Annotated in this window: 56 protein-coding genes, 2 tRNA genes and 1 other annotated feature (2 of these 59 cut by a window edge); of the genes, 41 read left to right on the forward strand and 17 right to left on the reverse strand. The window is 35.5% G+C overall.

Features of this window, described 5'->3' with window-relative positions:
• Nucleotides 1–520, forward strand: the 3' portion of a protein-coding gene (locus GVV10_RS07490) for an energy-coupling factor transporter transmembrane component T (protein WP_201290020.1). Its footprint begins 173 nt before the window's first position; 520 of the gene's 693 nt are visible here — the last part of the coding sequence; its start codon lies beyond the left edge, outside the window; it ends in the stop codon at nucleotides 518–520.
• A 16-nt stretch (nucleotides 521–536) separates the two neighbouring features.
• On the opposite strand, the gene GVV10_RS07495 is transcribed toward GVV10_RS07490, so the two are convergent.
• A complete protein-coding gene (locus GVV10_RS07495; RefSeq protein WP_159521256.1) occupies nucleotides 537–1,121 on the reverse strand; it encodes a pentapeptide repeat-containing protein in 585 nt (194 codons plus the stop codon).
• A gap of 62 nt (nucleotides 1,122–1,183) precedes the next feature.
• A complete protein-coding gene (gene gpmI, locus GVV10_RS07500) occupies nucleotides 1,184–2,737 on the reverse strand; it encodes a 2,3-bisphosphoglycerate-independent phosphoglycerate mutase (RefSeq protein WP_159521258.1) in 1,554 nt (517 codons plus the stop codon).
• A gap of 413 nt (nucleotides 2,738–3,150) precedes the next feature.
• Between gpmI and GVV10_RS07505 the strand changes: the two genes are divergently transcribed.
• The 16 genes from GVV10_RS07505 (at nucleotide 3,151) to GVV10_RS07580 (ending at nucleotide 22,177) form a co-directional block, all read left to right on the forward strand.
• Entirely contained in the window at nucleotides 3,151–3,837 is a 687-nt protein-coding gene (locus GVV10_RS07505; protein WP_159521260.1) for a phosphoribosylaminoimidazolesuccinocarboxamide synthase, read from the forward strand.
• Nucleotides 3,838–3,908: 71 nt separating this feature from the next.
• Complete coding sequence (locus GVV10_RS07510) at nucleotides 3,909–7,214, forward strand: AIR synthase-related protein (RefSeq protein ID WP_159521262.1); 3,306 nt, start codon at nucleotides 3,909–3,911, stop codon at nucleotides 7,212–7,214.
• Complete coding sequence (purE, locus tag GVV10_RS07515) at nucleotides 7,214–7,675, forward strand: 5-(carboxyamino)imidazole ribonucleotide mutase (protein ID WP_236261883.1); 462 nt, start codon at nucleotides 7,214–7,216, stop codon at nucleotides 7,673–7,675. Before GVV10_RS07510 ends, purE begins: the two co-directional genes overlap by 1 nt.
• Nucleotides 7,672–8,769: an amidophosphoribosyltransferase gene (locus GVV10_RS07520; RefSeq protein WP_159521264.1), complete on the forward strand. Its 1,098-nt coding sequence runs from the start codon at nucleotides 7,672–7,674 to the stop codon at nucleotides 8,767–8,769. The genes purE and GVV10_RS07520 overlap by 4 nt, the downstream gene beginning before the upstream one ends.
• Nucleotides 8,759–9,760 carry a phosphoribosylformylglycinamidine cyclo-ligase gene (gene purM, locus GVV10_RS07525; protein ID WP_159521266.1) on the forward strand — a complete coding sequence of 334 codons (1,002 nt, stop codon included), beginning with the start codon at nucleotides 8,759–8,761 and terminating at the stop codon, nucleotides 9,758–9,760. Before GVV10_RS07520 ends, purM begins: the two co-directional genes overlap by 11 nt.
• Nucleotides 9,753–10,379, forward strand: coding sequence for a phosphoribosylglycinamide formyltransferase (purN, locus tag GVV10_RS07530; protein WP_159521268.1), 627 nt, complete (start codon nucleotides 9,753–9,755; stop codon nucleotides 10,377–10,379). Before purM ends, purN begins: the two co-directional genes overlap by 8 nt.
• Nucleotides 10,348–11,814 carry a bifunctional phosphoribosylaminoimidazolecarboxamide formyltransferase/IMP cyclohydrolase gene (gene purH, locus GVV10_RS07535; RefSeq protein WP_159521270.1) on the forward strand — a complete coding sequence of 489 codons (1,467 nt, stop codon included), beginning with the start codon at nucleotides 10,348–10,350 and terminating at the stop codon, nucleotides 11,812–11,814. The genes purN and purH overlap by 32 nt, the downstream gene beginning before the upstream one ends.
• Before the next feature lies 1 nt (nucleotide 11,815).
• A complete protein-coding gene (gene purD / locus GVV10_RS07540; RefSeq protein ID WP_159521272.1) occupies nucleotides 11,816–13,036 on the forward strand; it encodes a phosphoribosylamine--glycine ligase in 1,221 nt (406 codons plus the stop codon).
• Between the two features lie 253 nt (nucleotides 13,037–13,289).
• On the forward strand, nucleotides 13,290–14,174 hold the full coding sequence (locus tag GVV10_RS07545) for an aspartate carbamoyltransferase catalytic subunit (RefSeq protein ID WP_159521274.1): 885 nt from the start codon (nucleotides 13,290–13,292) through the stop codon (nucleotides 14,172–14,174).
• Nucleotides 14,175–15,425, forward strand: coding sequence for a dihydroorotase (locus GVV10_RS07550; protein WP_159521276.1), 1,251 nt, complete (start codon nucleotides 14,175–14,177; stop codon nucleotides 15,423–15,425). It begins immediately after the preceding gene.
• A complete protein-coding gene (gene carB, locus GVV10_RS07555; protein ID WP_159521284.1) occupies nucleotides 15,413–18,397 on the forward strand; it encodes a carbamoyl-phosphate synthase large subunit in 2,985 nt (994 codons plus the stop codon). Before GVV10_RS07550 ends, carB begins: the two co-directional genes overlap by 13 nt.
• Nucleotides 18,398–19,147: a dihydroorotate dehydrogenase electron transfer subunit gene (locus tag GVV10_RS07560; RefSeq protein ID WP_159521285.1), complete on the forward strand. Its 750-nt coding sequence runs from the start codon at nucleotides 18,398–18,400 to the stop codon at nucleotides 19,145–19,147.
• Nucleotides 19,144–20,058 (forward strand): dihydroorotate dehydrogenase, encoded by a 915-nt coding sequence (locus GVV10_RS07565; protein WP_159521286.1) that lies wholly within the window; start codon nucleotides 19,144–19,146, stop codon nucleotides 20,056–20,058. Before GVV10_RS07560 ends, GVV10_RS07565 begins: the two co-directional genes overlap by 4 nt.
• Nucleotides 20,051–20,740 carry an orotidine-5'-phosphate decarboxylase gene (gene pyrF / locus GVV10_RS07570; RefSeq protein WP_159521287.1) on the forward strand — a complete coding sequence of 230 codons (690 nt, stop codon included), beginning with the start codon at nucleotides 20,051–20,053 and terminating at the stop codon, nucleotides 20,738–20,740. Before GVV10_RS07565 ends, pyrF begins: the two co-directional genes overlap by 8 nt.
• A complete protein-coding gene (gene pyrE, locus GVV10_RS07575; protein WP_159521288.1) occupies nucleotides 20,733–21,347 on the forward strand; it encodes an orotate phosphoribosyltransferase in 615 nt (204 codons plus the stop codon). The genes pyrF and pyrE overlap by 8 nt, the downstream gene beginning before the upstream one ends.
• Before the next feature lie 42 nt (nucleotides 21,348–21,389).
• Nucleotides 21,390–21,613, forward strand: a binding site (T-box leader).
• A gap of 90 nt (nucleotides 21,614–21,703) precedes the next feature.
• Complete coding sequence (locus GVV10_RS07580; RefSeq protein ID WP_159521289.1) at nucleotides 21,704–22,177, forward strand: tryptophan transporter; 474 nt, start codon at nucleotides 21,704–21,706, stop codon at nucleotides 22,175–22,177.
• Here the strand turns inward: GVV10_RS07580 and GVV10_RS07585 are convergent.
• Together GVV10_RS07585 and GVV10_RS09545 are read right to left on the reverse strand one after the other, a co-directional pair.
• A complete protein-coding gene (locus GVV10_RS07585) occupies nucleotides 22,164–23,426 on the reverse strand; it encodes a GHKL domain-containing protein (protein ID WP_159521290.1) in 1,263 nt (420 codons plus the stop codon). The two genes, GVV10_RS07580 and GVV10_RS07585, sit on opposite strands and share 14 nt — an antisense overlap.
• Nucleotides 23,419–23,547, reverse strand: coding sequence for a hypothetical protein (locus GVV10_RS09545; RefSeq protein WP_268892254.1), 129 nt, complete (start codon nucleotides 23,545–23,547; stop codon nucleotides 23,419–23,421). The genes GVV10_RS07585 and GVV10_RS09545 overlap by 8 nt, the downstream gene beginning before the upstream one ends.
• Before the next feature lie 187 nt (nucleotides 23,548–23,734).
• On the opposite strand from GVV10_RS09545, the gene GVV10_RS07590 reads away from it, so the two are divergent.
• Entirely contained in the window at nucleotides 23,735–24,553 is an 819-nt protein-coding gene (locus tag GVV10_RS07590) for an undecaprenyl-diphosphate phosphatase (protein ID WP_159521291.1), read from the forward strand.
• A 40-nt stretch (nucleotides 24,554–24,593) separates the two neighbouring features.
• Here the strand turns inward: GVV10_RS07590 and GVV10_RS07595 are convergent, their stop codons facing one another.
• Together GVV10_RS07595 and GVV10_RS07600 are read right to left on the reverse strand one after the other, a co-directional pair.
• Nucleotides 24,594–25,538, reverse strand: a complete 945-nt coding sequence (locus tag GVV10_RS07595) for a TIGR01212 family radical SAM protein (protein WP_159521293.1) — start codon at nucleotides 25,536–25,538, stop codon at nucleotides 24,594–24,596.
• Complete coding sequence (locus tag GVV10_RS07600; RefSeq protein ID WP_159521295.1) at nucleotides 25,535–26,380, reverse strand: hypothetical protein; 846 nt, start codon at nucleotides 26,378–26,380, stop codon at nucleotides 25,535–25,537. The genes GVV10_RS07595 and GVV10_RS07600 overlap by 4 nt, the downstream gene beginning before the upstream one ends.
• A gap of 121 nt (nucleotides 26,381–26,501) precedes the next feature.
• Between GVV10_RS07600 and GVV10_RS07605 the strand changes: the two genes are divergently transcribed.
• Together GVV10_RS07605 and GVV10_RS09455 are read left to right on the forward strand one after the other, a co-directional pair.
• Nucleotides 26,502–27,365, forward strand: coding sequence for a CAP domain-containing protein (locus tag GVV10_RS07605; RefSeq protein ID WP_159521297.1), 864 nt, complete (start codon nucleotides 26,502–26,504; stop codon nucleotides 27,363–27,365).
• A 235-nt stretch (nucleotides 27,366–27,600) separates the two neighbouring features.
• On the forward strand, nucleotides 27,601–28,512 hold the full coding sequence (locus tag GVV10_RS09455) for a MucBP domain-containing protein (RefSeq protein ID WP_201290021.1): 912 nt from the start codon (nucleotides 27,601–27,603) through the stop codon (nucleotides 28,510–28,512).
• Nucleotides 28,513–28,602: 90 nt separating this feature from the next.
• On the opposite strand, the gene GVV10_RS07615 is transcribed toward GVV10_RS09455, so the two are convergent.
• From GVV10_RS07615 to nfsA, 3 genes are all read right to left on the reverse strand, one after another.
• Entirely contained in the window at nucleotides 28,603–29,217 is a 615-nt protein-coding gene (locus tag GVV10_RS07615; protein ID WP_159521299.1) for an ATP-binding cassette domain-containing protein, read from the reverse strand.
• Between the two features lie 2 nt (nucleotides 29,218–29,219).
• Entirely contained in the window at nucleotides 29,220–31,349 is a 2,130-nt protein-coding gene (locus tag GVV10_RS07620) for a DUF1430 domain-containing protein (RefSeq protein ID WP_159521301.1), read from the reverse strand.
• Nucleotides 31,350–31,528: 179 nt separating this feature from the next.
• Nucleotides 31,529–32,275 carry an oxygen-insensitive NADPH nitroreductase gene (nfsA, locus tag GVV10_RS07625; RefSeq protein WP_159521303.1) on the reverse strand — a complete coding sequence of 249 codons (747 nt, stop codon included), beginning with the start codon at nucleotides 32,273–32,275 and terminating at the stop codon, nucleotides 31,529–31,531.
• Nucleotides 32,276–32,502: 227 nt separating this feature from the next.
• Between nfsA and GVV10_RS07630 the strand changes: the two genes are divergently transcribed.
• Complete coding sequence (locus GVV10_RS07630) at nucleotides 32,503–33,810, forward strand: uracil-xanthine permease family protein (protein ID WP_159521305.1); 1,308 nt, start codon at nucleotides 32,503–32,505, stop codon at nucleotides 33,808–33,810.
• A 65-nt stretch (nucleotides 33,811–33,875) separates the two neighbouring features.
• Here the strand turns inward: GVV10_RS07630 and GVV10_RS07635 are convergent, their stop codons facing one another.
• Genes GVV10_RS07635 through GVV10_RS07650 form a run of 4 tightly spaced genes read right to left on the reverse strand, consistent with a single transcriptional unit; the run spans nucleotide 33,876 to nucleotide 36,503 of the window.
• A complete protein-coding gene (locus GVV10_RS07635; protein ID WP_159521307.1) occupies nucleotides 33,876–34,505 on the reverse strand; it encodes a flavin reductase family protein in 630 nt (209 codons plus the stop codon).
• Nucleotides 34,495–35,088, reverse strand: coding sequence for an alpha/beta hydrolase (locus GVV10_RS07640; protein WP_159521309.1), 594 nt, complete (start codon nucleotides 35,086–35,088; stop codon nucleotides 34,495–34,497). Before GVV10_RS07640 ends, GVV10_RS07635 begins: the two co-directional genes overlap by 11 nt.
• Nucleotides 35,069–35,536, reverse strand: coding sequence for a MarR family winged helix-turn-helix transcriptional regulator (locus GVV10_RS07645; protein WP_159521311.1), 468 nt, complete (start codon nucleotides 35,534–35,536; stop codon nucleotides 35,069–35,071). The genes GVV10_RS07640 and GVV10_RS07645 overlap by 20 nt, the downstream gene beginning before the upstream one ends.
• Nucleotides 35,514–36,503 (reverse strand): ring-cleaving dioxygenase, encoded by a 990-nt coding sequence (locus tag GVV10_RS07650; protein ID WP_159521313.1) that lies wholly within the window; start codon nucleotides 36,501–36,503, stop codon nucleotides 35,514–35,516. The genes GVV10_RS07645 and GVV10_RS07650 overlap by 23 nt, the downstream gene beginning before the upstream one ends.
• 165 nt (nucleotides 36,504–36,668) lie before the next feature.
• Between GVV10_RS07650 and sdaAB the strand changes: the two genes are divergently transcribed.
• The 9 genes from sdaAB (at nucleotide 36,669) to GVV10_RS07695 (ending at nucleotide 45,472) form a co-directional block, all read left to right on the forward strand.
• Complete coding sequence (sdaAB, locus tag GVV10_RS07655) at nucleotides 36,669–37,361, forward strand: L-serine ammonia-lyase, iron-sulfur-dependent subunit beta (RefSeq protein WP_159521315.1); 693 nt, start codon at nucleotides 36,669–36,671, stop codon at nucleotides 37,359–37,361.
• Nucleotides 37,354–38,226 (forward strand): L-serine ammonia-lyase, iron-sulfur-dependent, subunit alpha, encoded by an 873-nt coding sequence (gene sdaAA, locus GVV10_RS07660; RefSeq protein WP_159521318.1) that lies wholly within the window; start codon nucleotides 37,354–37,356, stop codon nucleotides 38,224–38,226. The genes sdaAB and sdaAA overlap by 8 nt, the downstream gene beginning before the upstream one ends.
• Nucleotides 38,227–38,321: 95 nt before the next feature.
• Nucleotides 38,322–39,293, forward strand: coding sequence for an NAD-dependent epimerase/dehydratase family protein (locus GVV10_RS07665; protein WP_159521320.1), 972 nt, complete (start codon nucleotides 38,322–38,324; stop codon nucleotides 39,291–39,293).
• 54 nt (nucleotides 39,294–39,347) lie between these two features.
• On the forward strand, nucleotides 39,348–40,832 hold the full coding sequence (glpK, locus tag GVV10_RS07670; protein ID WP_159521322.1) for a glycerol kinase GlpK: 1,485 nt from the start codon (nucleotides 39,348–39,350) through the stop codon (nucleotides 40,830–40,832).
• Between the two features lie 67 nt (nucleotides 40,833–40,899).
• Nucleotides 40,900–41,904, forward strand: coding sequence for an aspartate--ammonia ligase (gene asnA, locus GVV10_RS07675; protein ID WP_159521324.1), 1,005 nt, complete (start codon nucleotides 40,900–40,902; stop codon nucleotides 41,902–41,904).
• 140 nt (nucleotides 41,905–42,044) lie between these two features.
• Nucleotides 42,045–43,322: a PTS sugar transporter subunit IIC gene (locus GVV10_RS07680; protein WP_159521326.1), complete on the forward strand. Its 1,278-nt coding sequence runs from the start codon at nucleotides 42,045–42,047 to the stop codon at nucleotides 43,320–43,322.
• 55 nt (nucleotides 43,323–43,377) lie between these two features.
• A complete protein-coding gene (locus GVV10_RS07685) occupies nucleotides 43,378–43,533 on the forward strand; it encodes a hypothetical protein (RefSeq protein WP_159521328.1) in 156 nt (51 codons plus the stop codon).
• Between the two features lie 173 nt (nucleotides 43,534–43,706).
• Complete coding sequence (locus GVV10_RS07690; RefSeq protein WP_159521330.1) at nucleotides 43,707–44,102, forward strand: SIS domain-containing protein; 396 nt, start codon at nucleotides 43,707–43,709, stop codon at nucleotides 44,100–44,102.
• A 20-nt stretch (nucleotides 44,103–44,122) separates the two neighbouring features.
• The gene (locus tag GVV10_RS07695) at nucleotides 44,123–45,472 is read left to right on the forward strand and encodes a 6-phospho-beta-glucosidase (protein ID WP_159521332.1); all 1,350 of its coding nucleotides are present in this window, start codon (nucleotides 44,123–44,125) and stop codon (nucleotides 45,470–45,472) included.
• A 26-nt stretch (nucleotides 45,473–45,498) separates the two neighbouring features.
• Here the strand turns inward: GVV10_RS07695 and GVV10_RS07700 are convergent, their stop codons facing one another.
• Genes GVV10_RS07700 through GVV10_RS07710 form a run of 3 tightly spaced genes read right to left on the reverse strand, consistent with a single transcriptional unit; the run spans nucleotide 45,499 to nucleotide 47,685 of the window.
• Entirely contained in the window at nucleotides 45,499–46,290 is a 792-nt protein-coding gene (locus GVV10_RS07700) for a MetQ/NlpA family ABC transporter substrate-binding protein (protein WP_159521334.1), read from the reverse strand.
• Between the two features lies 1 nt (nucleotide 46,291).
• Nucleotides 46,292–46,954: a methionine ABC transporter permease gene (locus GVV10_RS07705; RefSeq protein WP_159521336.1), complete on the reverse strand. Its 663-nt coding sequence runs from the start codon at nucleotides 46,952–46,954 to the stop codon at nucleotides 46,292–46,294.
• Nucleotides 46,951–47,685: a methionine ABC transporter ATP-binding protein gene (locus GVV10_RS07710; RefSeq protein WP_159521338.1), complete on the reverse strand. Its 735-nt coding sequence runs from the start codon at nucleotides 47,683–47,685 to the stop codon at nucleotides 46,951–46,953. Before GVV10_RS07710 ends, GVV10_RS07705 begins: the two co-directional genes overlap by 4 nt.
• Before the next feature lie 263 nt (nucleotides 47,686–47,948).
• On the opposite strand from GVV10_RS07710, the gene GVV10_RS07715 reads away from it, so the two are divergent.
• Nucleotides 47,949–48,024: transfer RNA gene (locus tag GVV10_RS07715), tRNA-Ala, on the forward strand.
• Nucleotides 48,025–48,035: 11 nt separating this feature from the next.
• A tRNA-Lys gene (locus tag GVV10_RS07720) sits at nucleotides 48,036–48,111 on the forward strand.
• 63 nt (nucleotides 48,112–48,174) lie between these two features.
• Here GVV10_RS07720 and GVV10_RS07725 read toward each other — a convergent pair.
• Nucleotides 48,175–48,624: a zinc ribbon domain-containing protein gene (locus GVV10_RS07725; RefSeq protein WP_159521340.1), complete on the reverse strand. Its 450-nt coding sequence runs from the start codon at nucleotides 48,622–48,624 to the stop codon at nucleotides 48,175–48,177.
• Nucleotides 48,625–48,810: 186 nt separating this feature from the next.
• Between GVV10_RS07725 and GVV10_RS07730 the strand changes: the two genes are divergently transcribed.
• The 9 genes from GVV10_RS07730 to GVV10_RS07770 form a co-directional block, all read left to right on the forward strand.
• The gene (locus GVV10_RS07730) at nucleotides 48,811–49,668 is read left to right on the forward strand and encodes an aldose 1-epimerase family protein (protein ID WP_159521342.1); all 858 of its coding nucleotides are present in this window, start codon (nucleotides 48,811–48,813) and stop codon (nucleotides 49,666–49,668) included.
• A complete protein-coding gene (locus GVV10_RS07735; RefSeq protein WP_159521344.1) occupies nucleotides 49,658–50,032 on the forward strand; it encodes a hypothetical protein in 375 nt (124 codons plus the stop codon). Before GVV10_RS07730 ends, GVV10_RS07735 begins: the two co-directional genes overlap by 11 nt.
• A 158-nt stretch (nucleotides 50,033–50,190) precedes the next feature.
• Nucleotides 50,191–52,803 carry a bifunctional acetaldehyde-CoA/alcohol dehydrogenase gene (adhE, locus tag GVV10_RS07740; protein ID WP_159521346.1) on the forward strand — a complete coding sequence of 871 codons (2,613 nt, stop codon included), beginning with the start codon at nucleotides 50,191–50,193 and terminating at the stop codon, nucleotides 52,801–52,803.
• Nucleotides 52,804–52,883: 80 nt separating this feature from the next.
• Nucleotides 52,884–53,666 (forward strand): GNAT family N-acetyltransferase, encoded by a 783-nt coding sequence (locus GVV10_RS07745; RefSeq protein WP_159521348.1) that lies wholly within the window; start codon nucleotides 52,884–52,886, stop codon nucleotides 53,664–53,666.
• Nucleotides 53,667–53,740: 74 nt separating this feature from the next.
• The gene (gene deoD / locus GVV10_RS07750; RefSeq protein WP_159521350.1) at nucleotides 53,741–54,454 is read left to right on the forward strand and encodes a purine-nucleoside phosphorylase; all 714 of its coding nucleotides are present in this window, start codon (nucleotides 53,741–53,743) and stop codon (nucleotides 54,452–54,454) included.
• A gap of 86 nt (nucleotides 54,455–54,540) precedes the next feature.
• Nucleotides 54,541–54,798, forward strand: a complete 258-nt coding sequence (locus GVV10_RS07755) for a metal-sensing transcriptional repressor (RefSeq protein ID WP_159521360.1) — start codon at nucleotides 54,541–54,543, stop codon at nucleotides 54,796–54,798.
• A 9-nt stretch (nucleotides 54,799–54,807) separates the two neighbouring features.
• Nucleotides 54,808–57,195: a heavy metal translocating P-type ATPase gene (locus tag GVV10_RS07760; RefSeq protein WP_159521362.1), complete on the forward strand. Its 2,388-nt coding sequence runs from the start codon at nucleotides 54,808–54,810 to the stop codon at nucleotides 57,193–57,195.
• A 15-nt stretch (nucleotides 57,196–57,210) separates the two neighbouring features.
• A complete protein-coding gene (locus GVV10_RS07765) occupies nucleotides 57,211–57,402 on the forward strand; it encodes a heavy-metal-associated domain-containing protein (protein WP_159521364.1) in 192 nt (63 codons plus the stop codon).
• 100 nt (nucleotides 57,403–57,502) lie between these two features.
• On the forward strand, nucleotides 57,503–57,671 hold the start of the coding sequence (locus GVV10_RS07770; protein ID WP_159521366.1) for a phosphoglycerate kinase. It continues 1,031 nt past the right edge of the window; only the first 169 of its 1,200 coding nucleotides appear in the window; its start codon is at nucleotides 57,503–57,505; its stop codon lies off the right edge, out of view.

Genomic DNA, 57,671 nt, shown 5'->3' on the forward strand with positions numbered 1-57,671 from the left:
GATTGCGGCTTTTGGATTGTTCATGACGGCCTATGTCTTTTCAATTCATCAAATTGCTGACACAACGTCCGTTAATACCATTCAAACTTATGATTATGCATGGTTAGTTTCAAGTCGAGTCTATGTTTTTGCTTTATTGGGAATGATGTTTTCTTTTACAACGAACATGGATGATTTTTTGTTCTCATTACGAGACCAACTCGGTTTATCAGACTTTTTTATCTATGGAATATTCGCATCTATTAATGTTTATCCAACAATCAAGCAAGAGGTTAAAAAGAATCGCTTTGCTTTTAAAGCAAGAGGTCAGACAGTGTCACCTTATTCCAGTAAGGTACTCATTCCATTATTTACAAAAATAATTTTGTACTCGGATCGTTTAGCAATCGCAATGGAATCCAAAGGCTTCTATAGAGAAATAAAACGCAGTCAATATAAAGTAATTGAGGAAGACTGGTTAGATTATTGTTTTATGATTGTGTGTGCTGTGTTGTCCTTTTTGTTGATTAAAGTAAAATAAAAGAGCATCTGCTCTTTTATTTTACTTTAATCCCTAATTGAACTGCAAAAGATTCTGTTTGATCGTTTCGTATGATAAGTCCAGGGAGTAATTCTTGTGTGTATAGAATATAGTCAAACTCAGAGTTTCTCAAATCAAGACCTTTAAGGTTTGTGTGACTAAAATCAACACCAGTTAAAAGACAGTCCTGAAATTTATTGTTTTTTAATTCGAGTTCTCTAAGCCAAGCATCGCTTAAATCCGATGTTTTAAAATCAGTGAATCTAAGTTTTGAATCAACTAAAACAAACATTTTCATAAGACATGATTTAAATTTTAAATCGCTGAGATAAGACTTTCTTATATTAGTGTTCAAAAATTTACATTCAAGAAAACTTGAAGTTCCAAAATATGATTCTTCAAAGTTAACATTTGAAAAATCGCAGTATTTAAATTGTGATCGAACAATTGATGCTTTATAAGTATTACTAAATTCAAAAATACATGATTCAAATGACATATCAGCAAGTTCAATGCGATCGGATGTTTGAATGATTGTACAATTTTTATATGCTTCATATTCATTTAATTCATGGGCGTTTATTGTTTTATCTTCAACCATTATGAAATCCTTTCTTGTTAAAATTTGCTCCTTTTCAAACTGAGAAGGAGCAAATTATTTAATTATTTAATGAGTGATTCTTCCCATGATTCATGAGGTTCTATTTCAAGCAAGTCTGCTACTGTTGCAGCAACGTTTGCTAATCCGAAATGACCTTGTTTTAATTCAACATCATTGTTGTAAACAATAAATGGAACTGGGTTGAGTGAGTGTGATGTTTTCACTTTTCCTTTTTTGTCAACCATTTCATCAGCGTTTCCATGGTCAGCAAGTACGATTAATGTTGCGCCTGCTTTCTTAACGGCTGGGAGTAAACGTCCAATTGCTAGGTCGACGGCTTCAACTGAAATAATAGTGGCAAGCATGTCACCTGTATGACCAACCATATCTCCGTTCGGGAAGTTGATACGAATAAAGTCGTATTGATCACTGGCTAGGGCATCAATAACTTGATCTGTGATTTCTGCTGACTTCATCCAAGGACGTTGATCAAAGGTAACATCATCCCCTTTTATTTCAACAAATGTTTCTAGATTTTCATCAAATTTACCTAGTTTGTTTCCATTCCAGAAGTATGTTACGTGTCCATATTTTTGTGTTTCTGAAATTGCAAAGCTTGACATATTATTTTCGATTAATGTTTCTGTCATTGTATTTGTAATATGTGGAGGTTCGACTAAGAAATTAACTGGGATTTTTGAATCGCCATCATATTGTAACATTCCAACATATTTAACATTAGGAACATCACCACGATCAAAGTAATCGAAGTTTTCTTTCATTTCAAATGCTTTTGACATTTCGATGGCACGGTCTCCACGGAAGTTAAAGAAGACAACACTATCACCATCAACGATAGGTGCAACTGGTTTTCCGTCTTTAGCAATAACCCATGCTGGAATATATTGGTCAGAAATGCCTTCTTCTTCCTTACGGAATGTTTCGATCGCTTCGGTTGGGCTTGCGAACATACGTCCTTCACCCTTAACATGTGTTTTCCAACCACGTTCAACCATTGGCCAGTCTGCATCATAACGGTCCATGGTTACAAGCATACGTCCACCGCCACTTGCAAATTCTGCATGGAATGTATCATCGTTAAGTTCATCCATTACAGCTTGAACATCATCGATATAAGTTAAAGCTGATTGTTGTTCAACATCACGGCCATCTTGTAAAGCATGAAGTGCAACATGGCTCACGCCATCAACTTTTGCTTGTTTAATTAATGCTTTCACGTGGTCGACATGTGAGTGAACATTTCCATCAGACAACAGTCCAATTAAGTGTAATGTATTATCTGAATCTTCAGTAATCCATTTCCATGCTTTTGAGTTATAAATCTCACCTGAAGCGATGGATTCATTCACAAGTTTTGCACCTTGTGCATAAATTTGACCTGCTCCAAGAGCATTATGACCAACTTCTGAGTTCCCCATATCATCATCGGTTGGTAATCCCACCATTGTTCCATGTGCTTGAAGTTCAATGTTTGGACATTCTTTCATTAATTTATCTAAGTTTGGAGTGTAAGCTTGGCTTACGGCATTACCTGTGTTAGTATCGCTTAAACCAACACCGTCCATAACAACTAATACTACTGGTTTTTTATTCATTTATATTTCCACCTTTCTTTTATAGTTTAGCACTTTTCATTTTTCTTTTCATTATAAATAGAAATAAAAAGAAGACATTGATTAATAATGTCAATAAAATAGAAGTTATCACTTTGTTTGTGAATGAAAGCCATTACGAGACATGTTTCAGATCGTTTTATGATGCCCAATCAACATACAACAAAAAATATATTTAAGGACATTTGACATTCCCTAAAATGCTTGTTATATTGGAAGTACGAAAATAAGCTCATATTTTTATGGGCGAAAGTGTACCTAGGGATCCACCATTTGGAAGGACCAAGCGGTACAGACGTCAGTCACACCTAAGGGATAAAAGCCCAGAGGGGTAGGTTTCGCTAAGCCTACCCTTCTGGGCTTATTTTTGTTTTTCAAGAAGATTGGAGGAAATGATGAAGAATATCTTGGAAGGAAAAACAAAAAAACTTATCGCACAAGGTGCTGATGAGATTTTGATGGTTTTTAAAGATGATGTTACGGCAGATGAAAATGGTTTTAATCCTGGAGCCAATAAAGTTGGTTTTAAAATGGATGGTATCGGATTAGAAAATCTAAAGCTCAGTACATTTTTCTTTGAAAAATTAAATGCGACTGGTATCAAGACTCACTTTTTAAAGAGTGATTTTGATGAACGAACGATGCATGTTAGAAAAGCGAATCTATTTGGTAATGGTGTTGAGGTAATCTGTCGCTTTGCGGCAGACGGTAGTTTTGTACGCCGTTACGGACAATATGCACGTAAAGGAGATCTACTTCCTGCATTCGTGGAAATGAGCTTAAAGGATGATCTTAGAAATGATCCAATGATTTCAAAGGATGCATTAATTGCCTTTGATATTATGAGCGACTCAGACTACGATACATTGGTAATGTTAACACGACAAATATGTCTTGTTATTAAAAATGAATGTGCCAAGCACAATCTACAACTTATTGATATCAAATTAGAGTTTGGACGTGATCCACACACTAATGAGATAATGTTAATTGATGAAATATCAACAGGGAGCATGCGTGTCTATCGCGAAGGTGAATCTGTTGAACCATTTGAATTAACCCAAACTTTGTTGTCTGATTGAGTTTGGCTTTTTTATTGTGCAGGCTGTAGGGTAGCCAGCTGAAGACGTTTTTATAAAAATTAGGAGGAACAATGAACACACGCTTGTTTATTAGACGTTATTCAGAATTTAACAGTGAAGAAAAAACATTACGAAAAAATATAATTACTGATTTAGGTTTACCAACGAATTTTGAGTTAAAGGTTTATCATTGCTTTGACATTTACGATGCACCAAAGGATGAAGTTGAACGATTAAAGTACTATTTGAATCAAAATAAAGCATTAATGGTGTCAATGGAAAATCCCAATAATTTACTTCATCTTCAAGCTCAAACAGGCCAAACAGATTTTGTGTTGGATTATTTTCAACGGATTGGACTTGGGTTGGGATTGACATTAAATGTTGACCACAGCATTGCTTATCAATTTGTTCATGATGAAAATTACGAAAGCATTAAAGGCTATCTACTGAATCCAAATGAAATGATGGAAAGCATGCCAACACTTCAAAATCAAAAGATTAATGTTGATTTAAAAAGTTTTGATTTGCGTATCATGAATAAGGTTGAACTTGATGCTTTATCTCATGATAGTGGCTTAGAAATTGATGATTTATTGATGGTTAAAACGTATTGTCAACAAAGCAATCGATCCGTAAACGAATTAGAATTAAAATTTTTAAGCACATACTGGTCCGATCATTGTCGCCACACGACCTTTAATACCACATTAACAGACATTTCGTTTAGTGGAAAATATCAAACATTACTCGAACAAAGCTTTCATGAATACCTTGAGATTAAACGTAAAGTAAGGCCTGATCACCCGATAACGTTAATGGACCTTGCACAAATTAATGCTCGAAATTTAGATCGTCAAGGGGCATTGGATGATGTTGAAAAATCTCAAGAAGTCAATGCTGCCAGTATCTTTGTTGAGATTGATAATGAGGAATATTTATTAATGTTGAAAAACGAAACACATAATCATCCAACCGAGCTAGAGCCGTACGGCGGTGCTTCAACCTGTATTGGTGGTTGTGTTCGTGATCCAATGTCGAATCGTGGCACGGTGTATCAAGGCATGCGGATTACAGGATCCAAATCTCCTTTAACCTCATATAATGATCGTCGTTTAGAAAAACTTAGTTCTAAAGTCATCTGTCAAAAATCTGCCCAAGGATTTTCAGATTATGCCAATCAAATGGGCTTGAGAACAGATTATGTCAAAGAATATTATCATGATGGGTTTGAAGCAAAACGCTTAGAGTTGGGTGCTGTTTTAGCAAGTGCTCCAAGCAGTGATGTTATTAAAAAAGAGCCCAGAGTTGGAGATCTCATTCTAGTATTAGGTGGAAGAACAGGGCGTGATGGTATAGGTGCTGCTGTTGGTTCATCAAGTGCTAATCGAGAAGATGATCATCACTTGAAAGGGCCTGAAGTGCAAAAAGGAAATCCAATCATTGAACGAAACTTGATGCGACTCTTTAAGGATAGCGAGTTTACTCGCTGTGTCAAACGAAGTAATGACTTTGGAGCAGGTGGATTAAGTGTTGCTTTGGGTGAGTTAAGTGATGGTCTAGATATTCATCTGGATAAAATGAAGCTAAAGTATCCTCTAAGTCCATTAGAAATTGCGCTTTCTGAATCACAAGAACGTATGGCCATCGTGATCGATCCTGATGATAAAGCTAAGGTTTATGATTTGTCACATAAACTAAAGGTCGAAATTGCGGAAGTTGGGATTGTGACAAACACTCAACAATTCAGAATGTTTTATGAATCAGACTGTGTTTTACAATTTGATCGACAATTTCTCAATGAAAATGGAGCAAAAAGAGAACAAAAAGTTCATGTCGAAACGACTGAAATTCAAGTTCAACGTGACCCAGTTAATAAAGAAAATCAAGCCGGTTTAAGATCGATGTTTGCGAATGGAAATGTAAGGAATGATTATTTACAGGAAAGTATGACGATGGCAATTCCTAATAAAAATGGATCTGATGCCGTTCATTCTATTCTAAGTTGTGGCTTTAATCCTTGGTTAGGGAGTACAAGTCCATTTCATGCAGGGTATGAAAGTGTCATTGAAGCAATCAGTAAAGTGGTAGCAAGTGGTGGTAGTGATGAGAATGTTCGCTTAAGTTTTCAAGAGTTTTTCCCGTCTCCAAGACAGGATGAGAAGCGTTGGGGACTTGTGTTTTCTGCCATGTTGGGTGCGTTTAAAGCCATGAATGATTTAAATATACCAGCAATTGGTGGTAAGGATAGTATGAGTGGAAGTTATGAAGACTTAGATGTCCCACCTAGCATCATCTGCTTTGCATTACAAACAAAACAAAAAAATATGATGATAGGTCATCAACTGTTAAAGCCTGACCATTATCTTATCCTTGTGAAGACACCTTATACCTATGAAAACTTACTCGATGTCAAGCAGTATCAAGCCAGCAACAAAGTCATCCTTGAATTGATCGAAGACCAGACCATACAATCCATTGCCACAGTTAACCATAGCCTGAGTGAAACGATCAAAACCATGGGAATCCATCATAATCTCACGGTTGCTTTCCATGATGAGGATGAAGAGTGCATACCAGTAGGATCGTATTTGATTGAATTAAAGAATCTCGATCGAGTGGATGAATTAAAAGGACAGGTTTTAGGGAAAACCGTGGTCAATGAAAAAGCGCGACTCAAATCAGCCTTATCGACAATCTATCCCTATCAAGAACAAGAAATCCTTACACCGATTACAAAACCATTCACAAACACTCACATTCAAACTGCATTAATTGTTGTTTTTGATGGCTTTGTTGAAGACATGAATTTAACGATGGCCTTAAAACAAAGAAACATCAAGGCTGACACATTTTATTTCAAAGATAATCCATTAAATCTTGCGAGAAAAATGATGGATTATGATCTTGTATTCATAGGAGATGGGTTCAATGAACTCAATCCAATCTTTGATGGTGGTGAGATTCTTGAACTCTTATTTAGAAATGAACACATTCAACAAGCAATCCATCAACTGAGTGATCACAACGCATATCTTATTACAAGCGGATCTTCAACACGTGCACTTATTAAGGCGAACATGTTTAATAAAGGTTATACCATTCACTCTTTTGATACTTTTAAGTATGAAAGTCGCTTAATTGTGGTCGATAGTCCAAATGGAAAAAAACACGTTCGTTTAAATGGTCATTACAATTTCATTGAAAATATACAAGAGAAATATAACTATGCTAAAAGTCACCATGCCATTGATCAAGGGTATCGGGTGATAGATTTTAAACACGATCGATTGAATCTGTATGCAAGTTTAGGGATGATGCAAGACGAAAATTTAGATGATATCTTAGAAACGATAACAAAGGAGAAAAAATCATAATGATAAGAATAATTATGGGAAGTCAAAGCGATCAAAGGATTGCTGATAAGGCGATTAAAATCTTAAATACATATTCAGTTGAGTATGAATTACGAGTCATTTCAGCGCATCGTTCATTAAGTATTTTACAAGACTATATGAAAAAAAATGATGAGATGACCTCTGTTTATATCGCAATAGCAGGAAAAGCAGCCCATTTGGCAGGCGTGATTGCTGGGCAAACGATTAAACCAGTTATTGGTGTACCTGTCGATGGTAGCCTTCAAGGCTTAGATGCATTGTTATCCACAGTTCAAATGCCAAGTGGAATCCCAGTAGCAACTGTCGCAATAGGAGCGGCAGATAATGCAGCACTTTTAGCAATGCAAATCATTGCCCTTAACAATCCGAATCTTCAAAATGCATTGATGAATCATCGCGAAGAAATGTTAGAAAAAATTCGTCAACTGGGTGAATTATGAAATCAATCTTCGCTTGTTATAGTTTAAATCAAGACGATGTTAGTGATCTTATGATTTTGGGACTTCATGCCCTACAGCACCGTGGGGAAGATGGGTTTAAACTTGACATGAAAAATAACGATGAACAGTTGAGTGTTCATGGACAAGGATTGGTCTCAACCATTAAGCAACCCACATTTGTTGCCGATATGGCACTTGGTGTCATTGATTATCAACAACACGATGATACCTTTGAAAACCAAGTCTTCATTGAAAAAGACAACCTTGTGGTTAAGCGACATGGAAGTGGCTTAAGGCCCCTTTGTTTAGGGAAGTTGAATCATACATGGATCATTAGTACTGAATCATGTGCCATTCAAAGTGTGGGAGGTCGCTTCATAAAAGATGTCCTACCTGGAGAAACCTTATTAATCAATTCAAATGGAATCCAACAACTTTCTTACCAGTCTCAACAACAAACGTTGAGTTTGTTTGAATATATTTACTTAGCAAGACCTGATTCTAAATTGGATGGAACCCTTGTTTATGACAGTCGAGTCGCCATGGGGAAAGCACTTTATCAAGAATGTAAGATTGAGGCCGATGTGGTGATTGGCGTTCCTGATTCAGGGGTGATTGCCGGATTATCCTATGCACAAAGTGCCCAAATACCTTATGAAAAAGCACTGATAAAAAACAAATATATCCATCGAACATTTATTACCCAAAAAGAAAAGACAAGAAAACTCAAAGTTGACATGAAACTTCGATTGATTGATAGTTTGGTTGTGAATAAACGCATCATTCTAGTCGATGATTCAATTGTCCGAGGAATTACAATGAAACATCTTGTGAAGATGTTTCGGGAAGCAGGAGCAAAAGAGGTTCATGTTTTAGTCACTGCTCCCATAATTTATACAAGTACAGAGCAAGGGATTGATGTTGGGGATAGTAAAAATTTGTATTCTTATCAGAAAGATATCGAAGCCATGAAAAAGGATTTAGATTGTGAGACCCTTCACTTTCTAAGTCTTGAAAACTTAAAAAAATCGTGTGGAAATTTAAATTATTACGAGGATAACTTTTATAAAGAAAGGACAAGAAATGACGTATAAAGATGCAGGTGTTGATAAAGAAAAAGGGTATCAACATGTTAAAAATATTCAATCAATGATTAATGAAACAAAGAATGAGAATGTATTAAACGAATTGGGAGCTTTTTCAGCTCTATATCGCTTGGATCAAGACCTTAAAGAACCAGTTTTAGTTAGTGGGACGGATGGTGTGGGAACCAAGCTAATCCTTAGTGAACGCTATAAATCTTACTATAATTTAGGGATTGATTGTGTGGCAATGAGTGTCAATGATATTTTATGTCAAGGTGCTCAACCCTTATTCTTTTTAGATTACATTGCCAGTGGTACATTAAACCTTGAAAGAGCCAAGGAACTTGTGGCCGGAATGGTCGATGGTTGTAAACAAAGTAAGATGGCTCTTATTGGTGGCGAAAGTGCAGAAATGCCCGGAGTTTATGACAATAACACCTTTGATTTGGCTGGTTTTGCAGTTGGGGTTGTTGACTATGAAAAACGAATTGTTGGACAAGATGTCAAAGTTGGAGATGTTATTGTTGGTCTTCCTTCCAATGGCATTCATAGCAATGGATTCTCTTTAATTCGTCACATTTATGATGACACGATGCTTGAAACGGTCGAGTTTGATAATGCCAAAAAACTTTATGAACTTCTGTTAGAACCTACACGTATTTATGTCCAAGATTATCATAAAATTAAAGATGTTGTAACTATCAAGGCGATGGCACACATAACAGGTGGTGGTGTCATAGAAAATATACCACGAGCATTAAATCATCAATACAAAGCAAAACTTAACACTCAAACTATACCTAAACAAGCCTTGTATCAATTCATAAATGAAACGTCGAATATAGAGGGCGATGAACTCTATGCAACCTTTAATATGGGAGTCGGATTTATTTTTGTACTCGATAAGAACGATGTAGAAAAATGCTTACACTGTTTACCAGACAGCTTCGTCTTTGGAACAGTCGAAGAAGGATCTGGAGTGGAACTGGTTCATGCCTAAAAATATCGCAGTATTTGTCTCTGGAAATGGTAGTAATCTACAATCACTCATTGACCATCAAGGTCAAGACTATGTCATTTCTTTAGTTATTAGCAATAATCCCAACGCCTATGCACTGAAGCGAGCCCACCGAGAAAATATTGCAGTTTTGTGTTTTGATGGCTTGAACTATCAATCAGTTTATAAAGCATTAGCTAACGGTCAAATTGATTTCATTGTCTTGGCAGGTTATTTAAAAATAGTTCCTAAAACATTGATCGATCAGTATGAAAATAGAATGATCAATATCCATCCTTCGTTATTACCAAGTTTTTCTGGGAAAGGATTCTATGGGATTAAAGTTCATCAAGCAGTACTAAAAAAAGGCGTTAAAGTAACAGGAGCAACCACTCACTTTGTCAGTGAAGTCGCGGATGAAGGTCCAATTATTATGCAAGAAGTTGTACAGATATGTCCTCATGAAACAGCAGAAAGTTTACAAGAAAAAGTTTTGGATATTGAGTACAAAATACTTTTAAAATCACTGACACATTTATGCAGAAACGAACTACATATTCATGAAAAGAAAGTTATTATTGGAGGAAAAAATGACAAAAACAGCACTCGTATCGGTTTATGACAAAGAAGGAATTGTTGATTATGTACGCTATTTAATGGATGAAGGTTGGACGATAATTTCTAGTGGAGGCACATATGATCATTTACATGATCATGGTCTTAAGGTAAAAAAAGTTGAATCAGTCACTCAGTTTCCCGAGTTGCTCGGTGGACGAGTTAAAACATTACACCCTGCAATTCATAGTGGAATTTTAGCAAGACGAGGCATTCAAGAGGATTTAAATGATCTAAAGAAACATTCACTTTTTACGATTGATATGGTCATCTGCAATCTCTATCCCTTTGAAGAAGCAGTTAAGAACAAGTTAGAAGAAACAAAGGTTTTAGAGATGATTGACATCGGTGGACCAAGCATGATTCGTGCTGCTGCTAAAAACTATCGAGATGTCTATGTCTTGACCGATCCTTTGGACTATCAAAACCTTAGATTGCTTGATCGTAAAAAACTTGCAGGTAAAGCATTTTCCTTATCAGCACACTACGATCGTATGATCGCTCAATACTTTAATCCTGAAATTAAACACATCGAATTACAAAAGAAAACGCCGTTACGATATGGTGAAAACCCTCATCAAGAAGCTGTGTATTATGAAGAAGAATTTCCAAGCAATCACCTAAAACAACTTCATGGTAAGGAATTATCTTACAACAATATTAATGATTTAACGCAAGCTTTAAAAATGGTTCATGAATTTGAAAGACCAAGTGTTGTAGCTGTTAAACATGCTAATCCGTGTGGAATAGCAAGTGGAGATACAATTGATGAGGCGTTTAAGAAAGCAAAATCAGTGGATCCAGTATCGATCTTTGGTGGGATTATAGCTGCAAATAAGCCCATTGATTTTAAGACTGCTAACGAGATGAATTCACTATTCTTAGAAGTCATCGTTGCTCCATCATTCACCAAGGAGGCACTAGAGCTCTTAGAGAAAAAGAAAAATCTACGCTTGATTGAATTCAGTAACATGGATGAATTGAGTCTAGGTAAGTGGCAGATAAAAGATGTGATTAATGGTTATTTAGTTCAAGAACAAAATTCAAAACTCCTCAATGAAAAACTAAAAACGGTCAGTAAGCGTCAAGCGAGCAAAGAAGAAATTGATGAGTTAATGTTTGCTTGGAAGGCGTGTAAACACATGGACTCCAATGGAATAGTGCTGGCAAAAAATCATCAAACATTGGGCTTAGGCCATGGAGAAGTACGACGATCTTGGTCACTTGAAAAAGCAATTGCTCACTCTGAATTTCCAGTTGCAGGGAGTGTCATGGCTTCCGATGGATTTTTCTTTGAGGATACCGTTGAAATTTGCCACCAAAATGGTATTGATGTGATGATTCAACCAGGTGGATCCATTCATGATGCTAAAGTGATTGAACTCGCAGATAAATATAATATGGTGCTCATTTTTACAGGAATGCGCCATTTCCAACATTAAGATGAGGATACTCGTCCTTGGATCAGGTGGCCGTGAACATGCTCTAACCTGGAAATTAGAACAGTCACCTTTTGTTGATGTGGTTTATTGTTGCCCTGGAAATGGTGGCATCAAAAATTCAATTCCTGGTGATTTAAGTAATTTTTCAAACATAAGACAAATTGTAACGGATTTAAAGATTGATTTGACGATTGTGGGTCCCGAAGATCCATTAGCACAAGGGATTGTTGATGATTTTCACAATCATGGTTTGCGAATTTTTGGTGTTAATCAACAGGCTGCTCAACTTGAAGCAAGTAAAGCATACTCAAAAGACTTCATGAATCGTTATGGCATTAAAACCGCCAAGCATCTTAGTTTTAATGATGCTTCATCTGCCTATGACTACTGTGAATCAATTCGCTATCCTCATGTAATTAAGGCAGATGGTTTATATAAAGGGAAAGGTGTTATCATTGTTGAATCAAAAGAACATGCCCATGCGACACTTGACGAATTATACATTGAGAACCCAAAGCAAGTCATTCTGTTTGAGGATTACTTAATTGGGCAAGAACAATCTCTAATCTGTTTTGTATCGAATAATAAAATAATTCCATTGGGAACAGCTCGTGACTATAAAAAAAGGCTCGAGAATGATCAAGGATTGAATACCGGGGGTGTAGGAGCCTATTCCCCTGCTCGAAGTCTTCCATCCAATCAAAATGACCAAATTAATAACATTTTAAGAAAGATAGAGAATGGATTTGTACAAGAGAAAATTTTGTATAACGGGATTTTATTCATTGGTTTTATGATTGATGACATGGATGTCTATGTTTTAGAATTTAATGCACGCTTTGGCGATCCGGAAACACAAGTTCTCTTAGCACGCCTCCAATCTGATTTGCTAACAATCATTGAACATTGCCTTGATGGGACACTTACAGATGATGATATCATCATGAATGATACCTTTAGCCTTATTACAGTGTTGATGTCGAAGGGTTATCCTGATTCCTTTGATATTGATAAAAAAATAGTCCTAGAAGATCAAGGGATTGTATTTCATAGTGGAACAAAATGGATTGGTCAAGACTTAGTGACAAGTGGGGGAAGAGTGCTTGGTGTATTAGAAACAGGTCATTGTTTATCAATGATGCATACCAAGAGTCTTCTAAGAATTGAAAAGATTGTGTTTGATGGAAAACAGTATCGAAAAGACATTGGACAATTGCTTTAATTGCTTGACAAAGTAAAATGAAAAGCATAGGATAATACTGACAGACCTTTAATATGTGTCCAGAGAGGCACAGAAGGAAAGAGACAATACAAAAGTTCATTTTAAGTGAGCCTCTTTCTACCTACAGAAAGAGGCCTTTTTTATAAGAAAAATGATTCTTTTTAAATAAATCCAGTGAGGTTTATAAAAGAGCAAATTCTTTATTAGTCTGTCTTGCTCTAGTTGACTACACGAATGTGTAAGGAGGGCTAAGATGAATGCATTACTAAGTGTTAACGATTTGAACGGCAATGATGTTGAAACATTAATCCACCGTGCTCTTTTGTTTAAAACAACAAAAGAATATCCTAAATATAATCAAACGGTGGTTAATCTTTTTTATGAAAACAGTACACGGACAAAATATAGTTTTCTTATGGCCCAGCGTAATCTCGGTCTAGATATTCTAGATTTTGAAATTGAAAAAAGTTCAGTAAGTAAGGGTGAGTCATTGTATGATACATTGCTTACTTTTAAAGCAATTGGTGTTCAACTTGCAGTTGTTCGTCATCCTGAAGATGAGTTTTATAATGCACTCACACCACTCAATATGAAAATGATCAATGCTGGTGCGGGATGTGGTGAACACCCAACTCAATCCTTGCTTGATATCATGACAATTTATGAAGAATATGGTTCATTTAAAGGACTTAATGTTTTAATTATCGGTGATTTACGTCACTCAAGAGTTGCGAAATCTAATGCGAAAATATTAACTAAACTTGGAGCAAACTTACACTTTTCATCACCTGATATGTATCAAGATGACGTGTTCAAACAGTTTGGCGATTATGTTGAAGTGGATCGTGTGATTGAATCAATGGATGTTGTCATGATGTTAAGGATTCAAAATGAGCGTCATGATGAATGTGGCGATTTATTGATGTATCAAAAAGAATACGGTATGACAGTAGAACGCTATAATAAATTAAAAAATGACGCAATTATCATGCACCCAGGACCAATTAATAGAAATGTAGAGATTGTTGATGAGCTTGTTGAAGCTGAGAAATCTCGTTTTGTTGTGCAAATGGAAAATGGTGTGTATATGCGAATGGCAATATTAGAAGCTTTGATCAATGAAAGTGAGATAAACTAAATGATTTTAAAGAATGCAAATATTTTAAGTAAAGAAGGTCATCTTCAACAAACAGATCTAAAAATTGAAGCAGGAATCATTACTGAAATTTCTACAGAACTTTCAGGGGAAGATGAGATTGATCTACAAGGACAATTACTGTTACCAGGTTTAATTGATGTGCATGTTCACTTAAGAGAACCAGGATTTGAACACAAAGAAACAATTAAAACAGGTAGTGAGGCAGCCATGCGTGGGGGCTTCACAAAAATTATGGCTATGCCTAACACATCACCAAGTGTCGATAATAAAGAGACCCTTGATAAAATTAACGACATCATCAAACGTGACGCTAAAATTCATGTCCATCAAATCGCAGCCATCACCAAAGACTTAGTGAGTGATGAACTTGTCGATATCAAAGCAATGGGAGCAATTGCATATAGTAATGATGGCAAAGGCGTTCAAAGGTCATCTACGATGCTAGAAGCAATGCGAGAACTTGCAAAAAATGACAAAATATTGATTGCTCATACAGAAGATGAGGATATTTTGAATGAGGGAGTAATGCATGAAGGCTTGCGCAATCAAGAACTGGGCTTACCTGGAATTTTATCAAGCGTCGAATCAAGTCAAATTGCTCGTGACTTAGTCCTTGCCCATCAAACAGGCGCAAAATATCATGTGTGTCATGTTTCAACAAAAGAAAGTGTTGCTATGATACGGTTTGCTAAACAGATGGGTGTGGATGTGACGTGTGAGGTTACACCTCATCATTTAGTTTTAAATGAATGGGATGTCTTGGAAAATGACAGCAAATACAAAATGAATCCACCCCTTAGAAGTAGGGATGATCAAGCCTCCTTATTAGAAGGTCTACTTGATGGAACTATCGATATGATTGCAACAGATCATGCACCCCATGCACAAAATGAAAAACAAGGAGGATTTATTGATACTCCCTTTGGAATTATAGGCAGTGAAATTGCCTTTCCGCTCCTGTACACCAAAATGGTCAAAACTAATCAATTAAGTTTGCTTGATCTTTATGAAACAATGTATCGCAAACCATCTGAACGCTTTGGATTTGAGACGACAGGAATTACAGTTGGTGCTAAAGCAGACTTAGCAGTCTTCGATCTTGATACAGCCGAAACATTTGGGCCAGATCATATTGCATCAAAATCATCGAATACACCATTTCTTAATGAAGTTCTTCAGGGTTATTGCACTATGACATTTGTGAAAGGAGAACGTGTATGGCAGAAGTAAAGAACAAAAAGATTCTCTTAATAGGGTCAGGTCCATCGATTATAGGCCAAGGCGCAGAATTTGATTACTCAGGAACACAAGCAGCCAAAGAATTAAAAGCTTTGGGTCATGAGGTCGTTGTTTTAAATTCGAATCCAGCTAGCATTCTAACTGATTCCACAACCGCTGATGAAATATACATTGAGGCAATGACACTCGAAAATGTAATTTCAATTGTTCGTAAAGAGAAAATCAATGCAGTTTTAGGTAATTTCGGGGGACAAACAGCACTTAATATGGTGTTAGAGATGGATAAAAAAGATGTGTTTAATCGTTATAATTTGGAGTTGTTAAGTCATCCAATCCATACGATTAAAAAGGCAGAAGATCGTGAAATGTTTAGAGATTTGTTAGATTCGATAGGGGAACCGTATGTTGAATCACAAATTATCACAACAGCCCAACAAGCTAAGCAAGCAAAAACCACCTTAGGCCTTCCTTTAATTGTCAGACCTGCCTTTACCTTAGGTGGAACAGGGGGTGGTCGATGCAAAACAGATGAAGACTATCAGGAAATTGTAAAACAAGGTTTAGCACTATCACCACTGAATCAATGTCTTGTTGAACGAGATATTTCCGGATTGAAAGAAATTGAATTTGAAATGATTCGTGATAAAACAGGTGCTATTCTTCCGGTTTGTACCTTAGAAAACTTCGATCCAGTAGGGATTCATACAGGTGATTCAATAGTCTTTACACCTGCTCAAACAATCACCCATGAACAAGAAATGATGCTTGAAACTTCAGCAATAAAAATTGTGGATGCATTAGGTATCATCGGTTCATGTAATGTCCAATTTGCTTTAAATCCTTTGACAAATCAGTATTATGTCATTGAAGTTAATCCAAGGGTTTCCCGCTCATCAGCACTTGCAAGTAAGGTCAGTGATTATCCTATCGCAAGTGTGGCGGCTCAATTATCAGTTGGAATGACATTAAGTGAAATCAAGCAACCTCATTCTAAAGAAAAAAACTATGTTGCATGCAAAATGCCACGATTTCCTTTTGATAAATTTAAAAAAGGTGATCGCCGTTTAGGAACTCAGATGAAATCGACGGGTGAAATCATGGCCTTTGGTCGTACGCTTGAAGAATGTATGTATAAAGGTCTTGCATCTCTTGAATTAAACGATGTTGATTTCAAAGGGTACAGCGATTATGACCTACTTAGTAATATTGAGCAAGGAAGTGATGACCGAATTTATCAAATGATTGAATTATTAAGACGTGGTGGTAGTGTTGAGGAACTGTCTATTCGTACATCAATCGACTTAAAATTGATTGAAAGTTTACAGAAAATGGTCAAAAAACAAGCCTATTATGAAGCAACTACCCCACAATTTGCAGCAATCAATGAAAAAACTTTTTATTCTTTTGCCAGTGATTCAAAAGCAGGCAAGAAGAAACAATCAAATAAAAAAGTCATTGTTGTCATTGGTTCAGGTCCAATCCGCATTGGTCAAGGTATGGAATTTGATACGTCAAGTGTCCAAGCCGTTCAAAGTATTCAAGAACAAGGGTATGAAGCTGTTATTATTAACAATAATCCGGCAACAGTTTCAACAGATAAAGATATTGCAGACCGACTTTATTTCGAACCACTAACACCCAAACATGTCCTTGATGTACTTAATTATGAACAACCTGAGGGTGTGATTGTTCAATTTGGAGGTCAAACGGCCATCAATCTTGTTGAAACACTCAGCGACCATAATATAAAAATTCTTGGAACTCAGGCAGATCAAATGAATCGAGCAGAAGATCGCGAATCCTTTGAAAAACTCTTAAGAAAATTGAATATCAAACAACCAGAAGCCCACATTGCTCATAATCAAGAGGATTATCTAAGTTTGGCAGATAGATTAAATTACCCTGTCCTTATTCGACCAAGCTTTGTCATAGGTGGTGCTTCGATGAAAATCATAAAAACAAAAGAAGACTACCTTGTAGAACATTCTGAATTATCGTTTAATAAACCAGTTCTCATCGACCGGTATATCTCAGGGATTGAACTTGATTTAGATGTCATCTCAGATGGAAAAAATATTTTGATCCCAGGTTTAATGGAACATATCGAAAAATCTGGGGTTCATTCAGGTGATTCAATGGCTGTTTATCCTAGTGTAAGCCTTGATGAAACACGACAACAAGAAATCGTTGATATCTCAAGAAAAATCGCGAGAGAATTAAAGATTAAGGGATTGATGAATATCCAGATGATCGTTCAAGATCAAGAAATATATGTGATTGAAGTGAATCCAAGGGCCTCAAGGACTATTCCATTTATTAGCAAAGCGAGTGGGATCGATGTTAGCAAACTAGCGACGAGAATCGCAATGGGTGAATGCCTTGATAAAGATTATGGTCTGATTAAAGCACAAGCAGGCATCCATATCAAAGCTCCCATATTCTCCTTTTCTAAATTGCGGAGTGTTGACACATACCTTGGCCCAGAGATGAAATCAACGGGTGAAATTATGAGTTCTGCACCAACTTTGGAAAAGGCGTTATTCAAAGCATTCTTAAGCAGTGGGTACACCTTTAAAGAAACAGGTTCTGTTCTTTTGACCATCGCCGATAAGGATAAAGACGAGATGCTTCACTTAGCAAAGACCATCGAGTCATTAGATTATGATTTATTAGCCAGTAAAAACACCCACAATTACTTAAAAGAACATGGCATTAAAAGTCAGCTTATCTCGAAATGGGATGAATCAAATCATGATATGAAGTGGGCGATTGAAAGTTTAGATTTAAATTTTATTGTGAATACAGTCAGTGATGAGACTAAGTCATTCTCAGATGGTTTTTTAATTCGAAGAACTGCAGTAGAAAAAGGAGTTCCTTTATTCACATCGATTGACACTGCGCGTGCATTAGTAAAGGTTTTAGAATCAAGAAGTTCAAAACCTTGGAAACTTGGAGGTCAGTGAATGAAAGTTGAAATGATGAGGATTCTTGCGAATCATAAAATTGCGGAAGATACCTACGAACTTATATTAGAAGGTGATATTGCTCGTTTAATTAAAGAGCCTGGTCAATTTGTTCATCTTAAGTTAAATGATGATGCCTTGCCACTTAGAAGACCTATCAGCATCAGTTCGTATCATCAAAATACGATGACACTATTGTACAAAGTTGTGGGGAAAGGTACCCTTGCTTTATCAAAGTTAACGATTGGTGATGATGTTGATGTTCTTGGACCCCTTGGAAATGGGTTTAAACTTGGTCCATGGTTAAAGAATAAAAAAGTCTTAATTGTTGGAGCAGGGATAGGGATTGCACCTCTTTATCAACTTGCAAAAGAGTTACAAGCCTATGATGTCGATCTTGATATTAGTTTATCCTTTCAACACAAAAACGCTGCTTACTATGTAAAAGAGTTTCAGGAACTTGGAACAGTTTATATCAGTAGTGATGATGGCAGTGTTGGGTTTAAAGGCTACGCAAGTGATCTTTTAAAGACATTAGGAAAGAACTACGATCTTGTCTACAGTTGTGGTCCGAAAGTAGTCCTTAGTTTTGTGCAATCATACTATGAAAAAACATCAGAAATCTATCTTTCTTTGGAAGAGCGAATGGGCTGTGGAATTGGCGCCTGTTATGCATGCGACACCAAAGACAAAACGAAACGAATTTGCAAAGATGGACCAGTATTTAACGGGAAGGAAGTATTAATATGAATCGATTAGCAGTAAAATTACCAGGATTAAATTTAAAAAATCCAATTATGCCAGCCAGTGGTTGCTTTGGATTTGGTGAAGAATTCACAGAACTTTACGATTTATCACTGCTTGGAGGAATTATTGCGAAAGCAGCCACACTTGATGAAAGAGAAGGAAATCCCTTGCCAAGAGTTTGTGAAACAACTGCTGGGATGTTGAATGCAATCGGTTTAAAAAATCCAGGGTTGTCTGTGATTATGGAAGAAAAATATCCGGTCCTTCGTCAGTATGATACAGCCATTATTGCGAATGTTGCAGGCTCAACTGAAGAAGAATACATCGAGGTTACACGCCGTATTTCTGAGAGTGATTTAGTGGATGCGATTGAACTCAATATATCATGTCCCAATGTTGATGAGGGGGGCGTTGCTTTTGGAACAGACCCCAAGATTGCATATAACTTAACAAAAAAAGTTAAAGCTGTCTCAAAAAAACCAGTCTATGTTAAATTAAGTCCGAATGTAACGGATATTGTTGAGATTGCGAAAGCAGTTGAAGCAGCAGGAGCTGATGGTATAACGATGATTAATACACTCACGTCAATGCGAATTGATTTAAAAACCAAACAACCGATTCTTGGCAATAAAACAGGTGGGTTGTCAGGAGCTGCTATCTTTCCACTCGCGATTCGTATGATATATGAAGTCTCACGAGCCGTTAAGATTCCGATTATTGGTATGGGAGGTGTAAGCTCTGCTGATGATGTCTTAGAGATGATTATGGCAGGAGCCAGTGCAGTTGCAATTGGAACAGCAAATTTTTCAGACCCATTTATTTGTCCAAAGATCATTGAAGCATTACCAAAACGAATGGATGAACTAGGAATCAAGAGTATTGAGAGTTTAATTGAGGAGGTAAGAAATGACTGAGTTAATTATAGCCATGGATTTTTCTAGTAAAGAGGAAGTGTATTCATTTTTAGAAAAATTTAAGCATGAACAACTGTTTTTAAAAATTGGGATGGAATTATATTACAAAGAAGGACCCAAAATCGTTGAAGTCATTAAAGCCCAAGGGCATAAAATTTTTCTAGATTTAAAGCTTCATGATATTCCCAATACCGTTGAACGTACAATGAAGAACTTAAAAAGCCTTGGTGTTGATATGGTTAATGTGCATGCTGCAGGTGGATTGGAAATGATGAAAGCAGCTCGTCAAGGTTTTGGTGAGGGCATCATGATTGCTGTAACCCAGTTAACATCTACCTCTGAAAAATCAATGCAAGCTGAACAACTCATCAACGAATCGTTGCAAACATCAGTATTAAACTACGCCAAACTAACTCAAGAAGCAGGATTAGATGGTGTTGTGTGTTCTGCTTTAGAAGCATCCCTCATTCACAACCATGTTGATAAGCAATTTCTGTGTGTCACACCAGGCATTCGCCCTAAAACATCATCGGTGGGCGACCAAAAAAGAGTTGTCAGTCCCATGGAAGCTTGTGAACTAGGATCTGATTATATTGTGATAGGAAGACCCATCACTCAGTCACATAACCCTTATGAATCATACAAAGCCATCCTAAAAGAAATGGAGAATGCTCATGAATAAATCAGAAACAATTGCAAGCTATTTATTAGATTGCGGTGCTGTTAGTTTAAGACCAGATAATTATTATACATGGGTTAGCGGCATTAAAAGTCCTATTTACTGCGATAACCGTGTGACAATTTCATTTCCAGAAATTCGTCGCTACATTACCAAGGCGTTTGTTGATATGATCGAAAACAACTATCCAGATGTTGATGCAATTATTGGAACCGCAACAGCAGGGATACCACAAGCATGTTGGGTAAGTGATGTTCTCGACTTACCGATGGCATATGTCAGAAGTGGTCATAAAGCACACGGAAAAGGTCAGCAAATCGAAGGGAAACTCAATGAAAATTCACAGGTGATTGTCATTGAAGATCTTATTTCAAGTGGAAAAAGTTCAATCGAAGTTTGCCAAGCTTTAGAAGAACAAGGTCATCATGTTCTTGCAGTTTTATCCATTTTCACCTATGAATTATCACGTGCTCAAACGGCATTCGAAAAAGCAGATATTCAGGTAAAATCGCTGTCAAATTATAGTGACTTAATTAGAATTGCCCAAGAAAAACATGTTATCACAGAAAAAGACTTAAATATTCTTGCACAATGGAACAAAACAATTTAAAAGACTTGAAAAAAATTAAGATAATGTTATTATTATTGAAACGATAACCTAGTGATTGAGAAAAAGTAACTTTATAAAATCTATGGCAGAGAGTATGTGGCTGGTGTGAACATATTGGATGGTTAAAGTGAATGGGCTCATGAAGGGCTGTTCGAATCGAAAGTAGTAGAACATGACGGGACTCTACCGTTAAAAAGAGATAAGTATGATAGTACTTAATTAAGTTATAAATCAGGTGGTACCGCGAAAGAGACTTCGCCCTGTGGGGGTGGAGTCTTTTTTTGTCTTCAAGGAGGTGATTATCATGGTATGAAGAAGGATTCGAATCGATTTAACATTGTTACAAGGAGGAAACTATGAAAACAAAAACAATGAGTCAATCAGCGTTATTATTAGGAATGGGTTTAATCTTACACATGATAACACCAAGTTTTATGGGCTTTATGAAACCCGATTTTATGTTAATTATGATGTTAATCAGTCTTTTCAAAAGCACGTCATTCACGGATGATTTCACAATTTCAGTCATTGCAGGAATCTTAAGTGGTCTCACCTCAACGATGCCTTTTGGTTTAATCGCTAACATCGTTGATAAAATAATTGTTGGAATAATCATCAGCCATCTTAAACACTTAGGTACAAAAAAAGGACTCCTAACATTTATCGGAACCCTTATTTCAGGTTTGTGTTTTTTACTCATTATTTATTTTTTGACCCAGCTTAGCATACAGACTTTAAAAACTCTCTTTTTTGTCCATGTCATCCCAACAGCATTCATCAACACCGGAATCATTAAAATTCTGCAACGCAATGTCCTTAATGCTGATTAACCAAAGAAATATAGGCAATAAATTGATTGTCTAATTTCTCATAATGAAACATACCACCATTTTCATTAATGATTTTACGCACTGTTTGTAATCCCAAACCGCTTCCTTTCGAATAGTTGTTGTTAGCATTAAAGGTATTTGAAATCATAACATCCAGTCTTGAATTATCCATAATTGCTGATTCAATCTTAATATTACGACCCTTTTCAACATTGAGACAAGCTTTGTAAGCATTGTCTAGTAAGTTGGAAATAAGTCTAAGCGAATCGTTATCCTTCATCGTTGTTTCCCAGATTAATTGCGCTTGAAAGTCAATGTCATTGTTAAGACACAATTTATTAAATTGATAAAGGTAAGCGTCAAGAAAAGGATGATTCGATAAGCTAATTTCTTGATTCAAATACTCTTTGATTTCTGGTGATTCAATCATCGTTTTGATAAATTCTTCTTCAGCAAGATTATTTTCACTGATAACATTCATAATATTTAAGAGGTCATGACGATAAAGACGCAATTCTCGAGCGATTCGTCCTTGTTCTTCAAGTTTTAAATTTAAAATCTGGTATTTCTTTTCCAACATTTCGTGTTTACTCTTATAAATTAGTAAATTAGTATGTTCATAATTCATGTATGAAACAACATAGAAAATAAGGTATGAGATAATAATGACCGTTAATTTACTTTTTAAATGAAAAGCAGAATTTGTTGATCGTTCATTAAAAAAATGATCACTCACATACAATATATTGATGATGTAAAAAAAGGTAAAGGCCAGATTCTTCTTGTCAATTTTGTATTTATGTGAAATTCGTATCTGTTTTTTGAATATTTTAGTATAAAAACGCCAGATCGTACAATGAATTAAACAAGCACCAATAAAAATATAGATATTATCGAGCGGGTGGTAACAGATTAAACAAGCTTTTCCATTGAAAATTGATAATAAATAAATGATGATGGCAAGAATAAAAAAGAAATGAACCACTTGATTTAAATTGTGAGATAGGAACGTCTCTTGAGTAAAACGTAAGGCGATAAGTGAACTCAAGAGATTGACACCCAATAAGACATAAACCATGCTCGACATCGATGGATTCAACTGTATAAACAAAGCAGCTGATACAATCGCAAGAACGACGTTTCCAATTTTGAACTTTAAACTGTAAAAGTCATATAAGTAAGGATTCGCAAAATTATAATAAAAGAAAACACACAGAAAAACAAATGGTAGTAGACCGATTTTAGACATAGGCTATCATGTCCAATCGTTTAAATGTCAATCGACCAAGAATAAATTCATTACACGTGCTTAGAAAATGCAAATATGATTCGATATTTAACTGAGAATGTCTTGAAAATAACGTGACCATAAGCAAGTCCCCCCCCCCTTTGATTTCATTTTATCACAACAAGTTAACATATACACTGATTATGGCTCTAATAAGCGTTTATTTTAATGTAATAGCCTTTTTTTAATGACACTTGCACGGGTTAGTCTACATTTCCAAAATAATATATGCTAAACTAGAATAAGAGTAAAAAAAAGGAGTCTTAAAAATGATTGAATTATTAAAGGTAATTATAATTGGAATTGTCGAAGGGATAACTGAATGGTTACCCATCAGTAGTACTGGGCATATGATCTTAGTGGATGAATTTATCCAATTGCAAGCAAGCGATGCCTTCAAAAAAATGTTCTTTGTTGTTATTCAACTTGGAGCGATTATGGCCGTTGTTGTTTTATATTGGGATAAGTTATTTCCTTTCTCATTCAAGAAAGGCTTTAAAATTGACTCAGACATTATGAGTATGTGGTTTAAAATTGTTGTTGCGTCTTTACCAGCAGCCATTGTAGGAATTTTATTTGATGATATTATTGATAAATTTATGGGCGTCCAAGTTGTTCCCATTATGTTAATTTTATTTGGTATTTTCTTTATCGTTGTGGAAAATCGCCATGCAGGGCAAACACCCCGTATTAATACACTATCAGAAATTACGTATCAAACAGCTCTCATTATTGGATTATTTCAATTGATTGCGGCAGTGTTTCCAGGAACCTCTCGTTCAGGAGCAACAATTGTGGGTGCACTCATGATTGGGGTGTCTCGTTTTGTCGCAGCAGAGTTTACTTTCTTCATGGCAGTGCCGGTGATGTTTGGTGCTAGTTTATTGAAGCTAATTAGTTTTGGTTTTAATTTTACATCTCAAGAAGCCTTGTATTTAATTGTTGGTATGATTGTAGCATTTGTTGTTTCAATTATTACCATTAAATTCTTGATGGGTTACATTAAAAACAATGACTTTAAAGCCTTTGGGTGGTATCGTATTGTCTTAGGACTTCTGGTCATCATCGTCTTGTATCTAAAAAAATAAAACTAAAAACCATATCTTTTCAAAAAAAGATATGGTTTTTTTATTGTTTATAGTATTTTCCTTGCCAAGTATTTCGTTTTACCATTAATTTGTCAATGTCATTAAGAACAATTGTTTTCTTTTGGGTCCATAATGGTGCCAAAAGGTCATCTGATAAACCATCACCTGTTAAACGAGCAATTGTAACTTCAGGTGGTAAGCGTTCAATTTGATCAACGACAAGATCGATGTATTCATCCTTACTTAACATATCAAAGGGTTCTTTAATGTACTGGTTCCCTAATTTTGTCCCTCTTAATAAATGTAACATATGGATTTTGACCATGTCAGGTTTAATTTTCGCAACATAGTCAATGGTTTCCAACATCATGGCTTTGTCTTCAACGGGGAATCCGTTAATGATATGGATACACGTTCGTATTTTAGCTTTTTTTAGTTTGAGGAGAATATCGGTTACTGAGTCTAAATCATGCCCACGATTCATCCAAAGGCCCGTCGATTTATGGATACTTTGCAATCCAATCTCAATGGTTAGATCTTTTTTATGACTCATAGCCTCGAAGTAGGCAATTTTTTCATCATCTAGACAATCACTTCGCGTGGCGATATCAATTCCGACAAAGCGATCATCTTCAAAAAAAGGATCGTATAATTTTTTGAGATCTTCCAAAGGAGCATGGGTGTTAGTGTATGCTTGAAAATAAGCGATTTTTTCTGCGTTAGGCCACTTTTGACTCATAATTCGATGACCTTCCTGAATTTGTAATTCAATATTTTCAGTGTCTGGAATCATGTCACCAGATCCTCTGGCTGAACAAAAAACACAGCCTCCATAACCGGAGGTCCCATCTCGATTAGGACAGGTGAAACCAGCATCAATGCTTATTTTAAATGTTTTATTTTTATAGGTTTCTCTGACAAAATAATTATAGGTTTTATACCGTTTATTGTCATTTGAAAATGGAAAAGGATTTGATTTAATCATTGAATATCCTCCTTTTTCATGATGCCAATACCCACACCTAAGCTCTCATAGATTCTGTAAGCCCCCTCTTGGAGGCGTCCTTTTTTATTCATGGTAGAAATCGTTGCTAATGAAGCTGTACCATAAATTCTTTCCAAGGCTTGAGTGTAGTTTTGAGATGTAGCAATTAGGTCAAATCTGTTTTTAAATCGCATAAGATTGCTGTTATCATCTAGAAGTTTATTCAGTGAAGGGTGAAGGATCCAAGTTCGACAAATGAAATATTGATATGTGTGCGCAGGGTAATACTGCGAAAAGAACTCATTCGCCATTGTAAAACTTTGGGATACAGCTTGGGGTGACAAATCTGTCCCTGTCTCAATATGGACATTTATCATGGGTGTATTTTCAGGGAACTCATGTTTATTCTGTGGTGATAAGGGAAGATAGTCCAAACCTTCACGCTCCATCTCTGCATAATCCATTGGAAAAATTTGAAACCGCAATGTATGGATTTTAAATATCTTTTCAGTGAATAAGAGATTGAGCCACTTAATGTCTTTCGCAAAAATTCCCAATCGTTGATGTTCGTTGTAGTATTTCATAATATTATGATTGAAATTATAAATGGTATCATAAAATATTTTGCTTGGAATATTCTTTTGCTTCATGGTTAAACAATAGAGATAAAAAGCATCAAGACAATGCATAAATCGTTCATCATCATTGCAATTATAAAGGGTGTCAAGATCGGTAAATGGGTTTCTTGTTGGTTTAAGGGTCAATGGATATGTCATTAATTCTTTAAGAATGACGGGATTAAAATTTGCTTTCTGTGCTGCATCAATGATTACTGTTTTCATATTATCACTTCCTATAGATAGTATAGCCTATACTCTTTAATAAATATAGCCAATCCAGGCTTGTTATGTCATGTTTACCATGTTAAACTTTGAGTGATTGTAAGATATAAGAGGGGAAAATATGAAAAAATGGTATGGCTATATCCTTGTGATATTCCTTGTTGTTTGTAGTGTAGGGTTTGTCATCATTAAGAAAAAAAATGACGAACTAATTTATCATCAAGCGTTAAAGAAAAATCGAGAAACATACTTTGAATCCTATGAAAAAGTCATTGAACATCAATCAATTATTAAAGATAATAAAACGATTGATTTAGGAAAAAAAGTGGTCGTAAAAGAAGGAAAAGATGGACGGTGTCAGGTTCAAAATGTTAAAGTTCGTCGCGGAGATGTTGTTTATGTTAATCAGTTGAATCAAACAATGCTTGAACCCAGTGTTGATGAAATTGTTCACGTAGGTTCAAAAAAGAAACCAATTGAAACGAAAAAAACATCTGACCAGGTTACGGTCAAAGAAATACCTTTTCAGGTACGTAAACCACAACAAAGTAATCAAACACAGACGAAGTCTAAAAAGTCAAATTCATCAAATGAAAGAAGTAACACAACGACTAAAGGGCTTGTTCTTGATTCGAGTTCAAAAGAAAGTTTTAGGAAAATAAATCAATTTAGAAATGATCATGGAATGAAATCGTTGGTTTGGGACAATCGAATCTACCAAGCAACGACTCTTAGGGCACAAGAACTTACGGTCAAATTTGATCATGTTCGCCCAAGTGGAAAACAGTGGGATAGCGTCACTTATGATTTAGCCGCAGAGAACCTAGCATATGGCTATGCTCAACCCCAATCACTAGTGCAAGGTTGGATTGACTCATCAGGACATCGACAAAATCTATTAAATCCTCACGCCAATAAAGGGGCTGTGGCGATGTTTAAAGATGAGAAAGGTGTTGTTTATTCAGCTTTTTTAGCTGGTTGGTAAAATAAGATTAAATGAATTAATTAGATAGAATATAAAAATCCAAGATAAGCTGTAAAGAAATCTTGGTTTTTTGTTATCAAATCAGCATTGTATACAAAATAAAAACAAAGACTGGATGTATGGCTATCCATTAAGGGGTAGTTTTTTTCAATTTTTGTCTAATTAATTAAATTGTGATAAAAAAATAAGGACTAAATGGTGTTAAGATTGTAAAGGTTTAACTAAAGGAGACTATATGAAAAAAATAATGATCGGTGTTTTACTCCTGTTCGTGATCGTTCCGGTTACGACACAAGCACAAACACAAAATGAAATTAGTTATCGAGAAATACGGACAAGTGAGGTCGTCGCCAAGGATACATCCATTCTTTCAGATACAATTGATAGTGGCGTTGATAAAACAATAAAAGCGAATGAAACTTGGCAACCATTGCATCATGATTACATTGTTAAGGATGCTTTTGAAAATCCATTTGTCATTTTCCCAGAACCTGAATTTGGTTATGTTTTCTACTATTATCATATTGTTTACACGGACGGAATGATTTATAAAGGCCATGAAACGGTGTTGTCATATGATGACTTAATCGCAAAAAACGATAAAGAAATCGATGAAGTAATTTTTTATTACAGTCATGGTGGACAGCTTGATGTAAGCTACAAATTAGATTCAGAGCAAGGTGAAGACCTTCTTGACCCAACAAGTGAATTAGGAAAAGTAAGTTATGATCATTACGATAGCAATGATAACCATTATGTTGACGAAGGACAAAATTTTTCAGTCAAGACTGAGCTAGAAGGTTATCAACTAAAGGAAGTCATTGGTGATTTAAACGGTTCATTCAGTTTGAGTGCACAAAATGTAATCTTAGTGTATGAAAAAACACCGGTAGAACCAACGGAACCAACAGAACCAACAGAACCAACAGAACCAACAGAACCAACAGAACCAACAGAACCTGAATTGGTCGAAGAAGTATTGGGTGTGAGTCAAGATAAAACACAAGTTCCAACAACACAAACAACACAGGGAACATTACCAAAAACAGGAGTTTCCATGAACGGTATGCCTTATGTGTTATTTGGAACAGGGTTAGTGATGATACTGGTTAAATATTTAATGAATACAAAAGCATCTAAAAATTAAAAACGTGTGATGTTTTAACATTAGTGTATCAATACGAAAAAGCCGAAATATCTCCTACGAGACGTTCCGGATTTTTTAAACTTAATGATGTTACAGTGTCAGTATCCGATCACATTGACTGATGATATCATCACTATGAGAAACAATAATCACAACTTTGCCTTGCTTGGTAAAATTGGAAAGAATATTCATAACAACTGCAGCATTTTCTTGATCTAAGTTACCTGTCGGTTCATCGGCTAAGATAATATGACCTTCTTTTAGAATACAGCGTGCTAAAGCAACTCTTTGTTGCTCACCACCGCTTAAAATGTAAATAGGGGTATCCAATATGGATGCATCAAGGCCTACCTTTTCTAAAGCATTGTGTAAAGAAAGATCATTCTTTTTGCTCAATACAATTTCTAAATTATAACGTACAGTCTCACTATCGATTAAAGCGTAATTTTGAAAAAGATAATTAATGTTCTCTTTGACTAATTGTTCTTTTTTTCGTTTACTTAATGCTTTCGTTGAACCTTCATGGATGATCACTTCGCCATCATACTCACGATCAATTAAGCCGATAATATTTAAGAGGGTACTTTTACCAGAGCCACTTTTACCAGATATACCGACCATTTCTCCTGCTTTAAAGGTATCATTAATGTTTTCAAATAGTGTGCGATTACCAAATGTTCTTCCAACAGATTTCAATTCAATCATTTTTATTCTCCTTTGATTTGATGATTCATATTACTTTTGTATATACTTGACTTAACAGCATAAAACATGAGGGTTTCGATTAATAATATTGTTACAATAATGCTAGCTAGTCCAATGGTGTCAATAGGTGTATTTAGAAAGACCGGAAGGGCAGTTAATACCATTATGATAGCCAATAAGTCGGTGAATATTAGGATTAATATATATTTTTTAAATATCTTTGTATCAGGTTCTCCAAATAGTTTTCGAACAAATATTTCTTTTCTCATATCATTCATATACGTATAAGTCATATTAAAACTCACAAAGCCGATAAGCAATATAGCGATGACAAGAATGACTGAAAATATTTTTATAGATGCTTTTAAAACTGAAATCATAACAACCAAGTCATTGGACGTATTATTGAATGCATTGAGGGGGATGTTTTTTTCAATATTAAGCGTCTTGAATGTCGGTTTGTTTTTCTCATACCACATCTCTTTTGTTTCATTGTCTTCTAGAATGAACTGAGCTGCAGTACCCGACCCATATCCTAAGAAACGCATTTGAAATTCTGGAATTCCTTCGATTGTATTTTCATCGAAGACTATGATGATTGGATTGTGAATCAGATAATTTTTTCCAGTAACTGCAGTATTCATTGTAAAAAAGTCGCCCTGTTTGTAGGTTATGATTTCCATTGGTAAATCGCTAGTCATTGTTTTAGATGATTGAAAGTATACTTTGTAATCGTTATATATATCTTCTTTAACATCATCAAACTCGTCTGGGATTAAGAGTACTCGTTTTTTTTCTTTAAGTGCTTCTTTGATTTTGTTTAGAGGTATTGACTCATAATCTTGAATATATGTATCATTCACTAACGCAAACGAATACTGTTCATCACGATTAATTTCACTCTGATAAGCGGAGAAGTCGGCATATAAACCATTATTTTTCACCACAACATTTTGATAAAAATCAAGGTAATTAAAGTCTGGATATCCTCTAGGGACTCTTCTATGATTTGATTCGTCAATGTTTGAGAAATTTTTTACATAGGAAGTTAAGGCGTAGGTGTCACTATAATTTTCATAGATACGTAGTTTATGTTGGTCTTTGATCAGAGAATCTAACATCGATGTAGTATTTACTAAAAAGAAGCTCAGTACTATAACAAATAACAATTTCGCAATCATCGAAAAGCGGATAATGGAATTTGTAGTTTTTTGATTTTTGGTTAATGAAGCAATATTATATTTTCGAGTAATAATCGTTGAAGATATTACAATTAACAATATCGATACAATGAAAAACACTCCTAAATATTTTATTTGCGTTTTAATAAGATAGATACTCCAATAGTTAGTAATTAGAGATGTTGCGATAATTGTGATTATTGAACACATTATGAACCACTTCATATAGTCAGATAAGCCAATCTTTGCGACGGAAAGGTCAGAAAGACCAAGCATCTTATAAATACCGATTTCTTTATTTCGTTTGATGAAACCAAAAAGAATGACCAGCATATTGCTAATTGAAAATATGATAATTCCAGTTAATATGAAAACATTAAAAAAATCAGCATCATTTGATATCGATTTTTGTTGGATGAATTCTTCTTGATCGATTCCAATAAGCTGAGAAATTTTGTAGAGATAAGTATTGGCGCTTTCTTGATCTTGCGCGTAGAGATTAAAAAAACCATATTCTTCATCATTTAAACTGGATTCGTCCATTTTTTTGAAGGTTAGTTTTAAATTATCGGTAGTCCCAAATTGCAAAGGCTTCACATAAAAATTATGATCGACCTCTAAGTCAAATGTTGATAAACTTGTTGTTCCATCAGGAATTTTTTCGCCAAGAAAATAGTCAACATCTTGATTAAAATCTTGAATAGAAACATAGTTTACATTATCTTTATATTGACTAAAGTACACTTGATCTTTTTGAGCTGATGATAAAATCTCAATCAATTTAGTTTTAGGTATTTTTGTACTTTCAGGGATGTAGATGCTTGTGTAGAAATTCGATTCGAAAATATTGATAAGCAGAGCTTCCTGTTTACTTGATACTAAGATTAGTGAAAAAAATACAATGAAAATAATAAACGCTGTAGAAAAAACTTTCGTTATTTTTGTTGACATAATAGGTCCCCTCTATTTTTGTTAATCAAGCATCGCATGAATATATAGTTATCGTATCACATTGAATGTTTTTTTAACAGGACACACAAAACTTAGAACAATACTCCAATTAGTTTGATTGCTTTTGTTAATAAAAAAATGCTAAAGATGTCTTCTTTAGCATTGATATCGATAAAAGTTTAGTATTTTGCAAATCCCTTTTCCTGAAGAAACTCTAATAATTTCATGCGTCCTGGGTGTTTACGGTTCATTCCTTCGGTAATCTGTTTGGTAAATTGGTCGACGCGACGGTTGGCGTCTCTTAAATCATAATACTCGTGGACTGTTTTGTCGTAGTCTTGAAGTTTTTGATGTAAGTTTTCGTGCTGTGGATACTCATTTTCAAAGTGCATCAACTCTTGAGGTAATCTTGGTTTGAGTTGTGGTGTTTGATCAGGATACCCAAGTGCTATACCTAAGATAGGAAATACAAATTCAGGACATCCCAATATTTCAGCGGTTTGATCAGCTTGATTTAAAATACTTCCCAATACGACTCCACCTAAACCAAGAGATTCAGCGGCTGTTAATATGTTTTGACTTGCTAACAAGGCATCACATGCTGCGATTAAGAAACGATCGAAGGAATGCAATACTTCTGTATCTTGTCCTTTTTCTTTTGCGATGTGCATGTTTCTATTTTGATCAATGACCATAATGAATAGATGTGCAGATTCGGCGATGTAGGGTTGATTTCCTACTTTAGCAATTGCCTCTTTCTTTTCTTGATCACTCACACTGATGATTGAATACGATTGCATAAAATTACTGGTTGAAGTATGACGTGCCACATCAACCAACGTGCTTATGATTTCTGGATCTATTTCTTGATCCTTAAATTTACGAATGCTTTTATGATTGAGCATTGTTTCTATAGTTTTATTCATTGTTCCCTCCATATATCTACCTATGAGTATATCATGCTCATAAATAAATGACATTTTTTTGCATAGAGACTAGACAAGTGATGAAAATATGGTATAATTCCTTCTAGTATAGGTCCTTTAAGTTGTGACAGAGAGCACAACAAGGTACGATTTTTTACCTTGCATTGAAGGGCGCCTAATGGTGCCTTTTTTGTTTGAGACCCATACCCAATATAAGGAGAGAGAGTATGGAAAATAATTTATTAGTTGATATTCATGAGAAGCCTAAATCAAAGGCTTATTGGGCAATTTTAAGTATTCAGCATGTATTTGCAATGTTTGGGGCAACCATTCTTGTGCCTATCTTAACAGGATTAGACGTAGGGGTGTCATTGGTTGCAAGTGGTGTTGGAACATTAATTTATATTGCTTGTACAAAAGCTAAAGTACCAATTTATTTAGGAAGTAGTTTTGCTTACATCAGCAGTATTGCGGCTGCTGTTGGAACAACTGGTGGCGTTGAGAGTGCTTATGTTGGTCTCATGGTTGTTGGATTAATATATATGGTCATTGCATTAATTATTAACTTTACAGGTAGTGCTTGGATTAAAAAGTTAATGCCTCCAGTCGTTGTGGGTCCGATGATTATCATTATTGGGTTATCATTAGCACCAACCGCTGTAACTGAAGCAGGATTAACAGGGATTCAACCATTACTTGATCAAGGAAAATACATTGGCTTAGCAGGGGCAGCATGGAAAGTTCCTTTGGTTGCTTTTATTACCTTTGCAACAGTCGTTTTAGTTTCTTTAAGAGGGAAAGGCTTTATGCGTGTGATTCCATTTCTAATTGCAATTATGACAGGGTATATCTCAGCAGTGCTATTAGGACTTGTTAACTTAAATGAAGTCTTTCAAGGATATACATTCTTCCAAGTTCCTAAATTTGTGTTCTTGGGAACGTATTCACTAGATTTTTCAGCTGTCATTGTTTTTGCTCCGCTTGCATTGGTTACGATTGCTGAACATATTGGTGATCATATTGTTCTAGGTGAAATTGTTGGAAAAGATCTTATCGAAGATCCAGGCTTGCATAAAACAATTCTTGGGGATGGTTTAGCAACCTTTGTTTCTGCCGCTCTAGGTGGGCCAGCAAACACAACTTACGGTGAAAATACAGGCGTGATCGCAATGACTCGTGTTGGTTCGGTTTGGGTTACTGGTCTAGCTGCTGTATTTGCAATTTTCTTAGGTTTCTTAGGGTATGTTCAAGCATTCATTAGTAGTATTCCATGGGCAGTTATTGGTGGAATGACCATTATTCTTTATGGTTTAATTGCTTCGAATGGTGTTAAAGTATTAATTAAAGATCGAACAGATTTAAGCAACATGAAAAATTTAGTAGTTGTTTCAACCATGTTGGTGATTGGTTTAGGGGGAGCAAGCATCCAACTTACACCCGAAACAACCTTAAGTGGTATGAGTTTAGCTGCAATCTGTGGTATCATCTTAAACTTAGTTCTCAGTGCTATTGAAGAAAAACCAAGCGCTGAATAAACAAAATAATAATAAAACCAGACGATTCATTGTTGTGAATAATCTGGTTTTTTTGTGCTTGATTATTATTTAGGTCGAATTCTTTTGATGATGGATCCTAGATTTGCATAATAAGGACCCCCTAAACGAGCTAAAGGATGAAAAGAATCATAGTTAATATAGTGTTTTTGAGCATCGAAAATTTTAGTATCAATGTCAATATGCAAAACATTTAATAATAACAAATCACTTTGTACCTGCTGTTGATTATCTTTGAGTTCAATGTGTTCATACAATTCTGTTTCCATAATAATTGGAACTGTGTCTAAGGCAAGTAATCCGCTTTTGTGGTTGAATGTTTTAAGATTCAAAACATCGAATTCAGATAAATCTGATTCAAGACTCAGTGATGAATGATTGACATCATCCAAGTTATCGACCTGTGCAATATGTACGAGTGCTTTTTTTGTTTCAATAATATTCTTTGCACTGTCTTTCAATTCTCCGTTTTTTCGATTGATTGCAATCAGCAGTATAGGAAGATGACTTGAAGCAATCGTAAAGAAAGAAAACGGTGCAAGATTATTGATGTGATCTTTTGATTGTGTGGATAGCCATGCGATGGGGCGTGGGGTAACCATTGCATTCAAAAGTTTGTATTGATTTTGAGAATCAAGTTGACTGAAGTCCAAGGGATAAAATGTTCTATTTCCCATAGAAAATCCTTGCATGTTCTAATTCATCTTGAGTCAGTGAATGACCAAATTGATGAGAGTAAGTAGTAAATTGAATCCCTTCTTGGCCTAAGTCTTTTTCTAATTGTTGGAAATCATCTTTGTTTACATAGGGATCTTGGTCACCATACGTTATAAAAAGATTAATTTCTTGGTTTTTAAACGGTGTGGTTGTATTAGAACGAGAAGGATGAAATAACAAAGCATTCTTAAACTTGGTTTGGTACAATCTCATAATATTTAAGAAAATATTTGAACCATTAGAGTATCCAAGAATTGTTACAGAATCTTCACGAAGATCATACTGAGCTAAAAGGTTTTTCATTTCTTGATACAGTTCTTCACTTTCAGTATTTAAACTATCTAAATCAAAAGACCCATCAGGATAGCGTTTAAAATATCGATTCATCCCATTCTCTACAATATTTCCACGAATGCCTATTTTGTGTGCCTTTGGATCAATAAACATGGCTAACGTTAAGAGGTCTGATTCGTTTCCACCTGTGCCATGTAACATGATAATTGTCTTGTCGTTTATTCCTTTTTCATAGCGATGTTTCATCATCAAGTCTCCTTTTTGCTTCTTTCCCAACTTTTTTTAGAAGTGTCTGTAACAAAACTTCTTCATTTTGTGTTAGTACATCAAAAATTGGTCGCATATCATTGTAATGCTTAGGGTAAATTTCATCAAATAATTCTCTTCCTTTATCCGTTAGATATAAGTTTATAACGCGTTGGTCTGCTTTATCCTTTTTTCTTAGAATCAAGCCTTTTTTTTCTAATTGAGCAATCACATAAGTCATTGAACTGTTGGGAATTAAGACTGAATCAATGAGAGCCTGTGTTGTTAAACCTTCTTTATGATAAATTGACTCGAGTGCTGTAAATTCATTCAGACTTAAGTCTACATCAGCAATGGATTCTTTAACATTTTCCATAACACTATGATAAGCCTTAAACAAAACAATCAATGACTTCAAAGAATCGTTATTATTTAAAGTATTCTTTTTCATAGACTTTATTGCTCCGTACACTATCAAATGGTTTTAAAGTATCTTCCACATGCTGCTGATGGTGACGTAGATGTGGGGGTAAGGTTAGTGTTTCACCCAAAATCTCATACGATTCTTGATCATCAATAAAACCAGGGCCATCGGTTGCAAGTTCGAAAAGTATATTTGGATAAAGTCGAATATAGAGTGACTTAAAGTAGAACCGGTCAACATAACCCGAATTTCTTAAGTTTTTGGTGTCAAAGTGATCTTGCCACCAATAGAGTTCTTCCAAATCATTGACTCTAAAAGCCACATGGTGAACACCGCCATAGCCTTGCTGAGCTTGTGGTGCATCTGTTTTTTCTTCAACGATGACTTCAGCACCATTTCCACCCGTATGCATTTCATAAAGATGGAAATCATCCTCTTGCGAAATTTTGGTCATGTGTAGTAAGGATGTTAGGGCAGTATCCATGAGTGATAGACTCTGTACAGTTAAGAAGACAGGTCCTAAACCAATAATCGCAAATTCATTTGGAACTGGTCCCTTATACCATGGTTCACCAGGCGCTACACCGTGGTTATTTTCATCCGACACCAATGCATATTGTTGTTGATCAAAATCTTCAAATAATATAAATTTTTTGTTGAAGAGGTGTTTGATATCTGAGTGTTTAACATCATAATGGTCAAATCGCTTTAACCAATAATTTAAAGATTCATCATCCTTGACTCTAAATGTTGAACGAGAGATATCGTTGGTCCCTTGAACATGTTGAGGAATGTTTTTAAAATCAAAGAACGTCATGTCTGTTCCTGGACTTCCTTTGTCATCCGCAAAAAATAGATGGTATGTATTAATGTCATCTTGATTAACATTCTTTTTGACTAATCGTATTCCTAAAACATTGGTATAAAAATCATAAATTCTTTTTGCATCACTGGTGATTGCTGTAATGTGATGAATGCCTCGTAATTGTTTCATAAGTATTACCTCCTATTACCAATATATTACGAAACCGTAATAATTTAAAGTGATTTGCTCAAGCATTTGGTGCACGATGACCAAATGAACCAATTTAACTTGGAATAAGTCCGTAAACATATATAATAAAGATAGAAAATATTAAATACAAATAGAGGAGGCATTATGGCAGGAAAAAAGTTTAAATCAGTCTTTGATATTATTGGACCCGTCATGGTTGGTCCAAGTAGTTCACATACCGCTGGAGCGGCACGGATTGGAAAAATGGCACGGTCCCTATTTCCAGAAAACCCAAAGCAAATCAATGTATATTTATACGAATCCTTTGCTGAAACATATCGTGGTCATGGTACCGATGTTGCCTTAGCAGGTGGATTAATGGGAATGAACCCTGATGATGATCAACTACATGAATCTTTAATACTTGCTCAAGAAAAAGGGATCAAAATAAATTTTATTCCTCTTGCAGACAAAGTGTCACACCCTAATACCGCAAAAATTGTGATGCGTGGGGATCAAGAAAAAATGGAAGTCACAGGAATTTCTATTGGTGGAGGTAGTGCCGAGATTATTCGCGTGGATGGAAAAGAAGTCAATATTGATGGGAAGATTCCAACAATTTTAATTAAGCATATCGATCAACCGGGTATGATTTCTCAAGTAGCGAATGTCTTGAGCAATTTAAATCTTAATGTCGCAACGATGCGAGTTGAACGTGAATCAAGAGGGTGTGAAGCGTACATGGTGATCGAGATTGATGACCATGATGAGATTGGAAATGCTGTTGAAATATTAAACTCAATGGATTGTGTTTTAAATGTTTCACATATTGATTTAAGGGAGGATAGCAATGTTTGATACGATTGAGGCATTAGTTCAAAAAGCAGAAGAACGTGGTTCTTTATCCGAATTAATAATTGAAGAAGAAATAAGAGATTCTGGTCATTCAAGAGACTATATTTGGGAACAGATGACCTATCAATTAGATGTGATGAATAAAAGTATTGAACGAGGTATTCAAGGGGTTAAATCAAAAACTGGATTAACAGGTGGAGCAGCAAAACAAATTCATGAATACATTAAAAAAGGAAAAATGATTAGTGATCCTACTATTCTAACAGCTGTTCAAAATGCCGTTGGAACAAACGAAGTGAATGCATCGATGGGATTAATCTGTGCAACACCAACTGCAGGTAGTGCAGGAGTTGTACCAGGAGTCTTGAGTGCTTTAACTCAAAAGTATGAACTCACTGAAGAAGAACAGATACGCTATTTATTTGTTGCAGGTGGCTTTGGTTTGGTTGTGGCTAATAATGCCTCAATTAGTGGAGCCATGGGTGGATGTCAAGCAGAGATTGGGAGTGCCTCGGCAATGGCGAGTGCTGCAGCCGTCGATGCATTAGGTGGAACGCCTAAAATGGCAGCTCATGCTTTTGCCATGACAATCAAGAATATGCTAGGTCTTATCTGTGATCCTGTGGCAGGTTTAGTTGAAGTTCCATGTGTAAAAAGAAATGCGCTGGGTGCATCCCAAGCCATCATTTCTGCAGATATGGCACTTGCAGGTGTCGAAAGTATTTTACCAGCCGACGATGTTGTTTTAGCTATGCATAAAGTTGGGCAGGATATGCCATCAAAATATAAAGAAACTGCAGAAGGTGGTCTTGCAGATACGCCAAAAGCACGACAATTGGAAGCAGAAATTTTTAACGAAAATTCTTAAAAATCCTTTTTCATGACATTTAAAGGCACTTTGATAAACATTTAGTTTGCTTATCCAAGCGATTCGCTATACTAAGTTTGAAAGGTGGTCGTATCATGAAAAAAATTCTAGTTATTGGTGGAACAGGTTTTTTGGGTTACCACACAATTGAAGAATTATTAGAGAAAAAGTACTCAGTTGTTTCTATTTCATTACCACCCATACCAAGCGAGACATTATTTGAAGGAAAAGACGTCGAAAATATTTTGGCAGATGTAAATACATTAAAAGACGAACAATTATTAAAGATAATGAACGAAGTAAGTGGGGTAATTTACGCAATTGGTTCTGATGAAAGAGTGTTACCAAATGCACCAGCATTTCAGTATTATTATCAAGAAAATGTTTTGCCAACTCAACGAATTGCTCATTTGGCAAGTAAAGCAGGCGTCGAAAAATTTGTGGTATTTGGTTCATATTATTCAGAGTTTTCCGAACGGATGCCTGATTTATATCTTGAAGATGAACCGTATGCGAAAGCAAGGTTATTGCAAGAAGAATTAGCATTTGCTGAAGGTGAAGGAACAATGCATGTGATGAGTTTGAGGTTGCCATACATTTTTGGTACAATGCCAGGTCGAGAATCTATTTGGAAAGCTTATGTTGAACGGATTCGCGGAAAAAAGATGGTTCCATCACTTCCAGGTGGAACGGCAATGGTTACTGCAAAACAAGTAGCCCAAGCAGCGGTTGGAGCTTTAGAAAACGGTGTTCATCGAAAAACCTACGCGATCTCTGGCATTAACATGAAGTATCATGTGTTCTATGAAATGATCGTCGAAGCGTTAGGTCAAAGTAAATTTACATCAGTTCCAGTTATCCCACTAGCGATGGCCATCGAAACCTATGAAGATTTAGACCAAGAAGCAAGTCTTCAAGGAAAAGAACATGGTATTCACATGGTAACGGTAGCAAGAATAGAGGAAAAAGATTTCTATATCGATCCCTTCGAAGCAATGGAAGCCTTAGGCTATGAAGAAGATAATGTATTAAAAACAATTAGAGAAACACTGAAGAGCTGTATTTAAGACTAAGTTTACTTAGTCTTTTTTGTTATAATAAGTAAAAGCGAGGTTTTAATAATGAAAGAATATATTATTACATTAGATCAAGGAACAACAAGTTCTCGAGCAATTGTATTTAATAGGAAACAAGAAATTATTGGCATTGCTCAAACAAATTTACAATCAATCTACCCACAAAATGCATGGGTTGAACAAGATCCTATGGAAATATGGTCAAGTCAAAGCGGTGCCTTATCAGAAGTGATTGCTAAAACCGGCATCCATCCAAGTGAAATCGAAGCCATTGGAATTACAAATCAAAGAGAGACAACAGTTGTATGGAATAAAGAAACAGGAAAACCAATTTACAATGCAATTGTTTGGCAATGTCGAAGAACGGCGTCGTATTGCCAGACACTTGTAGAAAAAGGATTAGAGCCCTATATTAAAGAAAACACTGGTTTAGTGGTCGATGCTTATTTCTCAGGGACTAAAATCAAATGGATTTTAGACAATGTCGAAGGTGCTAAAGAATTGGCATCAGAAGGAAAATTAATGTTTGGAACCGTTGATACGTGGTTGCTTTATAACTTTAGTGAGAAAAAAGTACACAAAACGGATTATACAAACGCATCACGCACAATGATCTACAACATTAAAAAATTAGAATGGGATGAAAAATTACTGAATGAGTTAGAAATACCACGATCCATGTTACCAGAGGTGTGTGATAGCTCAAGCTTATTTTCATACGCTAATATTCAAGGATATCAAATTCCAATTACAGCGATGGTCGGTGATCAACAAGCTGCTTTATTTGGTCAACAATGTTTCAATAAAGGGCAAGCTAAAAACACATATGGAACAGGTTGCTTCTTATTGATGAATACAAAAGATGAACTTGTTAAAAGTGAGCGTGGTTTGTTGAGTACTATCGCAATCGCTCTTGACGGAACGGTAGAATATGCTTTAGAAGGTTCAGTGTTTATTGCAGGTGCACTTATTGCTTGGCTAAAAAATGAGATGGCAATGCTTGATTCAATTGATGATGCAGAGTATTTTGCAACTAAAGTTGAAAATAACGGTGGACTTTATTGTGTTCCAGCATTTACAGGTCTTGGCGCTCCTCATTGGGATATGGATGCGCGAGGTCTTTTCATTGGGCTCACTCGTTCAAGTAATAAAAACCATTTTATACGAGCTGCCTTAGAATCCATTGCTTATCAAAGTTATGATGTCATGAAATCAATGGAAGATGATGCACAATTTGCCATCCAACAGTTAAAAGTTGATGGCGGTGCTGCTAATAATAACTTTCTTATGCAGTTTCAAGCAGACATTCTGAATGTTAAAGTGGAAAGACCGGCCAATGTTGAATCAACATCATTAGGTGCCTATTATCTCGCCGGCCTTCATACATCATATTTCAAAAACAGAGAAGAAATCATGAAAACAACTCAAGAGAGCAAAACATGGAATCCTACAATGGATGAAACAGTCCGTCATGAGACGATCCAACAGTGGCACAAAGCAGTTGAGAGAAGCCTTAAATGGAAAGACTAAGAAAGCCACAAACCTTTACAATTTCAACTCATTACGATAAGATTATGAGGTATGAAATGAGGAGCTTATGTCGAAAATAATTATACCAAAAGACTACCAATCAACGTTAGGTGTCTATGAGACACAAACAGCAATTGGTAATATAAAAAAGTGGTTTGAAGAAGCGTTAACAGGAAGTTTGAAGTTAAAAAGAGTTTCAGCACCTTTATTTGTTGCTCAAGAATCAGGATTGAATGATGATTTGAGCGGTGTTGAAAGACCGGTCAGTTTTCATGTTCCAGCTTTAGAAGCAAAAGGTGAAGTCGTTCATTCTTTAGCAAAATGGAAACGAATGGCTTTGCATCAATATGATTTCCGAATTGGAAATGGTCTGTATACGGATATGAACGCAATTCGTCGAGACGAAGAATTATCCAATATTCACTCTATTTATGTTGATCAATGGGACTGGGAACGTGTCATTGACAACGATCAAAGAACATTAACATATTTAAAAGACACAGTTCAAAGTATTGTGAACGCAATAGTCGAAACGTCAAGTCGCTTGCACACTAAATATCCAGAAGTCGATGTCTTCATCGATTCAAATGTCAGCTTTATTAGCAGTCAAGAATTAGAAGATATGTACCCTGAACTTACATCAAAAGAACGTGAAAATGCATACGTAAAAGAACACCCGACAACATTTATCTATCAAATTGGTGACACCTTAAGAAGTGGGCAACCACACGATGGAAGAGCGCCAGACTATGATGATTGGAAACTCAATGGTGATTTACTCTTTTGGCATGAAGCTTTAGGGATGGCCATGGAATTATCAAGCATGGGAATCCGAGTGGATGCAAAGAGCTTAGATGAGCAATTAAATAAGGCAGACGCTAACGACAAAAGACGCTATGAATTTCATCAACGCGTCCTAGATAATACCTTACCATTAACAATTGGTGGTGGAATTGGTCAAAGTCGTATGTGTATGCTGTTGTTAGGAAAAGCACATATTGGGGAAGTCCAAGTGTCACTTTGGGATGATGAAACAATTCAATGTTGTGAAAATAAAATTCATTTACTCTAACAAGCTTCGGCTTGTTTTTTTATTTGTAACAGGTGTTACAATATGGAACGGGTTACAAGTCAATTAATGTGTTACAACAGGTAATGAAAGCCTTTACACTCTGTCATGGAAAGCATACTATGGTGGCAGGAGGAGAGGTTATGAATAAAATTTTAGATTCATTGGAACAAAAATTAGTTCCGATTGCATCAAAGCTTGATCAGAATAGATATCTTTCAGCAGTTAAAGATGGATTTTTTGCAGTCATGTCATTTTTAATCATTGGTTCTATTTTCTTGCTTTTTGCAAACTTACCAATCAATGGTTATCCAGAATTTATGACTGGATTACTTGGTGAAGGTTGGAAACAGTATTTCTTAGTACCATTCTTTGCATCCATGAATGTGATGACACTCTTTGTTATGATAGGAATTGCACGAAGTTTGGCATCATCTCATAACATGGATGAAGAATCATCCATTATTGGAACACTGGTTGCTTTTCTAATTTTAACGCCATTTGAAGCAGGAGAATCAGGATTAATGCTTGCTGCCAGTGCATTTAGTGCAGAAGGTTTATTTTTAGGGATATTCACTGCAATCTTTACCGTAGAGATTATGCGAATTATTACTGAAAAAGGCTGGGTTATTAAAATGCATCCATCCGTTCCTGAGAACGTTTCACGATCATTTTCAACATTAATTCCAGGATTGTTTGTCATTTTATTTTTTGGAGTCATTCGACTAGGGTTTAGTTTTACATCATTTCAAACAATTCAAAATTTTATTTTTACAGCTTTACAGACACCGCTAATGGCTTTGGGCGATACATTGCCAGCCCGAATGATTTTGACAGTTGTAGAACAATTACTTTGGTCATTTGGCTTGCATGGAAACAACATTGCAGGTGGAGCAATGGCACCGATTTACCAAACATTAACAGTCCAAAATGCAGAAGCGACGATGGCAGGATTATTACCGCCTAATATCATTACAGTTCAATTCAATACAAACTTTGTTAAAGTCGGAGGGGCAGGGTCAACGTTAGGACTTGTCTATCTCATGGCAACACAAGCAAAATCTGAGCAATATAAATCTTTAGGACGTTTATCCTTTGCACCAGCAATTTTTAATATAAACGAACCAGTTATTTTTGGTGTTCCAATTGTCTTGAATCCACTGATGATTATTCCGTTTTTCTTAGCACCTTTAACACTTGTAGTCATAACATATTTCGCAATGTTTACAGGTTTAGTTCCTTATACAAGTGGGGTTAATATACCATGGTCAACACCACCCATTATTTCAGGGCTACTGATTACGGGGTGGCGAGGAGCCCTTTTACAAGTTGTTAATATTCTCGTAGCCACCGCAATATACTACCCATTCTTTAAAATAATTGACCAAAAAGCATACGATGAGGAGAATCCTCAAGAATAAGCTAAAATTATTGCTTTCCATTATGATAAAATGATGTTGAAAGTGGTGGTTCATAATGTTCGAAAACATTCAAGATTTATCGTATGCAGAAATGTCGGTGTTTAATTTTGTTAAGTTTAATTTGGATCAAGTCCAAAAAATGAGTATTAGAGAACTGGCTGATCAATCGAATGTATCAGTTGCTACAGTTGATCGTTTTTGTAAAAAATAGGTTATAAAGGATTTAGTGATTTTAAGCATCGTTTAAGTGGTGGAAATAAACAACAGTCATCTCTTGATTCAAACAGTTCGTATTTAATTTCTTTTATTAATACAGTCAAAGAATTTGAGTATCAAGAACGACTTAAAGAGACAGCAGAATATTTGCTCTCTGCAGATAATTTAGTGTTTATTTCTGAGGCTGGATCTTCCGCACATATCAATCGAAGTGCAGCTTCAAGATTTTCATCCCTTGTTCGATATGCTATGGTTATTGAAGATTCACTTGATTTTCATAGAATTAATACAGAATTTAATCAAAAAACATTTAATGAAAATACTTGGATAATATTATTATCAAGAACAGGCGAAACACAAGGGTCATTAACTAAAGCAACCAATCTTCAAAGGTTAGGCTGTAAAGTACTTGCAATTACAGCTTCTGAAGATACGACTTTAGGAAGAATATCTGATGTATGTTTACCAACATATTTCAGACCCAGTGATAATAATACCTCATATGTTCCTATCTTGTTTTTAGTAGAAGAACTCTCAATTGTTGCATCTAAAATGATTCGATAAGCCTTAGAAAGTAGGGTTTTATGAAACATGGAATTAAGATCGTAACGATCGGAGGAGGAAGTAGTTATACTCCGGAATTAATTGAAGGATTTATATTAAGAAGTGATGAGTTAAAAATTAGAGAAATATGTCTTGTTGATATTGAACAAGGGAAAGAAAAATTAGAAATTGTGGGAGCGATGGCAAAACGTATGATTAAGAAAGCAAATCTTGATTGGGTCGTTACACTTAGTACAGATCGTCGAGATGTTTTAGCCGATGCAGATTATGTCACAACACAATTTCGAGTGGGCGGATTAGAGGCTCGAGCCAAAGACGAAAGAATTCCTTTAAGTCATGGCATGATAGGTCAAGAAACAAACGGTGCCGGAGGGATATTTAAGGCATTCAGAACCATCCCTGTTATTTTAGATATTATTCATGACATGGAAGAACTATGCCCAAACGCATGGCTCATTAATTTCACAAACCCGGCGGGAATGGTTACAGAAGCAGCAATAAATGTGGGTGGATGGAACAAGACAATTGGATTATGCAATATTCCTATCTTGTTTGAAAAAAATTGTCAAGCAGTTATGGAAACTAAAGGTCAAGGTGAAGATTTATTTGTAAAGTTTGCAGGACTCAATCATTTCCATTGGCATCGTGCATTTACAAATGAAGGCAAAGATGTCACGGATGTAATAATCGAAGAGTTATATAACAGTAACAATTTTAATGATAGAGAAGAAGTAGCTAATATTCGAAGATTACCGTTTCATTACGAGCAAGTCAAAAACTTGGGTGTTTTACCCTGTTCTTATCATCGATATTATTACATTACTCAAGATATGCTTGATGGTCAAATTGATGATTTTGCAAGCAAGCAAACACGAGCTGAAGTCGTTATGGAAACTGAAAAAAGATTATTTGAGTTATACAAAGATCCCGATTTAGATTATAAACCAGAAGAATTGTCAAAACGAGGCGGTCGTTATTATTCCGATGCAGCGTGTGAACTTATTAATTCAATTGAGAATGATAAACGTACCATCATGGTCGTTAGTACACAAAACAATGGAGCCTTGAGTGATCTATCAGATAAATCAATTGTAGAAGTATCAAGTATTATTACAGCACATGGAGCTGAACCTTTAGCTTGGGGTGAATTTAGTGCTGGTCCACGAGCAAGTCTTCAGTTGATGAAGGGGATGGAAGAATTAGTCATTGAAGCAGCAACAACAGGTGATTATGGTGCAGCACTCCAAGCATTTACACTTAACCCACTTATTCCAAGTGGCACTGTTTCAAAAAAAGTGTTGGATGAACTGTTTCTTGCTCATGAAGATTATTTACCACTATTTAACGAAGCGATTGCCAAATTAAAGTAAAAAACCGCATTTGCGGTTTTTTTGACTTAAAATGAAGGAACTAATGTTGCATCATGATCTTCCACTAAGAACGATCTGACTGCATCACTTGTCATTGCTTTGGTCAATGCTTTAATTTTGTCACTGTCTTTGTTATCTTCACGAGCGACTAAACTAATCGCATAATAACTGTCACTGTTTTCAATTAACACAGCATCTTTTTTAGGTGTTAATCCAATTTTACCTATATAAGTAGGATAGTTATACACTAAATCAACATCTTCATAAGCTTGCGTCAATGTTAACAATTTAACTTTGATAAATTCAAGCTCTAAGGGATTTTCTAAAATATCTTCCGTAGTAACTTTGCGAATATCTGTATCATTCAATGTAATTATTTTATGATCGGCAAGAATTGCTAATGCACGAGCTTCGTTTGCAGGATCGTTTGGAATTGCAACTTTAGCGCCTTTTTCAACATCTTCAATCTTATCGTATGTCTTTGAATAGAATCCGACAATGGCATCATAGATTGGAGTTACACCCACTAAAGTACCGTCAACACTTTTATTAAAATCCTCCATGTGAGGAATATGTTGGAAAAAGTTTGCATCAATTTCTTTATCATTTAATGCAACGTTGGGTTGGCGATTGTCACTGACATTGACTAATTCTAATTCCCAACCTTCTTTTGCTAGTTCTTCTTTAGCGATGTTAACGACATCGGTCATAGGTTCCATATGTGAAGCCACTTTAATGACCTTATCCTCTTTTTTAGCACCTGAACATGCAGTTAATAATACAAGTGTGAATAAAACTACCGAAATCTTTTTAATCATACTATCTCCTATCTAGCTTATTTGCTATATGGTTTCCAAAGAATTGAATGAACTGTACGATGATTATCATGATGAATATTGTTGTGTACATAATATCCATTTCCCAGCGTTGATAGCCGTATACCATTGCGAAATCACCGATTCCGCCACCACCAACGACACCCATTACAGTTGAATAAGAAATAAAACTGACAATTGCTGATGTTAGCCCTAAAACAAGTGAGGAACGTGCTTCAACCAGGTAGAAGTTAAAGACAACTTCTTTGGTTGAGGCACCAAGGGACAGTGCAGTATCAATAATTTCTTTTGGGACTTCAAGTAAAGCCTGCTCAACAAAACGTGAGTATAAGGATGCCGCAACAACAGCCATTGGAATGGACGCTGCAAGTGTACCTAATGAAGTTCCAACTATAAAGCGGGTAACCGGGATCATGAAAATAATAAATAATAAGAAAGGAAAAGAACGAACGATGTTAACTAAAATATTCAATGTGTTATAAACAAATCGATTTTCTTTGATACCACCTGGTTTACTGATTACTAATAATATTCCAAAGGGTCCCCCAATAAAAATGGCTGAAGCAATGGATAATAACAGTAAAATTCCAGTTTCACTCAAAGCTTTAATCAATTCATTTTGATGTTCAAGTATAATTTGAATCATGACTCAAGGACCTCTTTAGCAAACAGTGAATAAGAACTGTTAATATTTTGATTTAAAGATTGTTTAACATGGACAATTTCATGGAGATTTCCTTTTTCCATAATTGCTACCCGATTGCAAATTTCCTTCGCAACCAAAAGTTCATGGGTAACGACAACAATTGTTGTATTAAAGTCCTTATTAACGTTCTTTAAAATTTGTAACATTTCACTGGTTGTTTTTTGATCCAATGCTGAGCTTGGTTCATCACACAATAATATTTTAGGGCGTGTTACAATTGCACGAGCAATTGCGACCCTTTGTTTTTCACCACCGCTTAATTGAGAAGGGTAATGATACATTTTATCATTAAGTCCAACAAACTCTAGGGCTTGGACAATACGGTTTGTATCATCAATCCCTTGAATTTTAAGGGCAATAAGAATATTATGGTAAACATCCTTATTATTAAGTAGGTTGTAGTTTTGGAAAACAACTGCAATGTTCTCTCTCATTAATTGCAATTCTTTTCGACTTAATGTTGCAATATCAATATCATCAATTAGAACCAAGCCATCATCTTGTGTTTCCAATTGATTAATAAGTCTTAAAACGGTAGATTTCCCAGCACCGCTTTCACCCAAAATCCCAAATATTTCTCCATCTTCTATTTCCATGGTTAATTCATTAACAGCTGTAAATTTTTGTTGATGATTAACAAAAGATTTAGTCACCTGTTCAAATCGAATCATTCAATCACTCCCTAACCACTGTCATTATAGGGTATATAAGGTGGCTTGTCATGTGATTTTGATCAGTATTTTCACAAAAAATTAGTAAAGTAAGAAAGCAAAGTCAAAGCCAATTTATTGATAATAAATTATTATCAAAACGCTTACATTTAGAAGAAAGTATTTTTCTTGCTAACCTATGAAAACTGACTTTTGAAATTATTTTTAATATATTTTAAAAAAGACTACCATTTTTTGAAAAAACATGTATAATGAACTTCGTTGGGGCTTTAGCTCAGTTGGCAGAGCGCTTCGCTGGCAGTGAAGAGGTCACCGGTTCGAGACCGGTAAGCTCCACCAAAAATTTACGTGACCCGTTAGCTCAGTCGGTAGAGCAACTGACTTTTAATCAGTGGGTCGTAGGTTCAATTCCTACACGGGTCACCAGTTCAATATAAAACAAAACAACTTGTAAAAGTTGTTTTTTTTGATTCTAAATTGAAAAAATTCTTAAATTCTATGAGTGATGATTAGGATTGTTTTTAATGAAAAATAGAAAACCCAAATCCGTGTTATTATTTTTAGAAGTTTTATTTTCTCGACTTGAAATCCTTTTGATTTTTTTTCGAAATTGAGCTTTATTTTCTTTATAATTAGGAAAAGACCGCGAGTACTACTTACAAGCATAATAATGGCTGGTAAAAAAACAAGCATCGAAAAGAAGTCGTGTCTGAATTTAGCAAGCCAGTGGACAAATGGTGCGAGAAAGAAAAATACAAACCAAAACAGTATAAATAGAATGTCGTTATCATTGGATGTGCCGGGTTGGTCATATTCAGGCATCGCACCACAGTTAGGACAATAATCATATCCTGCTACGACATTTCTAGAACAATCTGGGCACATGAACCCTTTATTCTCACTGATATATTTAGAGGCATTACGTTGATAATTAACCATAGATATCTCCTTTAATAATTATTAATAAATTATATCATAAATAATCAATGATAAACTTAGTCTCAATGTTTATTTTGTTTAAGAGTCTGATTTATAAATATGGTGAATGATGTTAATAAGTACCATTTCTTTACTGTTAAAAAGGGATTTGATAAGATATTAATAAGTAGAATGTGAGGGCATTAAATGAATATATTAGAAAATGATTATTTAAAAGTAACAATCTCAAACACTGGTGCTGAGATTCGAAGTGTTTATGATAAGAAAGATCAACGAGAGAGAATGTGGTCAGGTGATGAATCACATTGGAACCGTGTATCACCAGTGCTCTTTCCAATTGTTGGTAAAGTAAAAGAAGGGTTCTATGAAATTGATGGTGAGCGTTATGAACTTTCACAACATGGTTTTTTAAGAGACCAGCAGTTTGGTGTGATTGAAGAACGTGCTGACTTAATTAAGTTTGCCTATATATCAGATGAAGCAATGCTTCGTGTTTATCCTTATAAGCATATGGTGTTGATCACATATCAATTAATTAAGTCGTCAGTTAAAGTCGTTTGGTCTATCTACAATCTTGATGATAAAACAATGCATTACTCAATTGGAGCCCATCCAAGCTTTTTAATTGATGAGAAAAAAGATTATGAATTCAGCTATCCAAATGAAACACGGTCATATTCCATAGGCTTAAAAGAAGGTCATGTGTTTGATGCAGAAAAAATTCAATTAGAAAACGATCGAGTTGTTCCAGAGTTTTTTGCTAATAATGCAGTTATATACCAAGATTTAAGTTCTGTTATTTTAAGTTCAACTGACGGAAGTGATTATGTCAAAGTCAATTTTGCTGGTTTCCCATTTGTTGGGTTGTGGAGTCCATATTATAAGGATAAGACAATTGCACCCTTTGTATGTATTGAACCTTGGTTAGGAATTGCTGATGAATATGATAGTGATCATGATTTTGTTAATAAAATAGGGATGATGGAATTGCCAATTGGTGAATTCTCTCATCATGGATACGAGATGACCTTCCATGAACAATAAAATTAGAAAGTTTTTTGAAGGTCGATATGGTCCAGATTTATTGGGAAGAGATTTAATTTTTTTAGCATTATTTATATCAATCCTTAATCTTTTTGTGAAAAGTAAAATTGTTTCTTGGATTCCATTTGTAATTTCACTCATAGTTATCTTGCGTTTAATCTCAAAAAATTTCCCAAAACGATACAATGAAAATAGAATCTATGCTTTATGGCGTCAGCGAATGAAAACCAATACAACTGATCGTTTAAAGTTTAAATATTTCAGATGCAAGACTTGTAAGCAGCGTGTCCGCGTTCCAAGAGGAAAAGGAAAAGTTACTATTACTTGTCCAAAATGTCGAAGCAAATTCGACGGAAAATCGTAACCTTATACAATATGTTAAAGATTTCACAATGAAAGTGCTTACTTTGTGTCGTTGATGAACTAGATGCCAAATAAACTTAATTTTTACGGATAAACGTTTGTTTAACCAGTCAATACTTTGTAGGATATATGTGAAGATATTAACAAGGAGGAAGTTGTATGACAAAAAAAGTTGAAGTTAAAGTAGACAACGAAGTGAATGAAAAGGTTGCGAAAGCTAGACAAGCCTATACAGAGTTTCTTAGTTTAAATCAGGAAGAAGTAGACTTCATTGTAGCGAAAGCGAGTGTTGCGGGTGTTGATCAACACGGTTACTTAGCACAAGTTGCAATTGAAGAAACTGGCCGTGGCGTATTTGAAGATAAAGCAACAAAAAATATGTTTGCTTGTGAGCATGTTATTAATCATATGAGAAATTTAAAAACTGTGGGGATCATTAGTGATGATGATGTGACTGGTGTGACTGAGATTGCAGATCCTGTTGGGGTAATTTGTGCAATGACTCCTGTAACAAACCCGACATCGACAGCAATGTTTAAAGCGTTAATTGCTTTGAAAACACGTAATCCAATTATTTTCTCATTCCATCCATCTGCTCAAAGATGTAGTGTAGAAGCAGCCAAGGTCATTCGTGATGCCGCTGTAGCTGCTGGTGCACCTAAAGACTGTATCCAATGGATTGAAAAAGGATCGAAAGAAAAAACAGATGAATTAATGAATCATGAGGATGTTGCAACCATTCTAGCAACAGGTGGTAACGCCATGGTTAGAGCTGCTTATTCATGCGGTAAACCTGCACTTGGTGTTGGAGCAGGGAATGTTCCAGCCTATATTGAAAAAACAGCAGACGTTGCTCAAGCAGTTAATGATATCGCATTATCAAAAGGATTTGATAATGGAATGATTTGTGCTTCTGAGCAAGCATGTATTGTTGATAAAGAAATCTATAAAGAAGTTGTTGATCGTTTCAAGAACTACGGTGTCCATTTCATTAATAAAGATGAAAAAGCTAAACTTGAAAAATTCATGTTTGGTGTAGCTTCAACTGATAAAAATTATGCTGACGCTGTCTTAAATCCGAACATTGTCGGTAAAGATGCAACGTGGATTGCAGAACAAGCAGGCATTAAAGTACCAAGTAATACTGTTATCTTAGCAGCTGAATGTGCAGAAGTTGGTCCTAAAGAAGTCTTAACACGTGAAAAACTTTCTCCTGTCTTAGCGTTCTTAAAATCAAAGAGTACTGATAATGGTATTGAATTAGCACGTCAAATGGTTGAGTTTAATGGGTTAGGTCACTCTGCAGCAATTCATACAAAATCAAAAGAAATCTCAGAGCGATTTGGTGAAGCAATCCCAGCAATCCGTATTATTTGGAATTCACCATCAACATTTGGGGGAATTGGTAATGTTTATAATGACTTCATTCCTTCATTGACATTGGGTTGTGGGTCATATGGTCATAACTCTGTTGGTGACAACGTTGGTGCAGTTCACTTATTAAATATCAAAAAAGTAGGGAGACGAAACAATAATATGCAATGGTTTAAAGTTCCTCAAAGAATTTACTTCGAACGTAATTCTATTCGCTATCTATCAGAAATGAAAGATGTTCAAAAAGTATTTGTTGTTACCGATAAAGCAATGGTTGATTTAGGATTCTACTCCTTGATTGTTGAACAATTGAATGCAAGATCAAATCGTGTTGACATCCAAGTCTTTGCTGATGTTGAGCCAGATCCATCAATTGAAACAGTTGAACGTGGTGTTGAAATGATGAGAGCTTTCCAACCAGATACAATTATTGCTCTAGGTGGTGGTTCACCAATGGATGCTGCAAAAGGAATGTGGATCTTCTACGAACATCCAGATACAGACTTCAATGATTTAAAACAAAAATTCATTGATATTCGTAAACGTGCCTTTAAATATCCTGAGCTTGGATCGAAAGCACAAATGGTTTGTATTCCAACGACTTCCGGTACAGGGAGTGAAGTAACACCATTTGCGGTTATTACAGATAAAAAAGCAAATAAAAAATACCCATTAGCTGATTATTCTATGGTACCTAATGTTGCGATTGTCGACCCAATCTTTACAACGAATCTACCATCATCAGTGACTGCTGATACAGGGATGGATGTCTTAACTCATGCGACAGAAGCGTATGTTTCAAACTTTGCAAATGACTATACTGATGGTTTATGTATTCAAGCCATTAAATTAGTGTTCCAAAACCTAGAATTATGTGTCCATGATGGAAGCAATGAACTTGAAGCCCGTGAAAAAATGCATAATGCTTCAACGATGGCTGGGATGGCATTTGGTAATGCATTCCTAGGAATGAATCACTCAATGGCTCATAAATTTGGTGGACGATTCCATGTTCCTCATGGTCGTATCAATGCCATCTTGATGCCATATGTAATTCGTTACAACGGGACACATCCAGAGAAACCTTCTCTATGGCCAAAATACAATGTATACCGTGCTCATGAACGTTATGCTGAATTGGCAAGAATCTTAGGATTACCTGCAAATACAGTTGAAGAAGGTGTTGAGAGTTATGCTCAAGCATGTCATGACTTAGCAGTTCGTTGTGGTATTGAAATGAGTTTCAAAGCACAAGGTGTTGATGAAAAAGAATTCTTAAAACATGAAAAAGAATTAGCATACTTAGCGTATGAAGACCAATGTTCACCATGTAATCCTCGTTTACCGATGGTAGAAGATATGAGAACAATCTTCAAAAAAGCATACTACGGAGAGTAAGCTAATGTTAAACGTCATATCTATACGGTATGGCGTTTTTTTTTATTATGCTTATAATAAGATTAAAGAGGAGGTTTCAAATGAGAAAACTAGATAAACATGATGAAAAAGAACTAAGAAGGTTTTTAAATATAGAACCTCATGCTAATTTATTTTTATTAGGTGATTTGGATGCCTTTGGTTTTGATGAAATGAAACAAACATTCTATGGTTTTTTTAAGGATAAAGAATTAGTTGCAGTAATATTTACCTATTTAGATGATTCAATTCATGGTGTTATTCATGAAATGAATCAAGCAATTATTATTCAATTAAAAGAATTAATTCAGTTGAACAAGTATGCTTTCTTTAATTGTACAGAGAAAACAATGAATCATTTAGATGGCAGGATTGATTCACTGATTTTAGAGAAAAGAAAAACTATCATGTCTGTTTATACTCCTAAAAGTGACTTTAAGAACGATGATGAAGTGTTTGTGTTGAATGAAAACCATTCAACAGCAATAGTGGATTTGGAAAACTTATGTTTTGGCTTGTCTAATCGTAGCCTTAAGCAAGTTGAAGACGATCTCTTTAAAGGAAATCGGATGAGTTATGGTATGTTTTATGATAATCAATTGGTTGCAATTGCAAGTGCAGTGGCTGAAACTGACTTTAGTGTCATGGTTGTTGGTGTAGCAACACATCCTGATTACCGAAACAAAGGTTTTGCAAGTCGAGTTGTTAAAAAGATGAGTGATGATTATTACAAGAGAGGAAAGCAAGCGGTTTTGTTTTATAATAACCCTCAAGCGGCCTCAATCTATGAGCGACTTGGTTATGAACCGCTTGAGAATTATATAATGAATAAGATTAAGATATAAATCTTGGTTTACTGGTGTCTTTAATGTAATATAGTAATTGTATGATATAATTTTATCAGTGAAGGAGGAATATAATGTCAACACCACATATTAATGCTCAAGTTGGAGAAATCGCTAAGGTTGTTTTAATGCCAGGTGATCCACTTCGTGCTAAATTTATTGCAGAAACGTTCTTGGAGGATGTCACTGAATTTAATACAGTTAGAAATATGTTTGGCTATACAGGATTATATAAAGGTGAGAAAGTGTCCGTAATGGGATCTGGGATGGGAATGCCAAGTATCGGTATTTACTCATATGAACTTTATACAGTGTATGGCGTTGAAAGTATTATTCGTATTGGCTCAGCAGGGTCATACTCAGAAAAAGCAAATGTTTATGATGTCGTGCTTGCTGACTCAGCATATAGTGAATCTTCATTTGCGAAAGTAGCATTTGATTATGAGGAAGATGTTTTGCTTCCAAGTAAAGAATTAAATGAAGCTTTATTAGAAAGTGCAAAAAAGTTGGATGTTCCTGTTATTGTAGGACGTATCCATAGTAGTGATGTCTTCTATCGTGGAACAGGTGTCAGTTATCATGATCTAAGAGACAATCATGGTGTTCTATGTGTTGAGATGGAATCGTTTGCGTTGTTTGCGAATGCTCGTAAGTTGCATAAACAAGCTGCTTGTATTTTAACTATTTCAGATTCATTTGTAACAGAGGAAATTACAAGTGCAGAAGAAAGACAAACATCGTTTACAAAGATGATGGAAATCGCTTTAGATACAGCTATTAATCAATAAGACCGCTTCGGCGGTTTTTTTATTTGCTCAATAACGTTGACAAATGTAAACGGTCATGATACTATACCCCCATAGGAGAGGGTAGTATGAGAAAAGATGAAGCTATGAAAGCACTGAAAAATGCTCAAGGTCAAATGAATGCGGTTATGAAAATGATGGAAGATGATCGTTATTGTATTGATGTGTCGTATCAGGTCTTAGCAACCATCGCTTTATTAAAAAAAGCGAATGATTCTTTATTGAAACAACATATGGAACATTGTGTTATTGAAGCCTTTGAAGAAGGTAATGGTCAAGAAAAAATTGATGAAGTTATAAAATTAATGCATAAAATGATAGGATAGGTGAAGATGATGAGAGAGATAAAATTTAATGTTGAAGGAATGACCTGTGCTTCATGCCAAAGTCATGTTCAAAAAGCACTTGAGGGTGTTGAGGGTGTGAAAGATGTGTCTGTGAATTTAATGATGAATACGGCGAGTCTAAAGGTTGAGGATGATGTTGAAGAATCAAACCTGATTGACGTTGTCCAGGATGCAGGGTATGCATTAAGTACACAAAAAGGATTGAAATTTCATGTTGAGGATATGACATGTGCTTCTTGTGTTTCATCGATTGAATCCTATATCGGAAATCAGGATGGCATCAGTAATCTCGAGATTAATTTATTAGAGAAAGATGTAAGCTTGAATTATGATCCAAATAAAATCAATGAACAGACAATATTTGGCATGATTAAAGAGATTGGATATAGTCCTAGTTTTGCTCAAGAATCAACTTTAGATTCTAAATCAATGAAATTGTCACTCATTATTGCTGCAGTCATGGTCTATTTTACGATGGCTCCGATGATTAGTCCGATGTTTTTACCTGATTTTGTAAGGGCGGACTGGTATCCACTTCGTAATGCATTAATTCAAGTCGTTTTAACGATACCGGTGTTGGTCTTGAATCGTGATATTTTCAAGCGGGGATTTAAAGCACTAGCGAAACGTTATCCGAATATGGATTCTTTAGTTGCGGTAGGAACGAGTGCTGCCATTATTTATTCAGCATATGGATTAATCCAAATTATTGGTGGAAATGTTGAATTTATTCATCACTTGTATTTTGAAAGTGCAGTGGTTATCCTAGCGTTAATTAAACTTGGGAATTATTTAGAGGATAAAAGTAAAGAGCAAACCAAATCATCACTTGCTTCATTGTTGGCATTACAACCAGACGATGCTATTTTACTTGAAGATGGCGTGAAAAAAATAATTCCTTTATCTCAGATAAAATTAGGAGATATTCTCTTGGTTAAACCAGGCATGAATATTCCAGCCGATGCGAAGGTCGTCTTTGGAAATACAAGTATTGATGAATCGATGTTAAGTGGTGAAAGTTTGCCGGTTGATAAGACCGTAGATGATGAAGTCAGTCTTGGAACCAGCAATACAAGTGGTACCATTCAAATTGAAGTGACAAAACTTCAATCAGAATCGAAATTATCACAAATTATAAAAATGGTTGAAGATGCTCAAAATGATAAAGCTCCCATAGCTCGGTTAGCGGATGAGGTCTCAGCTGTCTTTGTTCCCATTGTTTTTGTCATTGCAATTGTCTCGTTTATTCTTTGGTTCGTATTTACAAAAGATCTTGAATTGTCATTAACAATCTTTATCTCTATCCTTGTGATTGCTTGTCCATGTGCTTTAGGGCTTGCAACACCGACTGCCATTATGGTAGGGACAGGTCGTGGTGCAGAAAATGGTGTCTTTTATAAATCGGCAACTGCATTAGAAACTGCATCAAAGATTGATACTGTGATTTTTGATAAGACTGGTACCCTGACTCAAGGTAATTTAAGTGTTGTGAATACGAAGATTCCAAAAGATAAAGACTATATTCTTGATTTGGTTTCCTCAGTAGAATCGATGTCAGAACATCCTTTATCAAAAGCAATGGTGCTTAATGATAGTAAAAAATACGATGTACAAAATTTTGAAGCGTTGTTTGGTCGTGGGGTTAAAGCGAATGCTGATAATCAAGAAATCTATATCGGTAATCGTAAATTAATGAATGAACAAGCGATCGAAGTGAGTGTGTTTGATCAAGAATTTAATAACTGGTCATCGAAAGGACAAACGGTTGTATATGTTGCTTTAGATAATCAGGTTGTTGGTGTGATTGGTATCGCTGATGTCATCAAAGATGAGTCAAAACAAACAATTCAACAACTCCATAAAATGGGTAAAAAAGTTGTGATGTTGACCGGTGATAATCACTTGACAGCTCAAGCGATTGCGGATGAATTAAATATTGATGAGGTTATTGCGGAAGTCTTACCCGATGAGAAATCACAATGGGTTGAAAAATTCCAAAAAGATTCTAAGGTACTGATGGTAGGTGATGGTGTAAATGATGCGGTTGCATTAACACGAGCTGATGTTGGTGTTGCTGTTGCTGAAGGATCGGATGTGGCCTTAGATTCAGCGGATATTGTATTAATTAAAGATGATCTAGAATCTTTAGTCTTTGCGTTGAAATTGTCTGAAAAAACACTATCAACGATCAAGCAAAACTTATTTTGGGCTTTTGCTTATAACGTAATTGGGATCCCATTTGCTGCTGGATTATTCCATGTGTTATTCAATGGACCTTTCCTAAATCCAATGATTGCAGGGGCTGCAATGGCATTTTCTTCAATCTCTGTTGTGTTGAATGCGTTGCGTTTAAAACGTGTTTCGATTAAAATGTAAGTGGAGGGTGTTAAGATGAAACGAATAATATTTGTTAGAGATATGTCGTGTCAAAAATGTGTAGATCGTATCGCAAATGAATTAGATAATACACGATTAGACTATGAGATTAATTTAAAAAATAAAAGTGTTGCAATTGAAGGTGACAATGATGCACTTTATGTTGCAAAGCAAGCAATTGCACAAGCAGGCTATACAGTAATGTAAAACCTGCTTTTTTTATGTGAATTCGTCGACTAGTTCATGGTTTTCATTGTGAAGTCTAAGGTTATTTGATATAATGAAGGGCGTAAATAAGGAGGAAATTATGGCTAAAAGAACTGTCAGTGATTTGGATGTTGCTGGAAAACGCGTAATTGTTCGTGTTGACTTCAACGTTCCATTAAATGATGGCGTCATTACTGATGATAATCGTATTATGGGTGCTTTACCAACAATTAAGTATCTCATTGAAAATAATGCGAAGATTGTCCTTA

The sequence above is a fragment of the Erysipelothrix urinaevulpis genome, assembly GCF_009828835.1.
Lineage (GTDB): Bacteria > Bacillota_I > Bacilli_A > Erysipelotrichales > Erysipelotrichaceae > Erysipelothrix > Erysipelothrix urinaevulpis.

Excerpts from the sequence above, each read along its gene's own strand:
- GVV10_RS07495 (WP_159521256.1), bottom strand. The coding sequence starts at position 1,121 with ATGGTTGAAGATAAAACAATAAACGCCCATGAATTAAATGAATATGAA.
- gpmI (WP_159521258.1), bottom strand. The coding sequence starts at position 2,737 with ATGAATAAAAAACCAGTAGTATTAGTTGTTATGGACGGTGTTGGTTTA.
- GVV10_RS07505 (WP_159521260.1), top strand. The coding sequence starts at position 3,151 with ATGAAGAATATCTTGGAAGGAAAAACAAAAAAACTTATCGCACAAGGT.
- GVV10_RS07510 (WP_159521262.1), top strand. The coding sequence starts at position 3,909 with ATGAACACACGCTTGTTTATTAGACGTTATTCAGAATTTAACAGTGAA.
- purE (WP_236261883.1), top strand. The coding sequence starts at position 7,214 with ATGATAAGAATAATTATGGGAAGTCAAAGCGATCAAAGGATTGCTGAT.
- GVV10_RS07520 (WP_159521264.1), top strand. The coding sequence starts at position 7,672 with ATGAAATCAATCTTCGCTTGTTATAGTTTAAATCAAGACGATGTTAGT.
- purM (WP_159521266.1), top strand. The coding sequence starts at position 8,759 with ATGACGTATAAAGATGCAGGTGTTGATAAAGAAAAAGGGTATCAACAT.
- purN (WP_159521268.1), top strand. The coding sequence starts at position 9,753 with ATGCCTAAAAATATCGCAGTATTTGTCTCTGGAAATGGTAGTAATCTA.
- purH (WP_159521270.1), top strand. The coding sequence starts at position 10,348 with ATGACAAAAACAGCACTCGTATCGGTTTATGACAAAGAAGGAATTGTT.
- purD (WP_159521272.1), top strand. The coding sequence starts at position 11,816 with ATGAGGATACTCGTCCTTGGATCAGGTGGCCGTGAACATGCTCTAACC.
- GVV10_RS07545 (WP_159521274.1), top strand. The coding sequence starts at position 13,290 with ATGAATGCATTACTAAGTGTTAACGATTTGAACGGCAATGATGTTGAA.
- GVV10_RS07550 (WP_159521276.1), top strand. The coding sequence starts at position 14,175 with ATGATTTTAAAGAATGCAAATATTTTAAGTAAAGAAGGTCATCTTCAA.
- carB (WP_159521284.1), top strand. The coding sequence starts at position 15,413 with ATGGCAGAAGTAAAGAACAAAAAGATTCTCTTAATAGGGTCAGGTCCA.
- GVV10_RS07560 (WP_159521285.1), top strand. The coding sequence starts at position 18,398 with ATGAAAGTTGAAATGATGAGGATTCTTGCGAATCATAAAATTGCGGAA.
- GVV10_RS07565 (WP_159521286.1), top strand. The coding sequence starts at position 19,144 with ATGAATCGATTAGCAGTAAAATTACCAGGATTAAATTTAAAAAATCCA.
- pyrF (WP_159521287.1), top strand. The coding sequence starts at position 20,051 with ATGACTGAGTTAATTATAGCCATGGATTTTTCTAGTAAAGAGGAAGTG.
- pyrE (WP_159521288.1), top strand. The coding sequence starts at position 20,733 with ATGAATAAATCAGAAACAATTGCAAGCTATTTATTAGATTGCGGTGCT.
- GVV10_RS07580 (WP_159521289.1), top strand. The coding sequence starts at position 21,704 with ATGAAAACAAAAACAATGAGTCAATCAGCGTTATTATTAGGAATGGGT.
- GVV10_RS07585 (WP_159521290.1), bottom strand. The coding sequence starts at position 23,426 with ATGTCTAAAATCGGTCTACTACCATTTGTTTTTCTGTGTGTTTTCTTT.
- GVV10_RS09545 (WP_268892254.1), bottom strand. The coding sequence starts at position 23,547 with ATGGTCACGTTATTTTCAAGACATTCTCAGTTAAATATCGAATCATAT.
- GVV10_RS07590 (WP_159521291.1), top strand. The coding sequence starts at position 23,735 with ATGATTGAATTATTAAAGGTAATTATAATTGGAATTGTCGAAGGGATA.
- GVV10_RS07595 (WP_159521293.1), bottom strand. The coding sequence starts at position 25,538 with ATGATTAAATCAAATCCTTTTCCATTTTCAAATGACAATAAACGGTAT.
- GVV10_RS07600 (WP_159521295.1), bottom strand. The coding sequence starts at position 26,380 with ATGAAAACAGTAATCATTGATGCAGCACAGAAAGCAAATTTTAATCCC.
- GVV10_RS07605 (WP_159521297.1), top strand. The coding sequence starts at position 26,502 with ATGAAAAAATGGTATGGCTATATCCTTGTGATATTCCTTGTTGTTTGT.
- GVV10_RS09455 (WP_201290021.1), top strand. The coding sequence starts at position 27,601 with ATGAAAAAAATAATGATCGGTGTTTTACTCCTGTTCGTGATCGTTCCG.
- GVV10_RS07615 (WP_159521299.1), bottom strand. The coding sequence starts at position 29,217 with ATGATTGAATTGAAATCTGTTGGAAGAACATTTGGTAATCGCACACTA.
- GVV10_RS07620 (WP_159521301.1), bottom strand. The coding sequence starts at position 31,349 with ATGTCAACAAAAATAACGAAAGTTTTTTCTACAGCGTTTATTATTTTC.
- nfsA (WP_159521303.1), bottom strand. The coding sequence starts at position 32,275 with ATGAATAAAACTATAGAAACAATGCTCAATCATAAAAGCATTCGTAAA.
- GVV10_RS07630 (WP_159521305.1), top strand. The coding sequence starts at position 32,503 with ATGGAAAATAATTTATTAGTTGATATTCATGAGAAGCCTAAATCAAAG.
- GVV10_RS07635 (WP_159521307.1), bottom strand. The coding sequence starts at position 34,505 with ATGGGAAATAGAACATTTTATCCCTTGGACTTCAGTCAACTTGATTCT.
- GVV10_RS07640 (WP_159521309.1), bottom strand. The coding sequence starts at position 35,088 with ATGATGAAACATCGCTATGAAAAAGGAATAAACGACAAGACAATTATC.
- GVV10_RS07645 (WP_159521311.1), bottom strand. The coding sequence starts at position 35,536 with ATGAAAAAGAATACTTTAAATAATAACGATTCTTTGAAGTCATTGATT.
- GVV10_RS07650 (WP_159521313.1), bottom strand. The coding sequence starts at position 36,503 with ATGAAACAATTACGAGGCATTCATCACATTACAGCAATCACCAGTGAT.
- sdaAB (WP_159521315.1), top strand. The coding sequence starts at position 36,669 with ATGGCAGGAAAAAAGTTTAAATCAGTCTTTGATATTATTGGACCCGTC.
- sdaAA (WP_159521318.1), top strand. The coding sequence starts at position 37,354 with ATGTTTGATACGATTGAGGCATTAGTTCAAAAAGCAGAAGAACGTGGT.
- GVV10_RS07665 (WP_159521320.1), top strand. The coding sequence starts at position 38,322 with ATGAAAAAAATTCTAGTTATTGGTGGAACAGGTTTTTTGGGTTACCAC.
- glpK (WP_159521322.1), top strand. The coding sequence starts at position 39,348 with ATGAAAGAATATATTATTACATTAGATCAAGGAACAACAAGTTCTCGA.
- asnA (WP_159521324.1), top strand. The coding sequence starts at position 40,900 with ATGTCGAAAATAATTATACCAAAAGACTACCAATCAACGTTAGGTGTC.
- GVV10_RS07680 (WP_159521326.1), top strand. The coding sequence starts at position 42,045 with ATGAATAAAATTTTAGATTCATTGGAACAAAAATTAGTTCCGATTGCA.
- GVV10_RS07685 (WP_159521328.1), top strand. The coding sequence starts at position 43,378 with ATGTTCGAAAACATTCAAGATTTATCGTATGCAGAAATGTCGGTGTTT.
- GVV10_RS07695 (WP_159521332.1), top strand. The coding sequence starts at position 44,123 with ATGAAACATGGAATTAAGATCGTAACGATCGGAGGAGGAAGTAGTTAT.
- GVV10_RS07700 (WP_159521334.1), bottom strand. The coding sequence starts at position 46,290 with ATGATTAAAAAGATTTCGGTAGTTTTATTCACACTTGTATTATTAACT.
- GVV10_RS07705 (WP_159521336.1), bottom strand. The coding sequence starts at position 46,954 with ATGATTCAAATTATACTTGAACATCAAAATGAATTGATTAAAGCTTTG.
- GVV10_RS07710 (WP_159521338.1), bottom strand. The coding sequence starts at position 47,685 with ATGATTCGATTTGAACAGGTGACTAAATCTTTTGTTAATCATCAACAA.
- GVV10_RS07725 (WP_159521340.1), bottom strand. The coding sequence starts at position 48,624 with ATGGTTAATTATCAACGTAATGCCTCTAAATATATCAGTGAGAATAAA.
- GVV10_RS07730 (WP_159521342.1), top strand. The coding sequence starts at position 48,811 with ATGAATATATTAGAAAATGATTATTTAAAAGTAACAATCTCAAACACT.
- GVV10_RS07735 (WP_159521344.1), top strand. The coding sequence starts at position 49,658 with ATGAACAATAAAATTAGAAAGTTTTTTGAAGGTCGATATGGTCCAGAT.
- adhE (WP_159521346.1), top strand. The coding sequence starts at position 50,191 with ATGACAAAAAAAGTTGAAGTTAAAGTAGACAACGAAGTGAATGAAAAG.
- GVV10_RS07745 (WP_159521348.1), top strand. The coding sequence starts at position 52,884 with ATGAGAAAACTAGATAAACATGATGAAAAAGAACTAAGAAGGTTTTTA.
- deoD (WP_159521350.1), top strand. The coding sequence starts at position 53,741 with ATGTCAACACCACATATTAATGCTCAAGTTGGAGAAATCGCTAAGGTT.
- GVV10_RS07755 (WP_159521360.1), top strand. The coding sequence starts at position 54,541 with ATGAGAAAAGATGAAGCTATGAAAGCACTGAAAAATGCTCAAGGTCAA.
- GVV10_RS07760 (WP_159521362.1), top strand. The coding sequence starts at position 54,808 with ATGAGAGAGATAAAATTTAATGTTGAAGGAATGACCTGTGCTTCATGC.
- GVV10_RS07765 (WP_159521364.1), top strand. The coding sequence starts at position 57,211 with ATGAAACGAATAATATTTGTTAGAGATATGTCGTGTCAAAAATGTGTA.